This window comes from Nesterenkonia haasae, assembly GCF_010119385.1.
GTDB classification, from domain to species: domain Bacteria; phylum Actinomycetota; class Actinomycetes; order Actinomycetales; family Micrococcaceae; genus Nesterenkonia; species Nesterenkonia haasae.
Map to the genome: position 1 here is coordinate 39,847 of NZ_VFIE01000027.1, position 57,671 is coordinate 97,517.

General features: G+C 61.5%; 51 protein-coding genes, 1 tRNA gene and 1 pseudogene (1 of these 53 running past the window's edge). 17 read left to right on the forward strand and 36 right to left on the reverse strand.

The window, feature by feature from the left end; all coding sequences use genetic code 11:
• A pseudogene (locus tag FH975_RS16690) lies at positions 1–133 on the reverse strand (30S ribosomal protein S12); the annotation flags it as partial.
• Between the two features lie 390 nt (positions 134–523).
• Positions 524–1,549 carry a DUF4349 domain-containing protein gene (locus FH975_RS14130; RefSeq protein ID WP_162321882.1) on the reverse strand — a complete coding sequence of 342 codons (1,026 nt, stop codon included), beginning with the start codon at positions 1,547–1,549 and terminating at the stop codon, positions 524–526.
• A 107-nt stretch (positions 1,550–1,656) separates the two neighbouring features.
• Here FH975_RS14130 and FH975_RS14135 point away from each other — a divergent pair, with 107 nt between their 5' ends.
• Complete coding sequence (locus tag FH975_RS14135; protein WP_162321883.1) at positions 1,657–2,145, forward strand: pentapeptide repeat-containing protein; 489 nt, start codon at positions 1,657–1,659, stop codon at positions 2,143–2,145.
• Positions 2,146–2,205: 60 nt separating this feature from the next.
• Here the strand turns inward: FH975_RS14135 and rpoC are convergent, their stop codons facing one another.
• The 7 genes from rpoC to FH975_RS14170 form a co-directional block, all read right to left on the reverse strand.
• Positions 2,206–6,192, reverse strand: a complete 3,987-nt coding sequence (gene rpoC, locus FH975_RS14140; protein ID WP_153078011.1) for a DNA-directed RNA polymerase subunit beta' — start codon at positions 6,190–6,192, stop codon at positions 2,206–2,208.
• A gap of 63 nt (positions 6,193–6,255) precedes the next feature.
• Positions 6,256–9,777: a DNA-directed RNA polymerase subunit beta gene (rpoB, locus tag FH975_RS14145; protein WP_153078010.1), complete on the reverse strand. Its 3,522-nt coding sequence runs from the start codon at positions 9,775–9,777 to the stop codon at positions 6,256–6,258.
• Between the two features lie 289 nt (positions 9,778–10,066).
• The gene (locus tag FH975_RS14150) at positions 10,067–12,028 is read right to left on the reverse strand and encodes an ABC transporter ATP-binding protein (protein WP_162321884.1); all 1,962 of its coding nucleotides are present in this window, start codon (positions 12,026–12,028) and stop codon (positions 10,067–10,069) included.
• A complete protein-coding gene (locus tag FH975_RS14155; RefSeq protein WP_202923274.1) occupies positions 12,025–13,155 on the reverse strand; it encodes an ABC transporter permease in 1,131 nt (376 codons plus the stop codon). The genes FH975_RS14150 and FH975_RS14155 overlap by 4 nt, the downstream gene beginning before the upstream one ends.
• Positions 13,152–14,156 carry an ABC transporter permease gene (locus tag FH975_RS14160; protein WP_162321886.1) on the reverse strand — a complete coding sequence of 335 codons (1,005 nt, stop codon included), beginning with the start codon at positions 14,154–14,156 and terminating at the stop codon, positions 13,152–13,154. Before FH975_RS14160 ends, FH975_RS14155 begins: the two co-directional genes overlap by 4 nt.
• A 104-nt stretch (positions 14,157–14,260) precedes the next feature.
• Positions 14,261–16,375 (reverse strand): ABC transporter substrate-binding protein, encoded by a 2,115-nt coding sequence (locus FH975_RS14165; RefSeq protein WP_162321887.1) that lies wholly within the window; start codon positions 16,373–16,375, stop codon positions 14,261–14,263.
• Positions 16,376–16,568: 193 nt separating this feature from the next.
• A complete protein-coding gene (locus FH975_RS14170; protein ID WP_162321888.1) occupies positions 16,569–18,230 on the reverse strand; it encodes an HAD family hydrolase in 1,662 nt (553 codons plus the stop codon).
• Positions 18,231–18,438: 208 nt separating this feature from the next.
• Here FH975_RS14170 and FH975_RS14175 point away from each other — a divergent pair, with 208 nt between their 5' ends.
• On the forward strand, positions 18,439–19,530 hold the full coding sequence (locus tag FH975_RS14175; RefSeq protein ID WP_162321889.1) for a LacI family DNA-binding transcriptional regulator: 1,092 nt from the start codon (positions 18,439–18,441) through the stop codon (positions 19,528–19,530).
• On the opposite strand, the gene FH975_RS14180 is transcribed toward FH975_RS14175, so the two are convergent.
• Complete coding sequence (locus tag FH975_RS14180; protein ID WP_153078003.1) at positions 19,527–20,192, reverse strand: LuxR C-terminal-related transcriptional regulator; 666 nt, start codon at positions 20,190–20,192, stop codon at positions 19,527–19,529. The genes FH975_RS14175 and FH975_RS14180 overlap by 4 nt on opposite strands.
• Entirely contained in the window at positions 20,192–21,538 is a 1,347-nt protein-coding gene (locus FH975_RS14185) for an ATP-binding protein (protein WP_162321890.1), read from the reverse strand. The genes FH975_RS14180 and FH975_RS14185 overlap by 1 nt, the downstream gene beginning before the upstream one ends.
• Before the next feature lie 126 nt (positions 21,539–21,664).
• Between FH975_RS14185 and FH975_RS14190 the strand changes: the two genes are divergently transcribed.
• Both FH975_RS14190 and FH975_RS14195 read left to right on the forward strand, forming a co-directional pair.
• Positions 21,665–23,134 (forward strand): PspC domain-containing protein, encoded by a 1,470-nt coding sequence (locus FH975_RS14190; protein WP_162321891.1) that lies wholly within the window; start codon positions 21,665–21,667, stop codon positions 23,132–23,134.
• Complete coding sequence (locus FH975_RS14195; RefSeq protein WP_162321892.1) at positions 23,131–23,595, forward strand: hypothetical protein; 465 nt, start codon at positions 23,131–23,133, stop codon at positions 23,593–23,595. The genes FH975_RS14190 and FH975_RS14195 overlap by 4 nt, the downstream gene beginning before the upstream one ends.
• A gap of 114 nt (positions 23,596–23,709) precedes the next feature.
• On the opposite strand, the gene rplL is transcribed toward FH975_RS14195, so the two are convergent.
• The 7 genes from rplL to FH975_RS14230 form a co-directional block, all read right to left on the reverse strand.
• Positions 23,710–24,093: a 50S ribosomal protein L7/L12 gene (gene rplL, locus FH975_RS14200; protein WP_153077999.1), complete on the reverse strand. Its 384-nt coding sequence runs from the start codon at positions 24,091–24,093 to the stop codon at positions 23,710–23,712.
• A 61-nt stretch (positions 24,094–24,154) separates the two neighbouring features.
• Positions 24,155–24,676, reverse strand: a complete 522-nt coding sequence (rplJ, locus tag FH975_RS14205) for a 50S ribosomal protein L10 (protein WP_153077998.1) — start codon at positions 24,674–24,676, stop codon at positions 24,155–24,157.
• 492 nt (positions 24,677–25,168) lie between these two features.
• Positions 25,169–25,876, reverse strand: a complete 708-nt coding sequence (gene rplA, locus FH975_RS14210; RefSeq protein WP_153077997.1) for a 50S ribosomal protein L1 — start codon at positions 25,874–25,876, stop codon at positions 25,169–25,171.
• 100 nt (positions 25,877–25,976) lie between these two features.
• Positions 25,977–26,408 (reverse strand): 50S ribosomal protein L11, encoded by a 432-nt coding sequence (gene rplK, locus FH975_RS14215; RefSeq protein ID WP_153077996.1) that lies wholly within the window; start codon positions 26,406–26,408, stop codon positions 25,977–25,979.
• A gap of 175 nt (positions 26,409–26,583) precedes the next feature.
• Positions 26,584–27,285, reverse strand: coding sequence for a transcription termination/antitermination protein NusG (gene nusG / locus FH975_RS14220; RefSeq protein ID WP_328821904.1), 702 nt, complete (start codon positions 27,283–27,285; stop codon positions 26,584–26,586).
• A 63-nt stretch (positions 27,286–27,348) separates the two neighbouring features.
• Positions 27,349–27,621: a preprotein translocase subunit SecE gene (gene secE / locus FH975_RS16695; protein WP_328821905.1), complete on the reverse strand. Its 273-nt coding sequence runs from the start codon at positions 27,619–27,621 to the stop codon at positions 27,349–27,351.
• Between the two features lie 144 nt (positions 27,622–27,765).
• A tRNA-Trp gene (locus FH975_RS14230) sits at positions 27,766–27,838 on the reverse strand.
• A 191-nt stretch (positions 27,839–28,029) separates the two neighbouring features.
• Here FH975_RS14230 and FH975_RS14235 point away from each other — a divergent pair.
• Together FH975_RS14235 and FH975_RS14240 are read left to right on the forward strand one after the other, a co-directional pair.
• On the forward strand, positions 28,030–29,235 hold the full coding sequence (locus FH975_RS14235; protein WP_162321893.1) for a pyridoxal phosphate-dependent aminotransferase: 1,206 nt from the start codon (positions 28,030–28,032) through the stop codon (positions 29,233–29,235).
• 93 nt (positions 29,236–29,328) lie between these two features.
• Positions 29,329–30,360 carry a 6-phosphofructokinase gene (locus tag FH975_RS14240; RefSeq protein WP_153077993.1) on the forward strand — a complete coding sequence of 344 codons (1,032 nt, stop codon included), beginning with the start codon at positions 29,329–29,331 and terminating at the stop codon, positions 30,358–30,360.
• A gap of 2 nt (positions 30,361–30,362) precedes the next feature.
• On the opposite strand, the gene ygfZ is transcribed toward FH975_RS14240, so the two are convergent.
• The 3 genes from ygfZ to FH975_RS14250 are packed head-to-tail and all read right to left on the reverse strand — an operon-like array spanning position 30,363 to position 32,542.
• Positions 30,363–31,562 carry a CAF17-like 4Fe-4S cluster assembly/insertion protein YgfZ gene (gene ygfZ / locus FH975_RS14245; protein ID WP_456238262.1) on the reverse strand — a complete coding sequence of 400 codons (1,200 nt, stop codon included), beginning with the start codon at positions 31,560–31,562 and terminating at the stop codon, positions 30,363–30,365.
• Positions 31,559–31,681, reverse strand: a complete 123-nt coding sequence (locus FH975_RS16815) for a hypothetical protein (protein WP_268896752.1) — start codon at positions 31,679–31,681, stop codon at positions 31,559–31,561. The genes ygfZ and FH975_RS16815 overlap by 4 nt, the downstream gene beginning before the upstream one ends.
• Before the next feature lie 18 nt (positions 31,682–31,699).
• A complete protein-coding gene (locus FH975_RS14250) occupies positions 31,700–32,542 on the reverse strand; it encodes a hypothetical protein (RefSeq protein ID WP_162321894.1) in 843 nt (280 codons plus the stop codon).
• Between the two features lie 173 nt (positions 32,543–32,715).
• On the opposite strand from FH975_RS14250, the gene FH975_RS14255 reads away from it, so the two are divergent.
• From FH975_RS14255 to FH975_RS14295, 9 genes are all read left to right on the forward strand, one after another.
• Positions 32,716–33,414 (forward strand): response regulator transcription factor, encoded by a 699-nt coding sequence (locus FH975_RS14255; protein WP_153077990.1) that lies wholly within the window; start codon positions 32,716–32,718, stop codon positions 33,412–33,414.
• Positions 33,415–33,441: 27 nt separating this feature from the next.
• Positions 33,442–34,446: a mycothiol synthase gene (gene mshD, locus FH975_RS14260; protein ID WP_162321895.1), complete on the forward strand. Its 1,005-nt coding sequence runs from the start codon at positions 33,442–33,444 to the stop codon at positions 34,444–34,446.
• A 75-nt stretch (positions 34,447–34,521) separates the two neighbouring features.
• Positions 34,522–35,520 (forward strand): NUDIX hydrolase, encoded by a 999-nt coding sequence (locus FH975_RS14265; RefSeq protein ID WP_162321896.1) that lies wholly within the window; start codon positions 34,522–34,524, stop codon positions 35,518–35,520.
• 78 nt (positions 35,521–35,598) lie between these two features.
• Complete coding sequence (locus FH975_RS14270; protein ID WP_153077987.1) at positions 35,599–35,949, forward strand: GNAT family N-acetyltransferase; 351 nt, start codon at positions 35,599–35,601, stop codon at positions 35,947–35,949.
• A gap of 1 nt (position 35,950) precedes the next feature.
• On the forward strand, positions 35,951–36,766 hold the full coding sequence (locus FH975_RS14275) for a thymidylate synthase (RefSeq protein ID WP_153077986.1): 816 nt from the start codon (positions 35,951–35,953) through the stop codon (positions 36,764–36,766).
• A 41-nt stretch (positions 36,767–36,807) separates the two neighbouring features.
• The gene (locus FH975_RS14280; RefSeq protein WP_153077985.1) at positions 36,808–37,350 is read left to right on the forward strand and encodes a dihydrofolate reductase; all 543 of its coding nucleotides are present in this window, start codon (positions 36,808–36,810) and stop codon (positions 37,348–37,350) included.
• Positions 37,351–37,410: 60 nt separating this feature from the next.
• Positions 37,411–38,610 carry an aspartate-semialdehyde dehydrogenase gene (asd, locus tag FH975_RS14285; RefSeq protein ID WP_162321897.1) on the forward strand — a complete coding sequence of 400 codons (1,200 nt, stop codon included), beginning with the start codon at positions 37,411–37,413 and terminating at the stop codon, positions 38,608–38,610.
• A 14-nt stretch (positions 38,611–38,624) separates the two neighbouring features.
• Entirely contained in the window at positions 38,625–39,317 is a 693-nt protein-coding gene (locus FH975_RS14290; RefSeq protein WP_162321898.1) for a DJ-1/PfpI family protein, read from the forward strand.
• A gap of 81 nt (positions 39,318–39,398) precedes the next feature.
• On the forward strand, positions 39,399–40,244 hold the full coding sequence (locus FH975_RS14295) for a sulfurtransferase (protein WP_162321899.1): 846 nt from the start codon (positions 39,399–39,401) through the stop codon (positions 40,242–40,244).
• Between the two features lie 51 nt (positions 40,245–40,295).
• Here the strand turns inward: FH975_RS14295 and FH975_RS14300 are convergent, their stop codons facing one another.
• Together FH975_RS14300 and FH975_RS14305 are read right to left on the reverse strand one after the other, a co-directional pair.
• A complete protein-coding gene (locus FH975_RS14300; protein ID WP_162321900.1) occupies positions 40,296–41,327 on the reverse strand; it encodes an aldo/keto reductase in 1,032 nt (343 codons plus the stop codon).
• Between the two features lie 13 nt (positions 41,328–41,340).
• A complete protein-coding gene (locus tag FH975_RS14305; RefSeq protein ID WP_162321901.1) occupies positions 41,341–42,219 on the reverse strand; it encodes a sulfurtransferase in 879 nt (292 codons plus the stop codon).
• Positions 42,220–42,407: 188 nt separating this feature from the next.
• On the opposite strand from FH975_RS14305, the gene FH975_RS16820 reads away from it, so the two are divergent.
• Positions 42,408–42,536: a hypothetical protein gene (locus FH975_RS16820; RefSeq protein WP_268896753.1), complete on the forward strand. Its 129-nt coding sequence runs from the start codon at positions 42,408–42,410 to the stop codon at positions 42,534–42,536.
• Between the two features lie 95 nt (positions 42,537–42,631).
• Here the strand turns inward: FH975_RS16820 and FH975_RS14310 are convergent, their stop codons facing one another.
• Genes FH975_RS14310 through FH975_RS14320 form a run of 3 tightly spaced genes read right to left on the reverse strand, consistent with a single transcriptional unit; the run spans position 42,632 to position 46,575 of the window.
• Positions 42,632–44,404, reverse strand: coding sequence for a formate--tetrahydrofolate ligase (locus FH975_RS14310; RefSeq protein WP_162321902.1), 1,773 nt, complete (start codon positions 44,402–44,404; stop codon positions 42,632–42,634).
• A complete protein-coding gene (locus FH975_RS14315) occupies positions 44,401–45,312 on the reverse strand; it encodes a methylenetetrahydrofolate reductase (RefSeq protein WP_162321903.1) in 912 nt (303 codons plus the stop codon). Before FH975_RS14315 ends, FH975_RS14310 begins: the two co-directional genes overlap by 4 nt.
• 12 nt (positions 45,313–45,324) lie before the next feature.
• Positions 45,325–46,575 (reverse strand): glycine cleavage T C-terminal barrel domain-containing protein, encoded by a 1,251-nt coding sequence (locus FH975_RS14320; protein WP_153077977.1) that lies wholly within the window; start codon positions 46,573–46,575, stop codon positions 45,325–45,327.
• A 131-nt stretch (positions 46,576–46,706) separates the two neighbouring features.
• Here FH975_RS14320 and FH975_RS14325 point away from each other — a divergent pair, with 131 nt between their 5' ends.
• A complete protein-coding gene (locus FH975_RS14325; protein WP_235928756.1) occupies positions 46,707–47,519 on the forward strand; it encodes an IclR family transcriptional regulator in 813 nt (270 codons plus the stop codon).
• Between the two features lie 48 nt (positions 47,520–47,567).
• On the opposite strand, the gene FH975_RS14330 is transcribed toward FH975_RS14325, so the two are convergent.
• The 10 genes from FH975_RS14330 to FH975_RS14370 all read right to left on the reverse strand — a co-directional run.
• On the reverse strand, positions 47,568–50,120 hold the full coding sequence (locus tag FH975_RS14330) for a GcvT family protein (protein ID WP_162321905.1): 2,553 nt from the start codon (positions 50,118–50,120) through the stop codon (positions 47,568–47,570).
• A 96-nt stretch (positions 50,121–50,216) separates the two neighbouring features.
• Positions 50,217–51,374, reverse strand: coding sequence for a UDP-N-acetylmuramate dehydrogenase (locus FH975_RS14335; protein WP_162321906.1), 1,158 nt, complete (start codon positions 51,372–51,374; stop codon positions 50,217–50,219).
• Between the two features lie 126 nt (positions 51,375–51,500).
• Complete coding sequence (locus tag FH975_RS14340) at positions 51,501–52,178, reverse strand: methionine ABC transporter permease (RefSeq protein ID WP_162321907.1); 678 nt, start codon at positions 52,176–52,178, stop codon at positions 51,501–51,503.
• Positions 52,175–53,254: a methionine ABC transporter ATP-binding protein gene (locus FH975_RS14345; protein ID WP_162321908.1), complete on the reverse strand. Its 1,080-nt coding sequence runs from the start codon at positions 53,252–53,254 to the stop codon at positions 52,175–52,177. The genes FH975_RS14340 and FH975_RS14345 overlap by 4 nt, the downstream gene beginning before the upstream one ends.
• Before the next feature lie 53 nt (positions 53,255–53,307).
• The gene (locus FH975_RS14350) at positions 53,308–54,204 is read right to left on the reverse strand and encodes a MetQ/NlpA family ABC transporter substrate-binding protein (protein ID WP_162321909.1); all 897 of its coding nucleotides are present in this window, start codon (positions 54,202–54,204) and stop codon (positions 53,308–53,310) included.
• Between the two features lie 214 nt (positions 54,205–54,418).
• Complete coding sequence (locus tag FH975_RS16825) at positions 54,419–54,547, reverse strand: hypothetical protein (protein WP_268896754.1); 129 nt, start codon at positions 54,545–54,547, stop codon at positions 54,419–54,421.
• Between the two features lie 85 nt (positions 54,548–54,632).
• Positions 54,633–55,418: an amino acid ABC transporter ATP-binding protein gene (locus tag FH975_RS14355; protein ID WP_162321910.1), complete on the reverse strand. Its 786-nt coding sequence runs from the start codon at positions 55,416–55,418 to the stop codon at positions 54,633–54,635.
• Positions 55,415–56,257, reverse strand: coding sequence for an amino acid ABC transporter permease (locus tag FH975_RS14360; protein ID WP_162321911.1), 843 nt, complete (start codon positions 56,255–56,257; stop codon positions 55,415–55,417). Before FH975_RS14360 ends, FH975_RS14355 begins: the two co-directional genes overlap by 4 nt.
• A 22-nt stretch (positions 56,258–56,279) precedes the next feature.
• Entirely contained in the window at positions 56,280–57,152 is an 873-nt protein-coding gene (locus tag FH975_RS14365; RefSeq protein ID WP_162321912.1) for an ABC transporter substrate-binding protein, read from the reverse strand.
• Positions 57,153–57,257: 105 nt separating this feature from the next.
• Positions 57,258–57,671, reverse strand: the 3' portion of a protein-coding gene (locus FH975_RS14370) for a MaoC family dehydratase (protein ID WP_153077970.1). The gene runs 39 nt beyond the window's last position; only the last 414 of its 453 coding nucleotides appear in the window; its start codon lies off the right edge, out of view; it ends in the stop codon at positions 57,258–57,260.

The window sequence follows — 57,671 nt, forward strand, 5'->3', positions numbered from 1 at the left end:
GCTTTTTGGGGGTAGTTGTGTACACGCGAGTGCACACGCCGCGGCGCATCGGGGATCCCTGCAGTGCGGGAGTAGCGTTCTTCGCGGCTTTGGGGGTGCGCCCCTTGCGCACCAGCTGCTGAATAGTAGGCACTATGCAATCTCCATTGTTGTTCAGGTCGTATGGCCGTTGCCGGCCGGGCAAGTCTCTGCGCCGGTGAAGCTCCGCCACTGCTTCAGGCTCCTAGCTTTTGCGGTTTGCAGCGAGAGTCAAAAACCAGTGGTTCTTTTCTCACTACCTCCGCAAGCGGCTGAGCATGAAAATATGTGGCATTTGTTGCGCACCTTCCCCGCAACCCGGACCGAGTCCTACTGCCACACAGAAACAATCAAGATAACGATACCAGCTCGGGGCGTGTCTGGCGAAACAACTGAAATCATGTCTCCGTTCCGAGTTCAGCGAACGTCTCGTGCATCGTGACCGGCTCCATGCCCGGAGCGCGTGATAGGTCGGACTTCTGGTGTGACCTCTTACTCGGGTGACTCAACTTTCGCGGGCCTTGGGATGCTCCTCCTCTGGATGACGGTGCCCTTGGGTCGCCGTGTGGCCAGAGTGATTGGCGGGACCGCCCTCAGGGTACTCAGAGGCCCGGTCAACAGGATCCTCGGCAGGCTCGGGAGGTGATTGTGCTGCGCGGCGGCGATGTGACACTCTTCGCCTGATGAGCACAGTGGCGATGCCACCCGGCACTGCGAGGACAGCCAGCCAGGGAAGCGCCGCACCTGTCACCACTAACACTGCGTTGACGAACTCGACTAGTGCGTTCCAACCTGTCTGGAGACCGCCTACAAATCCATCAGCCTGCACTTCTGTGACAGGTTCTGTACTCAGCGTCACGTGGAGTGTTGAGAGTGCCACCTGGTCTCCCAGCGCGTTGCGTTGAGCCTGCAGTGACTCCAGTTCAGCCTGTCGCTCACTGAGGGTGGTCTCGACCTGGAGGAGTTCCTCCGCGGTGTCTGCCTCGCTCATAATCTCAAGGAGTCGTTCCACTGATGTTTCTAGCGCCTGGATCCTAGCATCGAGACCGCGTACTGTACCCGTCACATCACGTGCGGATTCGGACAGTTCAGTGACATCTCCAAAGTTGGCGAGGTTATCTATGACTTCATTGAGCTCCTCCGCCGGCACTCGGACGGTGAGATGGGCATAGGTGGGTCTACCGTCGTCGTCAGTACTTTCCTCCCGTGCTTCGACGTGACCACCGACTCCGGCGACCTGGTCAAGGACGGACTGCGATGCTTCACGGGTGTCGTCGACCTCCACAACAGCAGCTGCAGTCGTGACCACCTGGCGATCTGTGTCAGATTCCCCACCGTCGGGTGCCCGGCTGTCTTCTTGTGACGTCTCACCCTGAGCGTCCTCTGCGGCATCGTCAGCCTCAATGACTTCCGCGGCGGCGCCATCTTCGATCTGGGCACTCTCGGTGGCCCCATTCTCTGCGGAACCGCAGGATGAGAGGGTGAACAGCGCGAGTACAAGCGCTGGAGCCCACTCTAATTCCCTACGCATGCTGCGGACCTTACGGATCGGGATCACACGGGGTCAATGCCTGCTGAGAATCGTGACCACACCGTGACGGCAGCAGGGATGTCCGGCCGGCGCGCTAGGTTGGTGGGATGTTCCCTCCCAGACTGAGCCTGCGCAGACCCACGGATCTGGACCCGATCACCTGTGAAGAGTTCGTGGACGCGGCCTCTGCAGAAGGGCGCCTGCTCACTTCGGCTACGTGCGAGGAACTGCGCCTGCGAGATGCGAGCCTGGTGGAATGCGCTGTGGAGGATCTGTTCGTCAGCGATTTGGATCTGACAGGGTTCAGAGGCGCCGAGCTCTCAGATGTGCTCCTTGAGCGGTGTCAGATCGGCGAGCTGGACCTGACCGGCGCCGCGGCCAGTCGTGTCCAGTTCAGGGACTGCTCACTTGAGACTCTGGTTCTGTCTGCGGCACGGCTGACAGACGTCGACCTCAGGGGTGCTGCTTTTCGCCGTGTGACCGGACTTGAGCATCTGCGCGGGGCCACAGTCTCGTCCGAACAGCTTGAGGCTCTAGCCTCTCACCTGGCCGACCACCTCGGGATTCACGTGGATGACCCCCGTGCACACGACTGAGGGCCTGGGAGCTTTACGCTCCCAGGCCCTCAGCTCTGCGGTGCTGCCGCTATCCGGCTATTACCGGAAGTCGACGTCTGTGTTGTAGTCCTCCAGCGGAATCGCGTGGAACTCATTGTCACCATCTGCACCGGCGTAGTCGAAGCTCGAACCGTAGAGGCTCGGTCCGGTGAAGAGGTTCGCCTTGGCGTCCTCTGTGGGCTCGACCTGGGTCTGCGTATACCGGTCCAGACCGGTACCTGCCGGGATGAGCTTACCGATGATCACGTTCTCCTTCAGACCCAGCAACGGATCTGACTTGCCTTCCATGGCCGCCTGGGTCAGCACCCGGGTAGTCTCCTGGAAGGAAGCGGCCGACAGCCACGAATCAGTAGCCAGCGAGGCCTTGGTGATACCCATGAGCTCGTCACGTCCGGAGGCTGGACGCTTGTTCTGCTCGAAGGCTGCCTTATTGGCATTCTGGAACCGGAAACGGTCTGCCAACTCACCCGGGAGCAAGGTCGTCTCCCCGGATTCGATGACGGTGATTCGGCGCAGCATCTGCCTGACAATGACCTCGACGTGCTTGTCGTGGATTCCGACGCCCTGGGACTGGTAGACCTCTTGGACCTCTGCCACCAGGAACTTCTGGGCGGCCCGTGGACCAAGCACGCGGAGCACCTGTTTGGCGTCCACATGGCCGCGGACCAACTGGGTGCCGACTTCCACGTGGGCGGTACCGGAGTTGTCCTCTCCGAGGTCAATAAGCAGCCTAGCCCGGCGCAGGATCGGGTATACCTGCTCCTCAGTGCCATCATCCGGAGTGAGGACCAGGCGAGCCTGCTTCTCATCCTCTTCGAAGTGCACGCGTCCGGAAGACTCCGCGATCGGAGCCACACCCTTCGGAGTGCGGGCTTCAAAGAGCTCCTGGATACGGGGAAGACCCTGGGTGATGTCGTCAGCCGATGCCACACCACCGGAGTGGAAGGTACGCATGGTGAGCTGGGTACCGGGTTCACCGATGGACTGAGCGGCGATGATTCCGACAGCCTCGCCGACATCGACGCGGTGTCCTGCGGCCATGGAACGGCCGTAGCACGCTGCACAGGTACCGACTGGTGACTCACAGGTGAGCACGGAGCGGACCTTGATGGTCTTCACTCCCGCATCGAACAGCTTCTCGATGAGCACGTCACCCACCTCGACACCAGCCTCAGCGAGCACTTCACCATTGGCATCTGCGACTGCCTCAGCCAACGTCCGTGAGTAGGAGGAGGTCTCGACCATCTTGTGAAGTTCGAACTCGCCTCCATCTTCGATCTCCTCAGTCACGTACTGGCGACCGGACTTAACGAGTACGCCGTCTGCGCGCAGGTCGTCGTCGTGAGCGTAGTACTTCGGCTGAGCGATCGGGACGGTGAGCCCGCGGGTGGTGCCACAGTCTTCATCGCGCACGATGACGTCCTGGGACACATCCACGAGTCGGCGAGTCAGATACCCAGAGTTCGCAGTCTTCAATGCGGTGTCCGCGAGACCCTTTCGGGCGCCGTGCGTCGCAATGAAGTACTCGAGCACCGTCAAGCCTTCACGGTAGGAGGACTTGATGGGCCTAGGGATGATGTCACCCTTGGGGTTTGTCACCAGGCCACGAATACCAGCGATCTGACGAATCTGGTTCCAGTTGCCTCGTGCGCCCGAGGTCACCGTACGGTTGACGTTGTTGAGGGAGTCCATTCCCTCCATCATCGCCTTCTCGATCTCAGAGGTGGCCTTGCCCCAGATTTCCTGCAGCTCCTGGGTCCGGTTCTCCTTACCGATGAAGCCGAGACCGAACTCTTCCTCGACCTTGGCAACCTGGGCCTCGTACTTATCCATGATGGCGGCTTTGTCGAAGTTGGACGTGATGTCCGAAATCGCAACAGTGACACCGGAGCGGGTCGACCAGTAGAAGCCGGCATCTTTGAGGTTGTCCAAGGTCTGGGCGACCTCAACGGTGGTGTACCGCTCCGAGATGTCGTTGATGAGCGTACCCAGCGACTTCTTGTCTGCCACCTGGTCCTGCCAGGGGTAGTTCAGCGGCAGCAGCTCGTTGAACAGCACTTTGCCCAAGGTGGTTTCGATCAGCGCAGGCTGACCGTCTTCCCAGCCTTCTGGCGCGGGTGTCTGCTTCGAGGGCACAAAACCGTCTACACGGATTCGCGCCGGGGCGTTGAGGTGCAGCTGCTGGAGATCGAATGCCATCTGCGCCTCACCGAGTGAGGAGAAGACCCGGCCAGCGCCCACCTCGTCCTCGCGGACAGTTGTGAGGTGGTGCAGACCGATAATCATGTCCTGTGCTGGCAACGCAACGGGGCGTCCGTCAGAGGGCTTGAGGATGTTGTTCGAAGAGAGCATCAGGATGCGCGCTTCGGCTTGCGCCTCGGGGCCCAGCGGCAGGTGAACGGCCATCTGGTCACCGTCGAAGTCGGCGTTGAATGCAGCACACACCAGCGGGTGGAGCTGAAGGGCCTTGCCCTCCACGAGCTGCGGCTCAAACGCCTGGATTCCCAGACGGTGCAGAGTTGGTGCGCGGTTCAGCAGCACTGGGTGTTCGGTGATGACCTCCTCCAGGACATCCCACACCGCAGAGCGCTGACGTTCAACCATCCGCTTGGCGGACTTGATGTTCTGTGCGTGGTTGAGGTCGACCAGTCGCTTCATGACGAAAGGCTTGAACAGCTCCAGCGCCATCTGCTTGGGCAGACCGCATTCGTGGAGCCGCAGCTGCGGGCCGACCACGATGACCGAACGACCGGAGTAGTCGACGCGTTTGCCCAGCAGGTTCTGACGGAAACGTCCCTGCTTACCTTTGAGCATGTCGGACAACGACTTCAATGGGCGGTTGCCCGGTCCGGTGACCGGACGGCCACGACGACCGTTGTCGAACAGGGAGTCAACGGACTCCTGCAGCATGCGCTTTTCGTTGTTAATGATGATCTCTGGTGCACCCAGGTCCAACAGCCGCTTGAGGCGGTTGTTGCGGTTGATCACTCGGCGGTAGAGGTCGTTGAGGTCGCTGGTGGCGAACCGTCCACCGTCCAGCTGAACCATGGGCCGGATCTCCGGCGGGATCACAGGGACGGCCTCGACGACCATGCCTGTGGGGGAGTTTCCATTGACCAGGAACGCGTTGAGGACCTTGAGGCGCTTGAGGGCACGAGTCTTGCGCTGACCTTTACCTGTGGCGATGGTCTCGCGCAGCGACTCGGCTTCTGCTTCCATGTCAAACGACTTCAGTCGCTTCTGGATGGATTCAGCTCCCATGAAGCCCTCGAAGTACTGTCCGTACTTTGCCCGCATTTCGCGGAAGAGTGTCTCGTCACCCTCGAGGTGTCCGACCTTGATGTTCTTGAAACGGTCCCAGACGTTTTGAATCTGTTCGATTTCAGCATCGGAGCGCTTGCGCAGCTGCGCCATCTGCTTCTCTTTGGTCTCGCGGAATTTCTTCTTCTCCGCAGCCTTTGCGCCCTCGGACTCGAGTTCCGCGAGGCCGTCTTCGAGCTCCTTGGCGATGGCGGCGATATCCGCGTCACGCTGAGAGGTCAGATGGTTGATTTCCTGATCGACCTCAGCCTGAAGATTAGGCAGATCCTCGTGGCGGCGTTCGTCGTCGACCGAGGTAATCATGTAGGCAGCGAAGTAGATGACCTTCTCGAGGTCCTTAGGTGCCAGGTCAAGGAGGTAGCCCAGACGTGAGGGAACACCCTTGAAGTACCAGATGTGGGTCACCGGAGCAGCCAGCTCAACGTGGCCCATCCGCTCACGGCGGACTTTGGAACGGGTGACCTCGACCCCGCAGCGCTCACATGTGATGCCTTTGAACCGAACACGCTTGTACTTGCCGCAGTAGCATTCCCAGTCGCGGGAAGGTCCGAAGATCTTCTCGCAGAACAGGCCGTCCTTTTCAGGCTTCAGCGTGCGGTAATTGATGGTTTCTGGCTTCTTCACCTCGCCGTGGGACCAGCGAAGGATGTCGTCGGTGGTGGCCAGCCCGATGCGCATGGTGTCGAATGAGGATTCAGTGGACATAGTCCGGTATCTCTCTTTTCTGTCTGTAAAGATTCGTCAAGCGTTTGAGTCGAGTGAAGTCGTTCAGACTTCTTCGACTGAGCTGGGCTCTGCCCTGGAGAGGTCGATGCCGAGTTCTTCTGCGGCGGAGAAGCCGGAGTCCTCAGCATCAGCGTCGCGCATCTGGAAGGCGTGGCCGTGCTCGTTGAGCACTTCCACGTTCAGGCAGAGCGACTGCATCTCCTTGATGAGCACCTTGAAGGATTCCGGAACACCAGGCTCTGGAATGTCTTCGCCCTTGACGATGGCCTCGTACACCTTGACGCGGCCGTGGATGTCATCAGACTTGATGGTCAGCAGTTCTTGGAGGGTGTAGGCGGAGCCGTAGGCTTCCAGTGCCCACACCTCCATCTCACCGAAGCGCTGGCCGCCGAACTGTGCCTTACCACCCAGCGGCTGCTGGGTAATCATGGAGTACGGTCCGGTGGAGCGGGCGTGGATCTTGTCGTCCACGAGGTGGTGGAGCTTCAGTATGTACATGTAGCCCACCGCGACCGAGTCGGGGAAAGGTTCGCCTGAGCGGCCGTCGAACAGCTTGGCTTTGCCGTCAGGTCCGACCAACTGCTCTCCATCGCGGGAGGGGTTGGTTGACGCCAGAATGCCTGTGAGCTCTTCCGGATCGGCACCGTCGAACACGGGCGTAGCGACCTTACAGGGACCTGTCTCCTTGGGGAGGTTCGGCAGGGAGTTGAGCCACTCGGGGTCACCGGCGATCTTCCACCCATTGGCTGCTGCCCAACCCAGGTGCAGTTCCATGACCTGGCCGATGTTCATACGTCCGGGCACACCCATGGGGTTGAGCACGACGTCGACCGCGGTCCCGTCTGGCAGGAAAGGCATGTCTTCGACTGGGAGGATCCTGGAGATGACGCCCTTGTTGCCGTGGCGGCCAGCGAGCTTGTCACCGTCAGTGATCTTGCGTTTCTGGGCCACATAGACCCGGACTACCTGGTTCACACCAGGGGGCAGCTCGTGGTCGTCATCGCCGTCATCGAGAATGCGGACGCCGATGACCGTGCCGGATTCACCGTGCGGAACCTTGAGCGAGGTATCGCGCACTTCGCGGGACTTCTCCCCGAAGATGGCGCGCAGGAGGCGCTCTTCAGGTGTCAGTTCCGTCTCGCCCTTGGGTGTGACACGACCAACCAGGATGTCTCCGGAGTCGACCTCTGCCCCTACGTGGATGATGCCGCGCTCGTCGAGCTGAGCCAGCATTTCCTCGGAGACGTTGGGAATGTCCCGGGTGATCTCCTCGGCACCGAGTTTGGTGTCCCGCGCGTCGACCTCATGCTCTTCGATGTGGATGGAAGTGAGGACATCATCCTGCACCAACCGCTGGGAGAGGATGATGGCGTCCTCGAAGTTGTAACCCTCCCATGACATGAAGGCAACCAACAGGTTCTTGCCCAGAGCCAGCTCGCCGTGCTCAGTGGACGGACCATCGGCGATGATCGACTGGTATTCGACCCGGTCGCCCTCGGTGACGCGCACTCGCTGGTTGTATGCGTTGCCTTGGTTGGAGCGCTGGAACTTCATGATCGGGTAATTGGTGTAGCTGCCGTCGTCGTTCTGAACGATGACGAGATCAGCTGCGACCTTGGTGACGACACCGGCCTTCATGGCCGTGACAGAGTCTCCCGCGTCGATTGCGGCGTACTTCTCCATACCGGTTCCGACCAGTGGGGACTCTGACTCCAATAGCGGCACCGCTTGGCGCTGCATGTTCGCGCCCATAAGCGCGCGGTTGGCGTCATCGTGCTCAAGGAACGGAATAAGAGCTGTAGCTACGGAGACCATCTGGCGTGGGGAGACGTCCATGAAGTGGATGCCTTCTGGCTCCACCAGGATTGGCTCGCCCTGCTCGCCGGAGGAAACGTTGCCGCGGCAGAGGACAGTCGCCTCTGAGAAGCTACCGTCCTCCTCCAGTGGTGCGTTTGCCTGGGCAATATTGGCCACGAGCTCATCATCGGCGGTGAGGTACTCGATCTGGTCGGTGACCTTGCCGTCAACCACCTTGCGGTAGGGAGTCTCAATGAAGCCGAAATTGTTGATCCGGCCGTACGTTGCCAATGAGCCGATCAGGCCGATGTTCGGGCCTTCCGGAGTCTCAATGGGGCACATACGTCCGTAGTGGGAGGGGTGGACGTCACGGACTTCCATACCTGCGCGGTCACGGGACAGACCACCTGGACCCAGTGCGGACAGGCGCCGCTTATGGGTCAAGCCAGCCAGTGGGTTGTTCTGATCCATGAACTGCGAGAGCTGGGAGGTGCCGAAGAACTCCTTGATGGAGGCGACGACGGGCCGGATGTTGATCAGCGTCTGCGGAGTGATCGCCTCAACGTCCTGGGTGGTCATGCGCTCACGAACCACACGCTCCATACGAGACAGCCCAGTCCGCACCTGGTTCTCGATGAGCTCACCGACCGCGCGGATGCGGCGGTTGCCGAAGTGGTCAATGTCATCCACGGTGACTGGAATCTCGATCTCAGCACCATCGCGCACACCCTTTGTGGTCCGCTGACCAGCGTGCAGAGCACACAGGTAGTGGATCATCGCAGTGATGTCATCTTCGGTGAGGACACTGGCGTCAGAATCTGAGAAGTCTTTGTCCACGCCCAGCTTGCGGTTGAGCTTGTAACGGCCCACCTTGGCCAGGTCGTAGCGCTTGGGTGTGAAGTACAGGCCTTCCAACAGTCCACGCGCAGCTTCAACAGTGGGCGGCTCGCCCGGGCGCAGTTTGCGGTAGATGTCCAGCAGCGCCTCGTCCTGAGTCTCGAAGGTGTCCTTCTCGATGGTGGCGCGGATGGAGTCGTATCCACCGAATTCCTCGAGAATCCGGGATTCGGTCCAACCGATGGCTTTCAGCAGAGCGGTGACCGGCTGTTTGCGCTTGCGGTCCAGACGTACACCGACCTGGTCACGCTTGTCGATTTCCAACTCGAACCATGCGCCGCGGGACGGGATGACCTTCGCGGTGAAGATCTCCTTGTCGGTGGTCTTGTCCTGGGAGGACTCGAAGTAGGCACCGGGGGAACGCACCAGCTGCGAGACGACGACGCGCTCGGTACCGTTGATGATGAACGTACCGCGGTTGGTCATCAGCGGGAAGTCGCCCATAAAGACGGTCTGCTGCTTGATTTCACCGGTGTTGTGGTTCATGAACTCGGCTTTGACGTACAGCGGTGCCGAGTAGGTGGTGTCGTGGTCTTTGCACTCCTCCACGGTGAACTTCGGATCAGCGAACTCCGGATCGGAGAAGCTCAGGGACATGGTCCCCTGGAAGTCTTCGATGGGTGACATCTCTTCGAAGATGTCGGAGAGACCAGAAGTGTCTGAGACACCCTTGATGCCCTTCTCCTTGGCCTCAGCCACGCGGGCAGCCCAGGCTTCATTGCCCACCAGGCGGTCGAAAGACTCGATCTGCAGAGCGAGCAGCTCTGGGACATCGAGGGGCTCGTGGATCTTTGCGAATGAGAGACGGCCGGCGTACTCGGGAGTGCGGGCCGATGCAGCGGTATTTGGTGAGGTGCTCGAGGCGACCAAGAGGGATCCTTCCACAGACCTTTTACGTTTTGCGTACCGGATCGCTTCCACAGGTGTCTTGGAGGTTGCGCTGCTTCTGGAGCAGCTTCAACCCCAATTGCGCCTACCGCTATATGAAGGCACGAAGATGTGAGGGGAAACGCGAAGTTTCAGGATACACAGAAAGGCCGGGCGCACGCAAGTGCACGCCTCATACCCCCAGATTGGAGGTGACGGCGTCCACATTAGCACCTCAGTGACGACCCTGGAACCTCCCCTGCATCCGCGTGTCTGCCAGCGGCCCCCTGCTTCATTGGAGAACACCGGTGAGGTCGAGTTCCTCCGCGAAGTGGCAGGCCGCTTGTCTTCCCTCACCCAGATCGCGCAGAAGCGGCGTTTCGGCCGCACATACCTCACGAGCGAAACGGCATCGGTTCCGAAACGGACAGCCTGACGGCTTCTCCGTCGGGTCGGGCAGCTCCCCGGAGACCTCAATACGTTGCCGGCCCCGTTGCCTCGATGGGTCAGGAATCGGCACTGCGGAGAGCAGCGTCTCCGTATATGGGTGTCTGGGCCTTCCGAATAGTTCTGCGGTGGGCGCGATCTCGACCATCCTGCCGAGGTACATCACCGCCACTCGGTCGGCGAGGTGCTCCACTGTCGACATATCGTGGGAAATGAAGAGGTAGCTCAATTGGCGCTGTTCCTGCAGGTCGGACATGAGGTCGAGGATCTGCGCACGCACGGAGACATCCAGGGCGGAGACTGCCTCATCGGCCACCAGGACAGCAGGATCGGTAGCAATGGCCCGTGCGATGCCTATGCGCTGACGCTGGCCTCCGGAGAAGGCATGAGGGTAGCGGTCCAGATGAGCGGCCTCCAGTCCCACTAACTGCAGCAACGCCACCAGGTTGTCGCGGCTGTGCGCCCCCTCCTGTCGCAGTGGTTCGGCGAGAATATCCCGCACGGTCATCCGTGGATTAAGCGATCCGAACGGATCCTGAAAGACCATGCGCAACTGGCGGCGGTACGCACGCAGCGAGGATTCTGGCGCGGTGGCGACGTTGACGGCGTCGTGCTCGGCGGGCACTTGCTGCGGACCGGCCAATCGGTGGGTGATGCTGCCGGAGGTGGGCTTCTCTACACGAAGCAGGCACTTGGCGAGTGTAGATTTGCCGCAGCCTGACTCCCCCACCAGTCCGAGCGTCTCACCGCGGTAGATGTCGAAGTCGACCCCATCAACTGCGCTCAGATAGTTCCGCTTCTGACCCATCACCCCCGACTTCAGCGTGAAGGTGCGAGTCAGGCCACGCACGGAGACCAGCGGAGTCTTGGCGGCGGGGCGCTCCCCCAGCTTCGATTGGGCCGTAGGAGCCGATTCTGGCCCGGCAACGCGCAGCTTTGGCGTGGCGGCAAGCAGTGTCCGAGTATAGGCATGATCCGGGTCGGCAAAGAGATCGAAGACAGGCTTAGTCTCGACGACTTCACCGCGGCGCATCACCGACACCTCGTCAGCAACATCAGCGACCACGCCGAGATCGTGGGTGATGAACAGGACAGTCATGCCCCGTTCAGTCTGAAGATGACGCAGCAGGTCAAGGATTTGGGCCTGAGTGGTCACATCCAGTGCAGTAGTAGGTTCATCAGCGATCAACAGGCGCGGCTGGCCGGCGAGCGCGATGGCGATCATCACTCGCTGCCGCATCCCTCCAGAGAGTTCGAACGGGTAGGCATTGGCGCGCAATTCCGGACGCGGGATACGCACTTCGCGCAAGGCGTTTACGGCAGCATTCCAAGCCTGCTTCTTAGTCAGCCCCCTGCCACCGATGGAGCGGTGCAAGCGCATGGCCTCGGCGATCTGGAAACCTACCGTGTGCATGGGTGAGAGACTTCTTGCCGGCTCTTGGAAGATCATGCCGATCTCCCCGCCACGAACATGCCTCATTCGCCTGCCGCGTGGTTTGAGCTTCGCGAGATCCAACACTTGGCCATCGGACTGGGTAAAGCGGATCTGCCCAGAGGTAATTCGGCCTGGGGGATCGAGAAGTCCAAGGGCCGCACGTGCTGTCTGGGACTTCCCGGACCCGGATTCGCCCACCAAACAGTGCACCTGGTTGGCCTTGATGGTGAGGTGGGCGCCGGCCACGGCGGTGACAAGCTCATCGTCGCTGGGAAACTCTACGGTGAGGTCCTCGATCTCCAACAGGGGTGGGTATGAGTTACCGGCTAGTGCATCAGCTTCGGCAGTCTGCGGCGTCGTCGTCTCTGTCATTTCACAGCACCTCCGTAGGGGTCGGCCGCATCGCGCAGGCCATCGCCGAGGAAGTTCAGCGCAAGAGTGGAAATCACGACGGCGGCGGATGGCACGATAAGCAGCCAGGGAGCCGTGATCACCGAGCGGATGTTCTGTGATTCCTGCAGCAGCACTCCCCAGGAAACCAGTGGTGGCTGCAGCCCCAATCCCAGGAAGCTCAGAGCTGTCTCAGCGAGGATCATCGCCGGCACGGCGAGCGTGACTGAAGCGATGATATGGCTGGTGAGGCTTGGCAGAATATGGCGCCGGACCACCCGAAAACGACTGGCTCCGTCGAGCCGAGCCGCGACCACATAGTCCTCACTGCGGAGGGTGAGAACTCGCGCGCGCACTTCGCGGGACAATGAGGTCCAACCGATGAGGGACAGCAGAACTGTAATTGCGAAGTAAATGGTCAGCGGTCCCCAATCCCGAGGGAGGGCGGCTGCAAGGGCCATCCACAGCGGCAGTGTGGGAATCGACATGAAGACCTCGGTGATGCGTTGGATCACCATATCGATGGGCCCACGGAAGAAACCGGCAAGTGCCCCGAGGGTGATGCCGATGAGGAGGCTGAGGGTGACGCCGATCAGCCCGATGGACATTGAGATCTGGGCGCCGTAGACAACCCGAGAGAAGATATCGCGCCCGTTGGCGTCAGAACCCATGACAAAGAACGGCGCATCGGCGTCGGCTGGCGCGAACAGCTTCCGATCTGTCTCCAACAGACCAAGCAGGCGATAGTCGTGTCCGGATTCGACGAAGAACTCCACTTTGTGCAGCTCATCAGGGTTCTCTGTGTAGTAGCGGTTCCAGGAGACCTCATCGAATTCCTGTATGTAACCGTGCACGTAGAGGCCGAACCCGCGGCCGTCACCGGGATCGGTCATAGTGATCGACTGGGGTGGCGCGTAGGGGTAGTCGGCGTTGTAGTCTCCGGCAGGGCGTGGGGCGATCACATCTGCGAAGGCGGCAATGAGGTAGACCCCGATGACAATCCACAGTGACACTACCGCGAGTTTGTGCCGCCTGAACCGGCGCCAAATCAGAACCCCTGAAGACCGGGTGCCGGCCCGATCATTGGCAGTCTTCTGTCCGGTGGTCACTGGGCGGCTCCTGAATGTTGGCGGCGGACTCTGGGATCGGCCCATGCGAGCACAAGGTCGGATATGACAGTCCCGATGACGGTCAGGACCCCGAGGATGAGCAGAAAACTGCCGGCCAGGTACATATCTTGGTTGCGCAGCGCTCCGAGCAGCACCGGCCCGGTTGTCGGTAGTGAAAGTACTGACGAGACAATGACTTCCCCCGAGATAACCGATGGGATCGCGTATCCCACAGTGGAGATGAACGGGTTCATAGCTGCACGGACCGGATAGCGCATCAGCAACACGTTTTCGCGTTGGCCGCGGGCGCGGGCGGCGACGACGTATGGCTGGGTAAGCTCATCTGAGAGATTCGCGCGCGTGATTCTTATCAGCCCAGCGGTCCCTGCTGTGGCGATGATCAGTGCCGGCACAATGAGATTCTTGGTCAGGTCTCCGACCCGAGCCAGCGACCAGTCCGCTTCCACGAAATCTGGACTGAACAGCCCGCCCACGCTCATTCCGAAATAGCGGAACGCGATGTACATGAACACCAGGGCGAGGACGAAGTTCGGCACCGACAGACCGATGAATCCCAGAAACGTAAAGAAGTAGTCGCCTGAGGAGTACCGCTTGACTGCGGTGTAGATACCAATGGCGAAGGCAATCACCCAGGTCAGAAGCAAAGCTCCACCGGCGAGCAAGAGGGTGAAGGGCAGATGTTCGGCGATGACCTCGACAGCGGGCCTGTTATATCGAAACGAATAGCCGAAGTCCCCCTGGGTCAAGATCCCGCTGACCCATGCCCAGTACTGGGCATACCAGGGCTGATCCAGGGCGTAGCGTTCGCGCAGCACCTCGACCTGTTGAGCGTTGAGCCGGCGCCCCTCTGCCTCCATGTTTGCCATCAGCACGGAGACGAAGTCCCCCGGAGGAGCCTGGATGATGAAGAAGCACACAAGGGAGATCAGCCAGATGGTCAGCAGGGACCACCCCATGCGGCGGATCATGTATGTCAGCATCGTTAACTCAGGTCCTCCGGGGATTCAGTATGGTTTCGACCGTTCGGGGGACCCCGCTCGGATGGGCAATCGGCTCAGCGCCGATTAGGAGATGCGGGCGCCCTTCATGAGTCCTCGGGAAGGTCTTCCCCCTCGTAGTCCTCCACGTACTGCTGGGCATCGTCCTCGTCATCGGCAATGCGCTCCTCAGGGTCTTCCCACCACCACACTGCGGGGTAAGCGGGGCCCGGGTTCTGATAGGCGCTGGCTTCGTAGAGCTCGTGTGGCGCGTTGCGCAGCCCATTGGCGACCACCCCGGCACGGTTCGGGCTTGTGGAAAGACCGATGGTCCAGAAGGCCTCGGCAGAAACGTCGAGTAGCGCCTCCATCAGCTCGGCCTGTTCATTCTGGTCCGCGGTCACCAAGATCCTGTCGTACAGCTCCCATTGATCCCAGGCCAGAGAGTCTTCTGGCGGCGCCTCACCGGCTTCCTCACCGTCCAGATAGTAGGAACCCCAAGACCAGGCGTAGGCACCGGAATCTCCGTGTGGCATGTACCAGTGCGGTCGTAGGATCGCGTCCTGCAGGCCTGCTGAACCGTCGCGGACATAGACATCGAACTCTCCGGCGTCGCGTCGCTCGTTGCGCAGGTCGCGGTCCATAGTGTTGATTTCCATGGTGATCCCGACCTGCTCCCAGTAGCCCTGGGCCAGTTCCAGGGCCCGTGCGTGCTCCACAGAACGGTCGGTGGCGACATCGACGGCGAAGCTGAATGGCTGGCCATCCGGGCCGAGGCGGTTTCCGGAGTTGTTCGTCTCTGGGAGCACTCGATCGAGGTGTTCATTGGCCAGCTCGGTATCGAACTCAATGTACTGATTTGCGAGCTTCTCGTGCCGGAAGGGAGATCCTTCGCGCGGCGCTGCCTGTGAGGGTTCGCCCTGACCGAAGTAGATCAACTCAATCATTTCCTCGCGGTCGAGTGCGTGACTCAGACCTGCTTTGAAGTTCACATCTGTAAAGACCTCGCGCATGACCTCATCGGGGTGGATGTGGTTGAAGTTGAACAACAGTGTGTTCATATCGGTGCTGGTGACATCGACCAAGCTGAAGTCGTACTCTTCCATTGACTCCGCCAGAAGCGGGCGGAAATCGTGATCGAAGTGGCGGTCCTGGTAGGAGATATTGCCGGCTGCCGCTCGGAAGGCGATCACCTCCGCAGAGTCGTAGACATCGAAGACCAGCCGATCGATGTAGGGAAGCTGGTTGCCCTCCTCATCGACTTTCCAGTAATAGGGATTGCGGACCGCAGTCACTCGAGTGCCTTCATAGGCCGGGGTCTCAATGATGTAGGCATTGATCTGCGGCAGCTCAGGGTTCATCCATCGAGAGTCGAAGCCGGTGCCGAGGGTGACCCACCCCTTTGAGGTGAACATGTCTGCCCAATCTTCGTATTCGTCTTCTTCGGCGAGATCATCTGCTGAGTCGTTGTAGTCGGTGTGGAACTGCTCCAGGTAGTGGCGTGGGAATCGGTGAAACTTGCCATCCTCCTCGGCGCGGGCAAGCTGCATGAGGAACAGTCCATGGGGCTCCTCGAAATCAAGCTCCACGGTGTAATCGTCAATCGCGGTGACCTCAGGCCAGTTACCCCCGGGATCCATCAGGTACTCCACGGGCCCGGGTGTGAGCGTTTCGTTCATCAATACGTCCTCGTAGCCGAAGACGATGTCATCAGCAGTGAAAGGCTCCCCATCGGACCAGCGGATGCCTTCTTCGAGGTGAAAAGTGAAAGTGCTGGCGTCCTCGCTGATCTCCCAATCTCGGGCGACACCGGGGGTGATGTCGCTGGACCAGTCGCCGTCCCAGCGAACCATCGGTTCATAGGCAGCGTAGCGCCGGATGAGCGAGTCGTCGTCGTTGCCATTCATGGCCATCTGCATTTCACCGCCGTACTGACCGACTCCGTCTGCGCCGAGAATCGTCACTGCAGCTTCAGGCAAGCGATCTTCCAACGGAAGTATCTCTCCAGCTTCCTCGAGATCTTCGAGGTCAGGGGCCTGCCCCGACGGCGCGGTGCGGTCCTCGGAAAGAACGGGAGCGCCGGTCTCCATGCCTGTGTCGACCAGCCTCTGGGATTGGTCAGGGCCAGCGGCTTCCGGTGGTCCTGGTTCGCCGCTTCCGCAGCTGGTGAGGGCAAGGGCGCCCAGCGCCAGCCCTGCGGTGGTGCGTGCTATGTGTCGCATAGGTTGTGCCTCTCAAGTGGGGCCTGTGGGTAATTGATGGGGCGGGGCGAGTCCTCATCTGGACCGTTCCAGGCAAGACGCTATGGATGTGCGGTGATCGACGGGTGAACTCACGGAAGCGAGAGGGGGAAACTTCGCCCCGAATTGACTGGAACGGTCCACTGCCCGGTGTCTTCTCGACTCTGCTGCTGCCTCAGCTCAGCAGTGCGGGGATCAGACCGGGATCGTCAACGACGTCGGTGACCCACCCCCGAGCCAAAGCTGAGTCGATTTCCGCGTCAGTGCCCGACCCGCCGCGGGTGATGATTCTGCGTGTGATGCCTGCACCTTGGGCTCCGAATGCATCGTTGAAGGGCTTGTCTCCCACCATGACTGCATGTTCCGGCGCCACCCCTGCCATCCGCAGAGCGAAGTCGAAGATGTCTCGGTGCGGCTTCTTCCGACCGAATTCATCGGAGCAGACCCACCCAGTAACGAGGTGGTCGAACCCATAGCTGCGCACTATCCCACGCACCCCGGCGCCGCAGATCGTATTCGACACGATGATCACCGGTCGACGATGAGCGCGGCAATCTTCCAGGAACCGGCGGATGCCGGGACGTTCGGCTTTTGTGGACTTGGACCGGTAGAGAGCCAGCTGCAGCTGTGTCGCCTCTGCAAGCAGCGCCTGGCGTTGGCGCTTGCTGATGAGTTCGCCAGTGAACTCCCCCCAATACTGACGGGCAGTAATTTCCCGATAGTCGAGGCCACTACCCCAGGCGTCGTCGTCATGCTCAGCCTTGTACTGCTTGTAGTTCTCATGCGCTGTTCGAATGATCGCCAGCCCCGCACCCGGCTCGATGCCACAACCGGCCCGCTCCAGCACGGTTTCGACTGCAGCGGCTCCTTCCGCGAATTGATATTGGGGCTTCCCCGTATGTGAGATGACCCCACCGTGATCGAGCAGAATGGCCTGGTTCTTCATGACTGCAGGTTGAGCTGCTGCAGGTTGGTAGCTCCGCTGAGCAAGCGCTGGCGTGGTCCCACCGTCCGGGGCCGCCACCGCATCCTGCAGAATTCTCAGCAGAGCTGCGGGGTCTTCGACGGTGGCGTCGGCCACGTCGTGGATGAGAAAGGGGGGCTCAGCGGTGTGCTGGGAACGGGTAAGCACTACAGCGCCGATCCCGGCACGGCGACCGGCGACCACGTCACGGTCAAGCGTGTCGCCGACATACCAACAGTCGGAAGCTTCGACCCCCAGCGCCTCGACAGCACGGGTCAGCATACTTGGATGGGGTTTGCGGATTCCTGCCTCATCGGAGTAGATCTGCACACCGAACGCTCCGTTGAGACCGAGCTCGGACAGGATGCGTCGGTGGCTTCTTCCGGAGTGCGCGTTGGAGACGATCCCTAGGGCAATGCCCTGTTCCTGGGCATAGTGGATGAGCTCTCTGGCTCCGGCGCGGATAGTGTGGTCGGTCAGCGCTGTGGACATCTGATCCAGCAGTTCTGCGCCGTCTCCTGTCAGCAGTGCCCGTGCTGGGTCAGGAAGGTCACCAAAGTAGAACTCACCAAGAATCTCTTCCACCGTCAGCTCCCGCGGCTGACGACGACGCGAAGAGGCATGCTTCCAGTGCTTCAGGGCAGCTGCGCCCGCCTCCAGACATGCTTCGAGCCGTGCGGCCGTCAGCTCGACTCCGCCTGCCGAGAGCCGGTTCTGCAGAATCTTCGCGAACTGCGCTCGGCCCTCGACCCGTTTAGACGTGGTGATGATGACCCCACCGAAATCCAGCAGCAGCGCTCCAGGGATTCTGCGCAGGGCAGGGGCCGTGCCGCGCACTGGGACTGCTGGGTCGGCGTGCATACGGTGAGTCATTGTTCTCCTCGAGACTGGAACGATCTACTGGCGCGTCGTCGTCGAAAGTACGAACACGCAGTGACGGACTGTGAGACACGAGGTAAACAGTTGTGGAACCTTCCACGACAATCTGCTGGAACGTACCAGTTTCGGCCCATTTGGCCACCTTGGCCGCCTAATCTTTGGCACAGACCTCTGCTTATGCTTCTCATGACTGGATCAGCTGATGAACCCACACCTCACCCCGACCGCCCCAGGGCGGCGTCGTCGTCCGGTGCGTCAGCCCACTATTCACGATGTGGCAGAGGCAGCGGGCGTCTCCAAGTCGGCGGTCTCTCTGGCCATCAGAAATCAACGTGGAGTCTCCGAGACCACCCGAGAACATATTCTGGCTGTCGCCCAAGAGCTGGGGTACAGGTCAAACGTGTGGGCACGCTCGCTGGTACAGGGCCGTACCGGACTCGTGGGAATCCTGCTTCAGGACCTCGGCAACAGTTACCACCGGGATGTCACCGCCGGGGTGGAGGACGCGGCAACCGAGCGCGATCTCCGCCTGGTGATCGGTCACGGCCGCAGAAACGCCACCCGGCTGCAGGCTGAACTTGACTCGCTGCTGGCACTTGGGGTTGAAGGCGTCATCATCATTTCCTCCTGGGTGTCCCCCCAGTACTTGGAACGAATCAGCAAGAGGGTGCCGCTGGTAGTCATCGGCCGGCTCCCGGACCCTGTCCCGGGCGTAGACACCGTGGCCAATCGGGATGAAATCGGTGCCCGCCTAGCCGTCGAGCACCTGACCGATTTGGGACATACCAACATTGCGCACCTGACGAGTTCCTCCCGACCTGCCGCGATGCACAGACGCGCGGCGTTCACCAAGATTATGCGCGCCCGGCTCCCCGGTGTTGACCCCCAGGTTGAGGGTCCCGAGCAGCTCGAAGCGGCAATCAGATATCTGGTGTTTCAGATTCAGCAGGAGAAGGACGCCCCCACGGCGGTCTTCACCCAGAACGACCGGGTCGCCGCCGACCTTGTGGGCGCCTGTCTCGATGCCGGGGTGCGCCTGCCTGATCAGTTGAGCATCGTGGGATATGACAACTCAAGCATTTGCCGGATGCTCCGCCCGCAATTGACCAGTGTGGACCAACCGCGTCACGAGATGGGACGGCTGGCGCTGGAAATGCTCAGCGAACGCCTCGCAGGTCGCACTGAGGACAGGCATGTCACTATTGCCCCTGAACTGGTCGTTCGGGCATCGACGAAAGCTCTTCGGGAGCCAGCTGGTGGGGAGCAGCAACACCGCCCCATGATGGTGGACTAGACGATGCGACGCTGTTCAGCCCAACGGGTGAGTTCATGACGGCTGGAGAGCTGGAGTTTCCGCAGGACCTTGGACACGTGTGTCTCAACGGTCTTGATCGAGATAAACAGCTCAGAGGCGATCTCCCGGTAGGTGTATCCGCGGGCAATCAACCGCATGACCTCGACCTCGCGGGCTGAGAGCCGATCGAGTTCCTCATCGCGGACATCCTCGGCAAGGCCAGAGGTGCCAAAAGCGTCTAGCACGAACCCCGCCAGACGAGGTGAGAAGACGGCGTCGCCCTCCGCGACAGCGTCAATGGCGCTCAGCAGCTCATCAGTGCTGATGGTCTTGGTGACGTAGCCGCGGGCTCCGGCACGGATGACAGAGACCACATCCGTGGCCTGGTCGGAGACACTGATCGCCAAGAACTTCACCTGCTCCAGGAGGTCGCGGCAAAGTTTGACCACCTCGGCTCCGCCACCGCCGGTGCCACCGGGCATGTGGACGTCCAGCAGGACGACCTCCGGCAGCGTGTGCCGAATAACCTGGGCCGCCTCGTCCACTGTTGAAGCTTCAGCGACCACCTCAACAGAGTCACCGAGCTCTGCCCTGAGCCCGGCGCGGAAGATCCTGTGGTCGTCCACGATCACAATGCGGCGTTGGGTGGTGGTGTGGGTCATCACTCCTGCGGCCTCTCTGCTTCTACCTGCGTAGGTGCGCCCTGTGAACCATTCTCCGGCGACTGGGCCTCTGCCGGCATAAAGAGCTGGACCTCCGTCCCGCTGGACCTGGACCGAATCCGGGCCGTGCCACCGCCGCGCTTCATCCGGCCGATGATGGATTCTCGCACGCCCATGCGGTCCTCGGCGATTGCATCCAGCTCAAAACCGGGGCCCCGATCTCTGACGAACACGGCGTCCTCTGCCTCGGTGGACTCGATGTATACCGATGCCGGGCCAGCGTGCCGGATCGCGTTGAGGATTGCCTCACGGGTAGCGGCCACCAGCGGTTCATGCTGACGACGCCGCGACTCCCCCACTGCCACCACCTCAACGGGAACAGAGTGCAGCTCCTCCAGTTCAGCAGCCACCGAAAGAACCTGGTCTTTCAACGTTCCGGTGGCCTGGGCATTCTGCCGGTAGAGCCATGACCGCAGCTGCCGCTCTTGGCTGCGGGCCAGGCGTTCAACCTCAGCCGGGTCAGACTTCTGCTTCTGGATCATGGCCAGTGTCTGCAGGACCGAATCGTGCAGATGCGCCGCGATGTCTGCCCGCTCTGCCTCAGCCGCGGCGCGTTCGCGCTCTACTTGGGAGGTGCGGTAGAGCTTGATGAACCAGGGGGCCAGAACCAGGGCAAGCCCGGCAAGCAGAATGGCGCCGACGATTGTCCCGGCGATGAGCTCGCCGGTGCCCACCAGTCCGCCGGCGATGACAAGCATGGCCACCAGCACCAATCCTGCCCCACAACTGATCTGCCAGAGAGCTGCGGTTCGCTGGCCCGGAGCTCCCTGACCCAGCGCCGTTTGCGAATGGTCCAATTGGGACCAGGCCAGGCCCACGCCTCCGATGATGACGGCCGGCACCATGACTATTCGCCAGTCAATGCTGACGCCCAGAAGTTGGGCCAACATGAGAGCACCAAGACCCAGCAGCACGCTGCCCATCATGATTTCCGGTGATGAGGTTAACGTGTCCAGTCCGCGCTGAGCTTTGCTCGATGCGCTGCGCTCGGGGCTGTCCTGGGGCCGCGGCTCATATGCCGCCAGCGCTGGGCCGCTCAGGCCCCGCACGGCAGCTTCGCCGGTGGGTTCTTTCTCTGTGGGGGCGAACACCCACAGCCAGCAGTAGAGAAGGAGCCCGATTCCGCCAGCCAACGTCAGCACGATGAACGCCAACCGCACCAGTGGCACGGGGTAACCGAGGTGGCGCGACAGCCCTAAGCAGACGCCTGCGACGGGGGTGCCCAGTGCTCGGCGCAGCGGAGGCCGCTGGGGCACCTGGTCCTGAGCCGGCGTCGTTGTTTCCACCCCTCCATAGTGTCATGGCCACACCGGCTTCAGACAGGAGATTCGGGGGTCTCCGGGGCCATATCAGGGTGCGATCAGGGCCGTCCCGCATAGCGGTGATGGCACCAACAGGACGACACTGGAGTCATGAGCACTTCAGATCACGGCCGCCGCGAAGCCGGCCATCAAGTCTTCGATTGGGTTCGAACCCTCGGGCTCGAGCGGCCCGACAACGCCTGGGCAGCCGGAGTATGCGCCGCCGTGGCTCAAAAACTCGGCTGGGACACCGCCTTGGTTCGTGGTATCGGCGTCGTGGCTTTCATCATCTTCTTCTCCCCTATGGCTCTCTTCTACGGACTCTCGTGGATGTTCCTGCCGGACTCCCGGGGCCATATTCACGCCCAGCAGGCGCTGCGCGGTTCCTACCCCGCAGGTTTCTGGGGTGCAGGCATCCTCACTCTGGTGGGGGCGGTGAATGTCTTCACACCGAATATCGTGGGGCCGTTTGCGATTCTGCTGAACCTAGTCATCATCGGGCTGGTCGCCTGGTTGCTGTGGGCGATTTTCCGCGGCTACCAGCGCAACACCGGGAACTCATCTGCTCAAGGCAACTCCCCAAAAGCCGGGGCCTCTGCCCACCGATCAGCTGACTCGAAGCCACCGGCAGAGGCGAAGGGCACCCCCCGCGAAGACGGCAAGCCGGCCTGGTACCCCAAGGAGGGCCCACCACCAGCTGGCCGTTCGGCGTCGGCCGCGCAAAGCGGGCCTCAGGCACACTCTTACGCTGAGAGCTCTCACTCTGGAACCTCACACGCCACTGCCGGGGGCATGAGGGTCTCACCTCCGCCGACAAAGCGGCAGGAGGAGAATCCCCGCGTCGCCGAGGAGAAGCGCCGCCGACGGATGGTCAGTTTTGGTTTGGCGCTGCTGGCTGTACCGATGATCGCCGCTGCCATGTGGTTCGCCACCACTGTCGGACTCGCCACCACCAACGCGGTCCTCTTAGGACTTGCGCTAGTGGTGACGCTGCTGGCGCTGATGCACCTTGGTGCGGCAGTGCGCGGCACACGGGGCCGCGCCGGCTTGCTGGGCACCTTCACAGTGTTGATGCTGGTGGTCTTCCTGTTCGCACCGTCGAACCTGGAGAGCAGTTCAAACCACGTATTCGGCAACTACGAGACGCAGTCGGAGACGGTCAACACGGCTTTTGCCAACACCACTGTGGATCTTCGAAACCTCAGCGACAGGTTCGCCGCCGATGATGAGGTCGACTTCTCTGATGCCACCGCCGCGGCGGAGTTCTTCGATACGGGGGATTTTCACACCACAGTCGATGTCAACAATGCCTTCGCCAATACCACCGTGGTGCTGCCAGATGATGTCTATTGGGAGATCGACCCCAGGAATTTCATGGGCAACATGGATATCCGGACTCAGTCACTCTGGGACTCCTATCAGGGAATCGGCGCCACACCTCAGGACGTGGACCCAGAGGTGGCAGCAGGCACTGTAGAGCTGAAGGTGGGCAATGCCTTCGGCAATGTGGTCATCTATGACGAGACCACCTATAAGCAGGAAGAGCTAGGCATCTTCAGCGATGAGGAGGAGCAGGAATGAGTGACAAGACGAGTCCGTCCAACGATGCCGCGGAACAGAACCGCCACACTCATCAGCACACGGTTCATCAGCAGACGGTGCCGATCCCGCCTGAGCCGGAGGATGTTGACGCCCTGCTCGCCGAGTCCCTGAGGGCTCAGTCCGAACGTGATTTCACGTGGAAGGAACCAGAGCGGAAGCCCCGCTGGTGGGAACGCGTTGAGGGGCCAGAAGAGGCCCCCGGGGCGTTGTCTCCCACACGCACAACCGAGGTGACGGCATCAGCTCGAGATACCCGAAGGCTGCGATTGGGCTCTGTGGTGTTCGCACTGATCAGTCTGCTTTTGGCAGGCTGGGTGGTAGCTTCAGTAGTTTTCGGCATCACCGTGGAGCCACTTGTTGTGGGCCTGGTGATCTGCTCGCTTGCGGGTGTGTCCCTGATTATTGCCGGTCTTCGACCCAAACCCGGCACACGCATCTGAGTAGCGTGTGACAAGTTCATCTGTACCCTAACGACGAAACCCCGGTCCGCTCCTTCAACGGAGTAGACCGGGGTTTCGTGTTTCACCTTCTGAGAGCGGCATAAGCCGCCCCAATCACTTGAGAGTGACGGTGGCGCCAGCGCCTTCGAGGGCCTCTTTAGCCTTCTCAGCGGACTCTTTGTCTGCGCCTTCCAGAACAGCCTTAGGTGCGCCGTCAACCAGCTCCTTGGCCTCCTTCAGTCCGAGGGAGGTCAAGCTGCGCACCTCCTTGATGACGCCGATCTTCTTGTCGCCAGCGGCTTCAAGAATGACGTCGAACTCAGTCTGCTCTTCAGCCTCGGCAGCCTCGGCACCAGCGGGGGCTGCGCCTGCTGCGGCGACAGGAGCTGCTGCAGTCACATCGAAGGTCTCCTCGAAGACCTTGACGAACTCGGAGAGCTCAATGAGGCTCATTTCCTTGAACTGTTCAATCAGTTCGTCGTGGCTCAACTTAGCCATGGGGTTGGCTCCTTACGTGTTTGAAACGGATCTTGTTTTCGTTTGTGTGCGCTGACAAGCGTCAGGCAGCGTCTTCCTGCTTCGCGCGCAGGGCTTCCACGGTCCGAACCATCTTGGAAATCGGAGCCTGGAAGGTAGCGGCCGCCTTGGTCTGTGCACCGATGAAGGCACCAGCCAGCTTGCCGAGCAGAACCTCACGGGACTCAAGATCCGCGAGCTTCTTCACCTCGTCCTCCGTCAGGGGCTTGCCATCCATATAGCCGCCCTTGACGATGAGCTGAGGGTTGTCCTTGGCAAAGTCACGCAGAGCTTTTGCCACGTCCACGGCATCACCGTGAACGAAAGCGATCGCAGAAGGTCCGCTCATCTGGCCCTCGAAGGACTCGATGCCGACTTCCTTGGCTGCGATCTCGGTCAGCGTGTTCTTCACCACGGCGTAGTTTGCGTTCTCCCGCACGGACCGCCGCAAATGCTGCAGCTGGCCGACGGAGAGGCCGCGGTATTCCGTGAGCACGGCAGCGTTTGAGGCGTTGAAGAGCTCCTTGAGCTCCGCAACGGCAGCCGCCTTCTCAGGATTCGCCATGGCACTCCTTCCGAATTACATTGCCAGTCAGAGTCACAGGTGGGGGCATAGAAAAAGCCCCATGCACAAGTGCACAGGGCTCAACTGAACATCACAATGATGTGTCATGCTGGCTTTGTCCACCTGCGCAGGTCGCCCGTGAGGGTCTTTAAAGCTCAGCCATACTCCGGGGGTCCCGGTGACCACGAGTTTCAGCGCCAACTGATTCTCGCACGGCTGAAGCGACCGGCGGTCTTTGGTCAATGACTGACTATACATGTCCTCAAGCAGACGAACAAAACGTACAGGGGTGCCGCTGCTCTGATAGCGGGCATCTCGATGGGATCCTGGAGGCCCGCCAGTCTGGCGTCCCCCGGTTTCCCGCACTCCTTCTGAAGCTGGTGAACCTGGCCTGTTCTGACTAGCCTGGCAGTCACCGTGCCGAACACCGAGCTTGACATGCCAGGAGCCCCGCTCCCATAGGGGAACGGGGCTCCTGCGAGGGGTAGTGAGCTACTCGCCGACGACGACCTTGGTGACGTTCGGGTCTACCTGGATCCCAGGTCCGAAGGTGGTCGAGACGGTGGCCTTCTGAATGTAGCGGCCCTTGGAGGACGAAGGCTTCAATCGCAGGACCTCTTCAAGCACTGCTGCGTAGTTCTCAGCCAGCTGCTTGGGTTCAAAGTTTGTCCTGCCCACGACGAAGTGGAGGTTGGCGTGCTTATCCACGCGGAAGTCGATCTTGCCTGCCTTGATCTCAGAGACGGCTTTTGCCACGTCTGGGGTCACGGTACCGGTCTTCGGGTTCGGCATCAGGTTACGGGGACCCAGTACCTTGCCCAGTCGTCCGACCTTGCCCATCATGTCTGGGGAAGCCACGGCAGCGTCGAAGTCGACCCATCCGTCCTGCACCTTGGCGATCAACTCGTCGCCTCCCACGAAGTCAGCGCCAGCTTCTTCGGCCTTGGCCACATTGTCACCCTGGGTGAAAACAACCACACGGGCGGTCCTACCGGTTCCATGAGGAAGATTCACGGTGCCGCGAACCATCTGGTCGGCTTTGCGTGGATCCACGGAGAGCCGCATCGCAACCTCAACGGTGGCGTCTGCCTTAGAGGGGTTGGTCTCCTTAGCCAGAGCCACGGCCTGAGCCGGATTGTAAATAGTGTCTTCGCCGATTTTCTCGGCTGCTGCGTTGTATGCTTTGCTGCGCTTTGCCATCTGCGTTGTTCTCCTTAGCAGTTGTGGTACATGGGCCGCGCTCGGCCCTTCCCACATTCCCGGAGTGTCCGGGCTTTCTTATATGTCTTGTTTAGCTGAATCAGCTGTCGACGGTGATGCCCATGGAACGGGCGGTACCGGCAACGATCTTGGAAGCAGCTTCAATGTCGTTGGCATTGAGGTCTTCCATCTTCGTCTGAGCGATCTCTTCGACCTGAGCCTTGGAGAGCTTACCGACCTTGTCCGTGTGTGGGACGCCGGAGCCCTTCTTGACACCCGCTGCCTTCTTGATCAGTTCTGCCGCGGGCGGGGTCTTGGTGATGAAGGTGAAGGAGCGGTCTTCGTAGACGGTGATCTCTACAGGCACCACATTGCCGCGCTGGTTTTCGGTCGCGGCGTTATAGGCCTTGCAGAACTCCATGATGTTGACGCCGTGCTGACCGAGCGCAGGTCCGATTGGTGGTGCCGGGTTGGCAGCACCAGCCTGGATCTGAAGCTTGATCAGCCCGGAGACCTTTTTCTTCGGGGCCATAATCTGTCCTTTACTAGTTTCCGTGCGTCCTGCAGACTCAGGAGCGAGGGCTGCAGGGGTGAGCGAATCTGGCCGAGCCGCTCAGGTCGCCGCCGTTCTCCCAAAGCATGGAGAGCGACGACGAAGTCTTCAGTTGTTGGCTCTCACAGCGGTATTTGCTGCCGTGAGGCTGGGGTTAGTAGATCTTCTCGATCTGGTTGAAGTTCAGCGTCACCGGGGTCTCGCGTTCGAAGATCGAGACCAGCACCACCAGAGTACGAGCGTCGACATTGATCTCGGAGATGGTCGCCGGCAGGGTGGCGAAGGGGCCATCGGTGACCGTGACCGATTCGCCGACTTCGAAGTCCACCTTCACGTCTGATGTCGGAGTGGGAGCAGCACCGCCCTCTCCATCGAGGACTTCGACCTTCCGCTCGCCGGGCTTACCCAGACGGTGCTCTGCGAGCATGTGGAAGACCTCATCGCTGCTCAAGGGCTGCGGGTCATGGGCATTGCCGACGAATCCGGTCACACCTGGGGTGTGACGAACCACTCCCCATGACTCATCGGTGATCTCCATGCGAACCAGGACGTAGCCGGGAATGCGCACACGGTTGACGACCTTGCGCTGCGTGTTCTTGATCTCCACGACGTCTTCCATGGGGACGTCGATCTCGTAGATCTGCTCCTCCATGTCCTGAGTCTGTATACGGGTCTCGAGGTTGGACTTCACGCGCTTTTCGTAACCGGCGTAGGTGTGCACCACGTACCAGTCACCCAGGCCACGCCGAAGCTCACTCTTGAGCTCTTCAGCGCGCTCTTCGTAAGTCTTCTCCTCCTCCGCGGGAGCCTCTGCAGCCTCGGCTGCGTCGTCCTGCGTCAGTTCCTGATCAGACACGTTTCTCCTAGGTAAGTGTGTTGCGTACGCCGGCGCGAGCCGGATTCAGTTGGTTGTCGTATCTCAGTTTGCGCCGGCGCCTGCGCCGCCGCCGAACACGAGGGATGAAAGATTGTCCAACCCCCAGTCGAGCAGGGAGACGATGCCGATCACGATCAGCACGAACACGAGGACCACGACCGTGTAGTTCACCAGTTCCCGACGTGTGGGAACGATGACTTTACGCAGCTCGTCGAAGACCTGCTTCAGGAACCGCCACGCTCGTGTCAATGGGTTCTTCGGACGTGATTCACCGCCGGAGTGACCCCCGGTGTCTGTCACTGGTGTCTGGGACACGAAGACTCCATCTGCTTGCTCTGTTCGTTGTGGCTGCTCCCCCACAGGCTTCCTGAGAGGCTTTGGGTTCAAGGCAATGCCAGCCGGAGCTGGCACATCCTTCCCCGTGAAGCAGTACTGCGTGAATCACAGCACTGTCCAACGCAGGGCAGACAGGACTCGAACCTGCAACCTACGGTTTTGGAGACCGTTGCGCTACCAATTGCGCCACTGCCCTATTGGGCATCATTCCCACACGTGTGAGGGCATGCCCAGTAGAGGTGTTCAAGACACCGGCAGCCAAGTCTACGCCGAGCCTCGGCATAACACCAACTGCACCAGCAGATGATGGTATACGACGGCGACGCGTCCAGATAGGGTTGTGACGACTAGGTCATCTGTGCCCGCCCCAGAAAGGACGCTTCTGTCATGCCGCTTCCCCACCACCGAGTCTCCGCCCGTATCGGGTCGATTGCAGAGTCCGCCACGATGAAAGTTGACGCCAAAGCCAAGGCGCTCAAAGCTGCCGGTGAGGATGTCATAGGTTTTGGCGCAGGTGAGCCCGATTTCCCCACTCCGGACCACATTGTCGAGGCAGCTGTGGCCGCCGCTAAAGACCCTAAGAACCACAAGTACACCCCTGCCGCGGGACTTCCGGAGCTTCGGGAGGCGATTGCCGAAAAGACCACCCGCGACTCCGGATATGCCGCAGAGGCTTCCCAGGTGCTGGTCACCAACGGAGGCAAGCATGCCGTGTATGCGAGTCTGGCGGCGCTCCTGGATCCAGGTGATCAGGTCATTGTTCCTTCCCCCTACTGGACTACGTATCCGGAGGCCATCAAGTTAGCTGGCGGCTCCACCGTAGAAGTCTTCGCCGGGCCCGAGCAGGGATACAAGGTCACCGTTGACCAGCTTGAGTCGGCAGTCACCGAGCGGACCAAAGCACTGATGTTCGTGTCCCCGTCGAACCCTACCGGTGCGGTGTATTCACCGGAGGAGACTCGGGAGATCGGTCGGTGGGCTGCCGAGCAGGGCCTCTGGGTCATCACCGACGAGATCTACGAAAAACTCACCTATGACGATGTGCCGTTTACCTCCATCGCGTCTGTTCCGGAGCTGGCACATCAGGTGGTGATTCTCTCCGGCGTGGCCAAGACCTACGCCATGACCGGGTGGCGCGTGGGCTGGATGGTCGGCCCGGCGGACCTGATCAAGGCTGCGACCACGCTGCAGACGCACCTCACATCCAACGTGGCAAACGTCTCCCAGCGGGCAGCCCTGGCTGCGATCACCGGTCCCACTGAACCGGTCGAGCAGATGCGCGAGGCCTTTGACCGGCGGCGCAAGACGATTGTTGAAAAACTCAACCGGGTCGCTGGCTTCGAGACACCGGTGCCGCAGGGGGCGTTCTACGCCTATGTGGACGCTAGGGGCGCGCTGAACAGAGAGATCGGTGGGTCGACCCCCACCTCGACCACAGAGCTGGCCGAGGTGATTCTGGACAAGGCCAAAGTCGCCGTCGTCCCCGGTGAAGCTTTTGGGCCCTCCGGCTACCTCCGCTTGTCCTACGCCCTCGGGGACGAGGACTTGGTGGATGGCATAGAACGTATCGAGAAACTGTTGGGCAGCAAGTAACGCCTCCGCCGGTAATAGACTGAAGCGGAACCACCTGCCGAGGATGTCAGGACCATCACGTTTCGCACCACGCGAGAAGGAAGTGACTCATCCATGCGCATCGGACTCTTGACCTCCGGAGGGGACTGCCCCGGACTCAACGCGGTCATTCGCTCTGCAGTACTCCATGGCATCAAGTCCTACGGGGACGAGTTCGTGGGGTTCAAATCTGGGTGGAAAGGCATGATCGAGGCTGACTACATCGATCTGGGACGCCAGGATGTCCGTGGCATCGCGCGGGAGGGTGGAACCATCCTCGGGACGTCAAGGACCCACCCGTACAACCATCCCCAGGGCGGGCCGGAGAAGATCGCCAAGCAGCTCAAACGCCATGATGTCGATGCGGTGATCGCGATCGGCGGTGAAGGTACCTTGGCTGGAGCCAAACGGCTTGCCGACGACGGTATCCCGGTGGTGGGGGTGCCCAAGACCATTGACAATGACCTGAAGGCGACGGATTACACCTTCGGCTTCGACACCGCTATCTCCATAGCGACTGACGCCATGGACAGGCTTCGCACGACGGGTGAGTCCCACCACCGGTGCATGGTCTCTGAGGTGATGGGCCGTCATGTGGGCTGGATTGCTCTGCATTCGGGAATGGCCGCCGGCGCCCACGCCATCCTCATCCCTGAGCAGCAGGTGACCATTGACCAGCTGTGCGAGTGGGTGGAGCAGGTGCACTCCCGCGGACGTTCACCGCTGGTAGTTGTCGCTGAGGGTTTCATTCCTGAGAACGCCGAGGAGGCCCTGGCAGGTAAGGGGCAGGAGGAAGATGGCCGTCCACGCTTGGGCGGCATCGGAGAGTTCATCACGACCCAGATCGAAGAGCGAACCGGAATCGAGTCGCGCAACACTACCCTGGGGCATATTCAGCGCGGCGGAAATCCCACCGGATACGACCGTGTCCTAGGGACTAGGTTTGGCATCAAAGCCCTCGATCTTGTCCATGAGCGGGCCTGGGGACATATGGCTGCACTGCGCGGCACGGAGATCGTCAAGGTGGATCTTAGCGAGGCTTTGGACGGCCTCAAAGAGGTACCTTCCGAGCGCTACGAGGAAGCGAAGATACTCTTCGGACGCTAAGACTAGCGCCGGGGTCCGCGGAGGAAGTCACCCTGCGGGCGCCCGACGTTCTTTCCCGCATCGGGTCGGACAATCACTTCCTGGGCCGCGGCGTAGAAAGTGGGCTCCGGTGCAGAGTCGTCAGCGGGATCGTTCGGGAGTTCCCTGTCCCGAACCACCAATTGGGCATCAGGATCGACTTTGCGTTTCACCAGGGCCAGGGCAATCGGACCCGCCTCATGGTGCCGGGCAACAGAGGTCACTACCCCTACTGCGCGCTCCTGGGCCAGGGCCTCACGATCTGAGGAGTCCTTTGGCGCCAGCACATCTGAACCCACCGAGGGAAGGGTGTGTTCTGAGCCGTCCAAATGGAGGAAGACCAGCCGGCGCGGAGGGTGACCCAAATTGTGGACCCTGGCCACTGTCTCTTGCCCCTTATAGCAGCCCTTGCTGAGGTGCACGGCGGTACGAATCAGGTCCAGCTCATGCGGAATCGCTTTGGCATCGACGTCGTATGCCAGCCGTGGCCTCCAGGCAGCGATGCGCAACGCTTCGGCTGCCAGTGCGCCGGCAAGCTGCCAGCCGTGGCTCTCAACGGAGGCCACTACGTCCTCGAGAGTCTCCCGCTCAACCAGGGTGAGGTTCCACGCCCAGTCTTTGCCCGGGTGGTCAGCCTCGTCGATCGCCGCGTATGACTCCGCTCCGTCTCCCAGTCTCGGCCAAGGATCCGTCCAACGGACGGCTGGGGCCTGCGAAGCACCTCCCGGTAGCGGGTTCGTGCTGCCAAGCACTGCGTAGTCACCCGTACGGTCAGAGATCTCCACACGCAGGGCAAATTTCATGGACTCCAGCCACTGCGCCAGCGCCTCGCCTCGGCTTGCTTCGGTAATCAGCCAAGCGGTCGCCCCATCATCAACGATGGCGGGTGCGTGCTCGATCCGGCCGGCAATGTCCAGCAGCAGCAGTTCTGAGGACTCCCCAGCAGGCAGGGCGGCTAGCTGCTGAGATGACAGAGTGGTCAGCCAGCTGAGTCGATCAGGTCCTGTAACGGTGACCACGGCCCGGCTGGACATATCAACCAGCGCGGAGCCTGTCTCAAGGGCGCGCTGTTCTTTCGTGGGGTTCCCGTAATGAGCGGCTGTGCCCGCGTCTGGGCCCACCGCAGCGACCGCACCAGGGCGGGCCAGCAGTGGGGACTCGGGAGCCGATCCGTCAGGTCTCAGCGCTGACCCTTGAACAAGCGGGACAGCACAATGAAACTGATCCAGCCAATCACGATCACGGACAGGACCAGTAGGCCTATGAAGAAGACCTCCAGCGCGAGAATCTGTGCGTCACTCATAGCCCCATCCTATCTGAATTAAGCAAAGAGCAGTCGCTCGGTGAAATACACCAGTGCGCCCATGGCTGCTATAGGTGCAGCCCCGACCGCAAGACGGGAAAGGATCTTCTCCGGGGCGCCTTGAAGGAAGAGGAATCGACGGAAGCTGGCGAGCAGCACGCCACCGGCAAGACCGAGAACTCCGGCAAAGAGCAGCGTCAGCTCACCCCACACCAGTGAAATACCCACAGACGTCGCCGTGGAGGCAATCACGATCAGCGGCAGGACTAACGCGTCCCGCGCGGGGACACAGGCTGCAACAGTGCCGACGCACATGATGAAGGCAGACAGTGCCACGACCGAGAGCTCACCTCCCGGTCCGGATACTCCCAAGAACTCCCAGTCCTCATACGGAACGAACCCGCGCACCCGAAGCGCGGAGAGGCCTGCGCCGTCACTGGTCTCCACCATGCCAGCTGGATATCGCAGACCAGCTATCCAACCGGCGGCGGTGGTGGTGATCACCACTCCCGTGCACGCACCGAGGGTCGACTCCAGCCTGTGCGGCCGCCCAGACCCACGAATGACTTGCACCATGAAAACAATCATGACTCCGAAGGCCAGCGAGACTGACGACCAGAAGAACAGAGACTCCACCTGAGTCACAATTGCGGCACCAACCGCGGCGACGACGCCAGCAGCCATGATCACCGCAGAAAGTGACTTCCGAGCCGTGACTCCCATCAGCTGCGGCCAACCCAGTGCCACCACGCCGCACAGTACGCATACCACCACCAGCAGGGCGGCGACACCAACCCAGGATGCGAGGGCAATCGAGGCAGCGCCGACCAGTGCGGCGAGCGCGACAGGCAGGTATTTCACGTAGTCCATCCTGCCAGAGCCGCAAGCATGGCTATACTCGTCTACGTTCGCACTAGTGTTTTTCACCATGCGGTAAGAGGGCCCTGTGAGTTATTTCACTGTGTAATTCCGCACGTCGAAACGGTCCTAAGTGTCACACTGATGGACAAAACAAGCCGAGGGAGGATCAGCCGATGGCTCAGGTGCTGTTACTCTCGGACGCCCCGGAAGACACGTTGCCGTCCCTGGAACTGCTGAATCACCGAGTGCGCCCCTTTCCCTGTGAGGCCGCTTCCATTGTCCGAGCGCCGAATGTGGATATCACGCTCATAGACGCGCGCAGCAACCTGGCCCACGCCCGCTCCCTGTGTCAGCTGGTGAAGTCCTCCATGCTTTCCCCAGTGATCGTGGTCGTGACTGAGACGGGACTGCCCACGCTGAATGAGGCCTGGCAGGCTGACGACTTTGTGCTCGCGGCAGCTTCGCCGGGCGAAGTTGATGCCCGGATCCGGATGGCATCCGTCGAAGCTGAAGACGAGGTTCCTGTCGGCGAAATTCGGGCCGGGGCGATCGTGATTGATGAAACCACCTACATGGCGACGATCCACGGCAAGCTGCTGAACCTCACCTATAAGGAATTCGAGCTGCTCAAACACCTGGCGCTTCACCCAGGGCAGGTATTCACCCGTGATCGACTTCTCCATGACGTCTGGGGATACGACTACTTCGGCGGCACCCGCACCGTCGATGTGCACATCCGGCGTCTGCGCGCCAAACTCGGTCCGGAGCATGAATCGCTGATCGGCACCGTGCGTAATGTCGGGTACCGGCTTCTGGCGGAGGGAACCGACCGGCACGAGCCGCCTGACACCGACGACGCTGACGCAGCCTGAGGCGAGCAGGACCACTAAGCTCAGAGCATGAGCAACGACGTCACCATCGACCTCCGCCAGGACACGACCACGGCTGACCAGCTCCACGCGCTGCGCGAGTTGGCCGCCGCAGCCCAAGCAGTTGACGGAACACCCCCTTTCGGCGATCAGACCTGGGTTGAACTGAACAAATCCACCAACGCGCCCTCCAGCGTAGTGATCTGCTACGCCTGGGATCCGGCAACCGACTCCAGCGATGGCAGGTTGGTCGGAGCGGGCGTCGTCGTCATCGGCGACACCGATCAGGCCCAGGACGACGCCGCCCCACATACCTTGGAATTGGTGATACATCCCGATTTCCGCCGACGAGGGCTGGCCCAGCAACTGGCGGCAGGCCTCAGTGAGACCGATCTGGCTTCCCAACCCGGCGCAACCCTCCGAGCCTGGGCCCATGGCGGACATCCGGGCGGACCCGCGCTGGCTGCACACTTCGGGTGGTCACCGGTGCGTGAGCTGTGGCAGATGCACCTGGACAATGCTGTGGAGCTGCCTCGCCGTGCGCTGGCCGATGGTGTGACCCTGAGCAGCTTCCGGCCCGGGGTCGATGACGATGCCTGGCTGGCCGCCAACGCTGAAGCCTTCGCCGACCATCCCGAGCAGGGACGCCTCACCGTGGAGGACCTCCAGGCACGGATGGCTGAGGATTGGTTCTCAGCTGAGGGTTTTCTCCTGGCCTGGGATGACGCAGGTGGCGCCGAGGAGCGGCTCGTCGGATTTCACTGGACCAAGATCCACCGGCAACCAGACGGAAAACGAGTCGGGGAAGTGTACGTGGTCGGTGTGATCCCAGCGGCTCAGGGCCGTGCACTGGGTGCCGCGCTGACCGTAGCGGGGATCGAGCACCTGCGCGAGCAGTCAGTAGACTCCATCATACTGTATGTAGACGCCGATAATGCTCCTGCTGCGGGACTCTACAAGAAGCTGGGGTTCGGGATCAGCACTGTCGACACTCAGTACGGACCTGCCGATGAGCCTGATTCTGGTCCGGCCTGAGGTGAACAGTTCGATCTCCACAAACGTTGGAGAGCTCCGTCCTGATATCTTTCACTCGTGACCACTTCGGAGTACATGACTGAGGTACCTCGCCGGCGCAGCGCCTCCGTTGCCGATGATGGAACGGACGCCGACGTTCTCGCAGCCGGCGCACTCGTCTGGAGGCTGCACCGCGGCCAGCTCCAGGTCCTGTTGATTCACCGCCCGCGCTATGACGACTGGTCATTTCCCAAAGGCAAACTTGATCCGGGCGAGACGCTCCCGGAATGCGCAGTGCGTGAGGTCGCGGAGGAGATCCAGCTGAAGGTGCGCCTGGGGGTTCCGCTGCCGCTCACGCGATATGAGGTTTCGAAGAAGTCCAAGCAGGGCCCGGTGGTCCAGAACAAAGAAGTCTGGTACTGGGCGGCTGAAGTGTTGGAAGGCCGCCCCCGCCCCGATGGGGATGAGACCGACGACGCCCTCTGGACTGACATCAAGCAGGCCCGGCAGATGCTCACCAACCCTGGTGACATCGAGCCGCTGAATGAGTTGGAACGGCTGCACGGACAGCACTCGCTGCGCACCGTCCCTTTCGTCGTGCTGCGTCATGCCAAAGCGAAACCTCGCTCCTCCTGGGCCAAAGCTGAATCCGAGCGGCCACTGGCCGCCACGGGCAAGAGACAAGCCAGGTCTGTGGAACGGCTGCTGACTGCCTGGCGGCCGCGGCAGATCCACTCCAGCCCATGGAAACGTTGTGCTGAGAGCATCGCTCCGTACGTCAAGGAGCACCACCACAGGATCAAGTACCGTAAGTCCCTCACCGAGAAACGAGCCAAACAAAACCCGGGCAAGGCTGCCTCTCGCATCCGCCGTTCCCTGGAGTGGATGCAACCCTCCTTGGTGTGCACCCACCGGCCCGTGCTGCCTATCGTTCTCGGTGAACTCAGCAGGTGGTTGGCCAGTCCAGAGTTCGGACACGCGCTCCCCCAAGAGGACCCGTTTCTGCGACCTGGTGGCATCGTGGTGGCTCAGCAGGCGGTAGACAGAGGCGGACGTATCGTCTCCCTTGAGGTCTACGAGCCCCACGAAGATTGAGTCGCTGCAGGTCGACCGGTTCCGGCGCGCAACGCACTGTCAGTGACATGACTCACAGCGGGCGACTACCCTTGGTGTATGGGAAGACACCGCAGGAGCGAGCAGAAGAACATTCACCCGACAGCTGAGCTGGTGGTCGACCATGACCGGTGCCGGGCAGAACTGTGGGACACAGTGCATGGAAAACGCACCTTCATCGGCTTCGTCGGCTACGCGGAGGAGACCATTGGAGGTCAGCCCGTATGGCTGCTCATGCACACGATCGTCAACGATCGCTTCGGCCGCCAGGGTTATGCGCGTGCCTTGGTCACTCTACTGCTGGACAGACTTGCCGAGGAGGGCAAACGGTTCACCTCCGAATGCACCTACATTGACCAATACCTGAGCCGCTACCCGGAATACCGAAGGCACCAGGCGTTGCTGGCGTAGAATCGCCCGTGTGACGACGATCCCTACTCCCTATGAAGACCTTCTGGCAGATGTGCTGCGGCACGGTGCAAAGAAGTCAGACCGCACCGGCACCGGCACACGCAGCGTGTTCGGCCGGCAGATCCGATTCGACCTCGCTGACTCTTTCCCGCTGATCACCACCAAACGCGTGCATTTCAAGGCCGTAGCAGTGGAGCTGCTGTGGTTCCTGCGCGGGGATTCAAATGCTCGTTGGTTGCAGGAGCGCGGAGTGCGGATTTGGAATGAGTGGGCCGATGAAAACGGTGACTTGGGTCCTATCTACGGTGTGCAGTGGCGGTCCTGGCCGACTCCCAGCGGTGGGAGCATTGACCAAATCGGCACTCTTGTCGAGCAGCTGCGTCACAACCCTGACTCTCGCCGGCACGTTGTAACGGCATGGAACCCTGGGCAGCTTTCTGAGATGGCGCTGCCTCCCTGTCATATCCTGTTCCAGTTCTACGTCGCCGACGGGCGGTTATCCTGCCAGTTGTACCAGCGCAGCGCGGACATGTTCTTGGGTGTGCCATTCAACATCGCCAGCTACTCTCTGCTGACGCTGATGATCGCGCAGCAGGCAGGACTGGAGCCGGGTGAGTTCATCTGGACGGGTGGGGATTGCCACATTTACAGCAACCATGAGGATCAAGTGCGCGAGCAGTTGAGCCGCGATGCTCGCCCCTACCCGAAGCTGCGCCTGTCACGCAGGCCCGAGTCGCTCTTCGCCTATGAGTCCGACGACTTCGAAGTACTCGACTATGACCCGCATCCGAGCATCAAGGCACCGGTGGCCGTCTGAGTGGCTGACTCACCAAAGATCGGCACGGAAGGACTGCAGCGATGACTCGAGCCTTGGAGATCGGCATGATCTGGGCTGAAGCACGCGGAGGTGTCATTGGATCAGGCGGCACGATGCCCTGGCACGTGCCGGAAGACCTGGCGCACTTCCGGAGCCGTACGCAGAACTGTCCCGTTGTGATGGGCAGGAAGACGTGGGACTCGCTGCCGGAGCGGTTCCGTCCACTTCCCGGCCGGACCAATATTGTCATCACGGGCGACGCCGCCACGTCCCGCGAACTGGAAGACGCCGGCGCGGTGCCTGCAGCGTCCTTGCCGGAAGCTGTCCGACTGGCTCACACGCGGGCTGGTTCGGCTACGGAAGTGTGGATCATGGGCGGCGGGGCCATCTACGCCGAGGCAGTCAACAGCGGAATTGCCCAGCTGGCGTCGGTGACCCGGCTGGACTTTGACTCTGAGGGAGACACTTTCGCCCCCACGCTGAACCCGGATGTGTGGGAACTGGTACATTCCGAACCAGATCAGGGCTGGAACGCCTCCTCCTCCGGTGTCGACTACCGGATAGAAACCTACCGCCGCCGCTGAACCTGCGCCCTCAATGACGGCTGGGAACAACGAGGCGGTCAGTTCGCTAGGCTAGTGACTATGACTTCTGCTGATCAATCCCCCGCCCTTTCTGCTGTCTCCGATCCTTCCCCGTCGGTCGGGCTCATCGGTTGGCGTGGCATGGTGGGCTCGGTCCTGATGCAGCGCATGGTGAGCGAAGGCGACTTCGCCCATATCAACCCTGTGTTCTTCTCTACCTCTGCTGTGGGCAAGCCCGCCCCGGAATTCCAGGGTGCATCCGCTGAGACCGCTACGCTGCAGGACGCCTATGATGTCGATGCGCTGGTAAAGCTTCCGATCATTGTCACGATGCAGGGTGGTGACTACACCAAGGAGGTCTATCCCAAGCTGCGCGCCGCCGGATGGGACGGTATTTGGATCGATGCCGCCTCAGCATTGCGCATGGCAGATGAATCGATCATCGTGTTGGACCCGATCAATCGGGAGGTGATTGACGCAGGCCTAGCCGCGGGTGTGAAGGAGTTCGTCGGCGGCAACTGCACCGTTAGCTGCATGCTGATGGGCCTCGGCGGCCTGTTCAAGCAGGACCTGGTCGAGTGGGGCACCGCCATGACCTACCAGGCGGCCTCCGGAGGTGGGGCACGGCATATGCGTGAACTGCTGAACCAGTTTGGTCACCTCAACGGTGTGGTAGCTGATGGGCTTGCGGATCCAGCAAGCGCCATCCTGGACATCGACCGCAGAGTCCTGGAGGCCCAGCAGGGCGAGTTGGACGTTTCTCAGTTCGGCGTACCGCTGGCAGGGTCACTGATCCCATGGATTGACGCGGACTTGGGCAACGGTATGTCCAAGGAGGAGCGAAAGGGCTCGGACGAGACCAATAAGATCTTAGGGCGTGGCGACTCGCTCGCCCCGGGTGTGGAACGTCGTGGTGACAGCATCCCGTTTGAATCCCTCTGTGTGCGCATCGGCGCACTGCGGTCGCATTCGCAGGCGCTGACCCTGAAGCTCCGCGAAAACCTGCCTGTCTCAGAGATAGAACAGATCATCACCGAGGGCAGCGACTGGGCCAAAGTCGTGCCCAATGAGAAGGATGCGACCATGGAACAATTGACGCCGGTGGCTGCCACCGGTGAGCTGACCATTCCGGTGGGGCGCATCCGGAAGCTGGAGATGGGGCCGGAGTACATTTCCGCGTTCACCATCGGGGATCAGCTGCTGTGGGGCGCGGCTGAGCCGCTGCGCCGGATGCTACTGATTGCCATCGGGAAGCTGTAGCGGGCACTACGCGTATGTCCGCACCGCTGCAGATTGTTGCTCTGCTCTTTCCGAACGTCACCCAGCTGGACTTGACGGGCCCGGCCCAAGTTTTCTCCCAGTTCCCCGATGCTGAGGTGCATTTCGCCTGGCGGGACCGGAACCCTGTCCCCACGGATTCCGGGTTCTCGATTGTGCCCACAGCAACTTTCCTTGAGGCCCCTCAGGCGGATCTGCTGTTCGTGCCGGGGGGCGCGGGGGCCTTCGAGCTTTTCGAGGATGACGCAGCACTGAGTTTTATTGCGGAACAGGCAGCAGGTGCCCAATTCGTCACCAGCGTCTGCACCGGATCGTTCGCTCTCGCCGCGGCGGGGCTGCTGAACGGCAAACGCGCAACCAGCCACTGGGCTTCACTTCACATGTTGGAGGACTTCGGGGCGGTACCGGTCAGGGAGCGCGTGGCGCGTGACGGTCATATCATCACCGGCGCGGGGATCAGCAGCGGCATTGACTTCGCACTCGCGCTGGCAGCGGAGCTGTATGACGACAGAATGGCGCGCCAGATCCAGCTCTATATTGAGTATGATCCGGCACCGCCGTTCGACGCCGGTTCGCCGTTCCGACCGGAGGCCGATCAGCAATCGGTCAAGGAGCGAATCGCTTCGGTGACCGAGCATCGATCCCCTATGGTCGCCCGCGCAGCGCAGCGTCTACGTACCGAGAGTTAAGCTTCAGATCAGCAACTTTCCCATGTGATGATGGAATACGTCACCGCCGGGTCAGGGGCTCGAACGTTCGGAAGGACTTCCATGGGAACTCTTATCGGCCCCGAAGAACTGCACGAATCGATCAGTTCGAGAGCAGTTGGGCTGCGCCTCCTCGATGTCCGTTGGCGCCTCGACCGCCCCAATGGCTATGCCAAATACCTGCAAGGCCACGTTCCCGGAGCCGTATTCGTAGATCTCGACACTGAGCTGGCGGAACACGGGCGGCCCCTCTCCGAAGGGCGCCACCCTCTGCCTACCATCGAGACCCTGCAGAGTGCCGCACGTCGGTGGGGACTTCACGAGGGTGACACAGTGGTCGTCTACGACGACATCAAGAACACCGCCTCAGCCCGCGCGTGGTGGCTACTGCGCCACGCCGGCGTGAAAGATGTTCGCGTCCTCGACGGCTCGCTGCGTGGCTGGATCGACGCGGGCCTAGCTCTGGAAACCGGCGAGATTAGACCCGATCCGGGAAGTATCACTTTGCGGTACGGCACGCTTGAGGCGCTGAGCATCAACCAGGTCGCAGGATTCCCGCAGCACGGCACACTGGTCGATGCCCGGGCCGCAGAACGCTACCGTGGCGAGCATGAACCCATTGATCCCCGAGCCGGTCACATTCCTGGCGCACTGAACGCCCCGACGACGGCGAACCTGAATGAGAACGGCCGGTTCCTCGAACCCGAAGCCTTACGGGAGCAGTTCCTCAGCGTCGGTGTCGACCCTGACAAACCCGTTGCCACCTACTGCGGATCCGGTATAACTGCTGCGCACTCTACGCTCGCGCTGGAGCGAGCTGGATTCGAGGCTGTCCTCTACCCAGGTTCATTCAGTCAGTGGGCCAATCATCCCGACCGTGAAGTCATCACGGGAGACCAGCCAGGCTGAATCAGCGTCGCGAACTGAGACCCTAAACGGCTACTGATACGTAATTTTGGTTTACTTTCCGGAAGCGCGCGGCAACAGGCCTTCACGGCCGCCTGACACCCATTGCGGGGAAAAGCTGCGATCACCACGGACCTCCTCTGCGAGCGCATCTAGGGCCGCCACGAGCTCAACACTCAACTGACCGTCGAGGCCAGCGAGCAACTCATCGAGGTGCTCCACATAACGCGTGCCTGGGATTACCGAGAGGCTCAGGCCAGCACCTTCAGCCTTGGTAAAAAGCCAGGCCAAGGCCAGGCCCGCTGCGGGAATACCTGCGTCAGCAGCGAGCAGCCTGGCTTTGTTCGCCACCTGGTGATTGGGCTCCAGGTACTCAGGCGCGAACCAGGGGAACTTGTGCCGGGCGTCGTTCTCCCCCAATCCTTCGGGATCAAACCCATCCGTGAGGAGTCCCCGGGCCACTGGTGAGAAGGCGACAAACCCGATGCCAAGCTCGGCGCAGGTGGGGAGAACGTACTCCTCCACATCACGGGCGAAGATGCTCCATTCGGACTGTATCGCGGTGATCGGATATGTCTGATGTGCCCGACGAATTTCTGCCGCGGTGACCTCGGAGAGCCCAATGCTGCGCACCTTGCCCGCGCTGATCAGCTCACCGAGGGCTCCCACTGATTCTTCAATCGGCACGTCCGGGTCGGGCCGATGCAGGTAGTAAAGATCAACGTAGTCGGTGCCCAAACGACGCAGCGAGAGCTCGATCTGCTCACGGATATGCTCTGGGCGGCCATTGATGCTGCGCTTGCCAGCCTCACCTTTCGGCTCAATCCCGCACTTTGTGGCCAAGATGATGTCATCTCGGCGACCTTCGAGGAACCGGCCGAGAATAGTCTCACTGAGGCCTAAACCGTAGATATTGGCCGTGTCGATGAATGTTATCCCCCGGCCGGTCACCTCCTGGAGCAGGGTGAGCGCGGCTGGCTCATCAATAGGACCATAGGCACCGGCCAAGGACATTGCGCCGTAGCCGAACGCGGTGGTTGTCAACGCGTGAGGCCCAGCGCCGAGCTCAGTGGTGCGAAGTGCCATAAGGTCAGACACCTTAGTGACCGGGTTCGCTGCCGACGGCGATGGGCAGGCGAACGGCATTGCCCCATTCGGTCCATGAGCCGTCGTAGTTGCGGACGTTCTTGTAGCCCAACAGGTGCTTGAGGACGAACCACGTGTGGCTGGAACGTTCACCGATCCGGCAGTACGCGATCACGTTTTCAGCTTCGCCGACCCCCGCTTCGTTCTTGTAGATCTGCTCCAGCTCATCACGGGATTTGAAGGTGCCGTCGTCGTTTGCCGCCCGTGCCCAGGGCACCGAAGATGCCGTCGGGATATGACCGCCGCGCAGTGCCCCTTCCTTGTCTTCAAACCCGGGCGCGGATGTGACTTCCCCGGTGAATTCAGCCGGTGAACGGACATCTACCAGCGGGCCGTTGCCGATGTGTGCAAGCACGTCTTCGCGGAAGGCGCGCCATTGATCGTCATTGCGGCGGGCAGGAACCGGGTACTCGGCGCGAACAAGAGCGGGTACCTCAGTGGTGACATCCCGACCCTCGTCGATCCACTTCTGCCGCCCGCCATCGAGCAGCCGCAGGTCATCATGGCCGAAAAGCGTGAAGACCCATAGTGCGTAAGCCGCCCACCAATTGGATTTATCGCCGTAGAAAACCACAGTGGTGTCAGGACTGATGCCGTTGGACCCGGCGAATTCGGCGAACTGCTGCTCGTTGATGAAGTCTCGCGCCACCGAGTCATTGAGGTCGGTGTGCCAGTCGATTTTGACGGCTCCGGGGATGTGGCCGGTCTCGTAGAGGAGCACATCCTCATTGGACTCGAGGACCACCACATTGGGATCGTCCTTGTGCTGGGCGAGCCATTCGGTGCTCACCAGCGCATTGGGGTTGGCGTACTGTGTCAGATCCTTCGACATCGTGACCTGCCTCTCAGTTGGGGTTGCTTTCAATGTGTCACAGCAGACGCAACAACACGCATCCACATTAACGTCCATGACATTCCTAGGCCGTGTCCATGACCCTATTGAGGTTTTCTGTACGTTGTACAGTCAACGATGACGCCTTTGTGTCGATGATTCACCTATCACCAGCAGAAGGAAGCTCCATGACCACCCGGCATCACATCCCAGGGATCCCTTTCGGTATGGTGGCCTCCGGCAATACCGAGTGGACTGTGGACCGGTTGAAAAGTCAGTACAAGTCATCGCGGGACCTCATAGCGACCTCTTCGTAGTGCCACTTCCGCGATGGACAATGATCACACTCTAGCCAGCAGAATGTCCTCCCCCAGGCCTCCCGCCTTCGCGAAAAGCGCTTAATCCGCAACCATCAGAACAGTCCGACGATCCGCCCGTCACCGTCGATGTCGATGCTCTCTGCCGCTGGAGCTGACCCTAGTCCGGGCATGGTCTGAATCGATCCGCACATGGGGTACACGAACCCCGCTCCCGCGGAGAGCCGCACCTCGCCCACCGGGAGCCGCCAACCTGACGGCGCCCCCACCAGCTTCGGGTCCGCTGACAGGGACAGGTGCGTCTTCGCAACACACACCGGCAGCCGCCCGTACCCGGCCTCGGTGTAGGCAGCCAGGTCCTTGGCCGCTCGGGGGGATAGGTCCACCCCATCCGCGCCATATATCTCGGTGGCGATAGACTCGATCTTCTCGACCAGTGACTCTTCCTCCCGATACAGGAACCTAAACTCACCGGGCTCCTCAGCGGCCTCTGCAACCGCTTCGGCGAGTTCAAGAGCGCCGGCGCCTCCATCGGTGAAGTGCGTGGAGACTGCGCATCGGGCCCCCTCCTCCGCAGCGATCTGGGCGATCACCTCGTGCTCACTGGCAAAGTCGTCGGGGAAGGAGTTGATGGCCACCACCGGGGTGACCCCGTGCCGGCGGATGATCCGCAGTTGGGCTCGCAGGTTCTCCGACCCAGTCCGCACTTCCTCCGGATTCTCTTTGAGCATCGCCTGCGGCAGCGGCCTTCCTGCGACCACCCGGTGGCGTCCCGAATGCACTTTGAGCGCACGCACCGTGGCCACCACCACAGCGGCATCCGGTTCCAGCCCGGAGACCCGGCACTTGATGTTGAAAAACCGTTCGGCGCCCATGTCCGCGGCGAACCCAGCCTCTGTGATCAGGTAGTCGGCGGCACGGACGCCGATCAGGTCTGCCACCACTGAGGAATTGCCGGTGGCGATGTTGCCGAAGGGCCCGCAATGCACCAGTGCCGGTGTGTGCTCCACGGTCTGCAGCAGGTTCGGCTGGAGGGCCTCCCGCAGCAGCACCGTCATCGCCCCGGCGGCCCCGATGTCTTCTGCCGTGACAGGTTCACCGTCTCCGGTTGTACCCACCACGATTCGCCCCAACCGTGCCCGAAGCTCCTCCAGCGAGCGAGCCAGAGACAAAGTGGCCATCACCTCGGAAGCTGCGGTGATGTCGAAACCGGACTGCCGGACGGGCCCGTTCGACGCCGGCCCTCCCCCGGCGGGGCCCATCCCGGTGACGATCTGCCGCAACGAACGGTCATTGACATCCATAACCCGCCGCCAGGTCACCCGTTCCGGATGCAGGCCGGAGGGGCTGCCTCGGTGAAGATGATTGTCTACCATCGCGGCCAGCTGGTTGTGGGCGGCGGTAACAGCGTGCAGATCTCCGGTCAGATGCAGGTTCAGCCGGTCCATGGGCACTACCTGGCTCCACCCACCACCGGTGCCGCCGCCCTTAATTCCCATCGTTGGGCCCAGCGAGGACTGCCGGACAGCTATGGCAGCCCGTCGCCCGGTCGTCTGCAGCCCCTGTCCGAGCCCAACGGCGGTCGTCGTCTTCCCCTCCCCCAGTGGTGTCGGGGTGATGGCGGTGACCAAGATGTACTTCCCCGCGGGCCGGTCAGCCAACCGACCGATCGCCGCCAGGTCCACTTTCCCCACCCCACGCCCGTAGGGTTCGATGAGGTCCTCATCGAGGCCCAGCTCAGCGCCGATCACACCAATCGGACGCAGCTGCGTCTTCGCGGAGATGCTAAGACTGTCCTTGGCGGTAAGCGCCGGGGCATTCTGCTCGCTGTTCTCTTGTGGTCCGCTGAAGCCTCCGGTGGTTGTCATCCGTGATCTCCCTCTTCGAGCCAGGCCACGAGTCGCCGTCGCCACAGCTCCGTCTCTTCGAGCGCATTGAATGTGTACAGGTGAATACCTGAGACGACGACGTCCCCACTGGCGGTCACCAGCCCTGCCACCAGCGACGTGGGATCGTAGCGCCCGGGTGAGGCTAACCGCAGAGCCAGGCCGGCCCGGCCGGAAGCGAGGAAGCGCAGCGAGTCCCCGATACCGATCCGCCCTGCGACGCGCATCAGCCTCGCAGAGCCCACTGATCCGGGGACGCCAGCGTAGACCGGAGTCTGCACACCCCGGGCTCGGAGCCCTGTCGCCCATTCGTGGACTGTCTGTGGATCGAAGCAGAGCTGAGTGACGAGGCAGCACGCCCATTCCGCCTTCTGCGCCAGGGACTCATCAAGCGTTTCCTGCGAGATCTTGGGATGTCCCTCTGGGTAACCCGCCACCCCGAGACGCAGCTCTGGGGCCAGCCGGCGCACAGCGGCCAGGAGCTTCTGGCCATCAGAGAAGGGGGCGTCTCTCATGGCTGTGGTCTTGCCACGCCGAGCCTGCCCGTCCGCCGCATCTCCGCCGACGACGAACACCTCCTGGACTCCTGCGGTCTGAAGACGTTCCAGCGTGTGCGGTAAGGAGTCTTCCCCATGCTGCGTCGCCGCTAAATGTGGCACCGCCCGGAAGCCCTTGCGGATGAGAGCCTCCGCAGTCTCCACTGTGGGGTCGGCGCCTCGAGTGGGGGAGGCTGTCACCGTGACTTTGGCACCGGCAGGCAGGTGAGCGACGGCGTCGTCGACAATCCGACCCAGCGGCAGTACCTCGAACCGTGGATCCTCCAGCAGCTCACGCAGACCGTGCCGCTGTGCGGGCGACACCGAGGCGTCGACGGTCGACTTGCGGATCACCGGCGAATACCTTCAGTTATCCGGAGAGAGGTAGCCGTTGCCCGGCGTGAAGGACTGCTTCGGTATGTCCTTGGTGGGGTCGACGAACGGCTTGGGCACCACTACGGCGGGCACCACGCCTGTCGGGGTCTCGATCTCCAGCTCCGTGCCCGTCGCACTGAGGTCGACAGGCACCATAGCGTAACCGATGTTGCGTTCTAGCCGCGGGGAGAAGCACGCGGAGGTGACCTCTCCCACCCTGTGTCCGCTCCGCCAGACTGGGAAGGCCTCGATCATCGAGCCGTCGTTGAAGGTGCCCAGGGCAGGGCCGCCGATTGTTACGCCGGCGAGCCTCCGGGTGACACCGTCCTGTTTGATGCGCCTCAAGGCGTCCTTGCCTATGAAGTCTGCCTCCTGTTTCAGGTCCACCATCCAGTCATACCCCATGCCCACCTCGAATGGGTTCGTCTGGTACGTGATGTCGCAGCCATGGGCCAAAATGCCGGCCTCAATGCGGCGCATGTGGCAAGGCCCTATGACCTTCATCCCGAAAGGCTCGCCGGCCGCCCACACCGTCTCCCAAAGACGCACCGCGTCACGTGAGGCGTTCTTCACGTAAATTTCGAAGCCCAACTCGGCGGTATAGCCGGTGCGGGAGACGATGACCTCCATGCCGTCGAGCCCAAACTCTTTGAGTCGGTAGTAACCAATGTCGAGAACTTCTGGGCCGAAGATCGCAGCCATCACTTTCCCGGACAGCGGCCCCTGGATTTGCACCGGGCCGACGTCCGCCTCCTCGATGGTGACGTCCATGCCCGAGTTATACGCCAGACCGCGGGCCCAAAGCAGGATGTCACTGTCTGCCAGCGAGAGCCAGAAGTGGTTCTGCCCCAGACGGAGCAGAACGGGGTCGTTGAGGATTCCACCGTCGTCAGCGGTCATGAAAACGTATTTGCACTGCCCGACCTCGCACTTGCGCAGATCACGCGGGATGAGCATGTTCGTGAAAGTGAAGGCATCAGGGCCAGTAATTTCGATTTGTTTCTCGACTCCGACGTCCCACAGCGTCACGCCCTGAAGCAGAGCCCAATACTCGGCCACCGGATCACCGTAGTGACGCGGATGGTAGGTGTGGTTGTACACGCTGTACATCGCAACGCCGTGGCGACGCGATGCCCAAAAGAAGGGGGATTTGCGAAGCCTTGGATAAAGAAGGATCCGGGGGTCCGGAATGACGGCGTCCACGCCGTTGGAGCTGGCAAGCGTATCTGCGTTGAGGGTCATGGGAGCCTCCTGCTGTCACATCATTGGGACACTTCCAGCATGGCACCGTGTCGCGCATCACGCAATAGGTTGCATGATACGCGACGATGGTGCTTGCTATATACCTTCCGAAGCGTCATGCTCAACACATCATGAGCACCGATACCGCACCCTCGACGCAGACCAGCGCCCGCTCCTCCGACTCTCCGGTGAAGTCCGTTGACCGCGCCTTAACAGTTTTAGACATCCTGGCCCGCGAAGGTGAAGCAAGTCTCAGCCAGATGGCCAGGGAACTCATGGTGCACAAGTCCACTGTGGGCCGTCTGGTCGAAACTCTTGTCCGTCACGACCTGGTGGAACCCCCAGATGGCCCCGGGGGGTACCGTCTTGGCGTCGGTTGCCTGCGCCTGGCGGGTGCTACTGCCACGCGACTCGATCTCAGCTTGGAGGCCCAACCGGTGTGCGACGAGCTCTCGGCGGCGATCGGAGAGACCACCACGGTGGCCATCACTCGCGAGGGCGTGGCTATCAATGTCTGCCAGGCTGAGGGCAACAACACGGTCGCGATGCGCAACTGGATAGGACAGCACACCGCCCTGCACGCGACCTCGAACGGAAAAGTGCTGCTGGCCCACCTTCCAGAGGAGGAACGGAAGGCACGGCTCGACGCTGGCCTGACTGCCTATACCGAGCACACGCTGATTTGCCCCCAGGCCCTTGCCGAGGAGTTGCAGCGCATCCGTGACCAAGGCTGGGCCTTCGCGGTGGAGGAATTGGAAGAGGGCCTCAATGCCGTGGCCGCTCCGGTTTTCGACCATAGCGGCAGAGTAGTGGCTGGTATCAGCGTGGCCGGCCCGTCCTATCGGCTGCCGCCGGACCGACTCCCGGTGGTGCGCGAGTCGGTGCTCAGTGCTGCTGACGCCCTCTCCCGTCGGCTGGGACACGTAGGTCAAGTTCGGAACTGAGCGATGAACCTCTGACCGCAAGATCGGGCGGAGGCACTCACAGACGCCTCATCCTTTGACCCGGGCATGATCCGGATCAAATGGTGCTCTCCGGCCCACGGCCAACACCTCGGCTGGTAGCCCCGCCCCTAGGTAACCGACCTGCAGCCGGGCACCCGCGACGGCCCACTCCGGTGGCAGGTAGGCCAGCATCAGATAGCGGCCCAAGGATGGCGCCGGACCCGCGCTGGTGACATAACTGCGTCGACCACGACCGTCTACGAGGACCGATCCGTCCTCGCCCAAGACAGGTTCATTTCCGGTGGGGAACCGGGGTCCGGCAACCCCTCCTCCAGTCAAAGCCACAGTGCACAGCACAGCTGCCGGCTCCTGCGCCCGGGCCACCAGGTAGGCCTCTTTGCCGAGGAAGTCCGCGTCCTTCACCTTTGGCAGCGCGAGCCCCGCCTCCACAGGATCACGATCCGGGGCGAGCTCGGCTCCGAAGAGTCGGTGGGCCTTCTCCAGCCGGCCTGTCGTGCCGTAGACCCCTGCCCCAGCGGCGATGAGCCCCTCCGGTCGACCGGCTTCCCACAGGGCATCCCACAGGGCTAGACCGTGTTCGACCGGGAGGTGGATCTCCCAGCCGAGGTCACCTACATAGGAGATGCGCACCATCAGCGTTGGAATCCCGGCGAGCACCACTTCCCGGGCAGTGCCGAACCGGAAGCCCTCGGGGGACACGTCGTCGTCGGTCAGTCGCTGCACGATGTTGCGAGCCTGGGGGCCCCAGAGCCCGATCGCACAGGTAGCCGAGGTCAGGTCATGGATCATCACACGACCGTCACTGAGCTCAGCGGCCAGTTGTCGGCGCAACCAGGCGAGATCGCGGGCACCGTCGGCAGCCCCGGTGATGACCCGGAAGTGGTCCTGTCCCAGTCGCACGATGGTCAGATCCGAGCGGAAGCCGCCGCGGGCATCCAGCAGCGGGGTGTAAATGACTCGACCTACAGCACGATCCATATTCGCCACTGCCACCCGCTGCACTCCGTCCAGGGCATCGGCGCCTGTGATATCTATGACGCTGAAGGCGGTGAGATCGAACATTGCGGCCCTATCCCGCATGGCTAGGTGCTCGGCCTCAATAATCGGTGACCACCAGCGGGTATCCCACTCATGGACCCTGTGGTCGATGCGCCCGGTGTATTCGTCCACCAGGGCCGCGTTGGCCGCGAACCACTGCGGACGCTCCCAGCCGGAGGTCTCGAAGAACTCCCCGCCGAGTGCCTGGGTACGCGGGTGGAAGGGGCTGGTGCGCATTGGACGACTGCTGGTCCACTGCTCCCGCGGGTGTGCGATTCCGTAGACCTTCGGGAAGCCTTCCGCCGCCCGGGCACGCACATGGTGGCGAGTCCTGCCGTACCGGGGGATGCGAGTGATATCTGCACCGTGGACATCGACCTCAGGTGCGCCTTCGGTCATCCACTCGGCCACTGCCCGTCCGGCGCCAGGCCCTTCTTTGATCCACACCGCAGCCGCGGACCATAGCCCGCGAACCTCGGCCGTCTCGCCCAGCAGGGGGGCGCCGTCGGCGGTGAGTGAAAGCAGTCCGTTGATAGCCTTCGTAACCTCAACTCCGTCGCGGCCGTTTTCACCGAGCAGATCCGGGTACAGCTGCCGGGCGTGAGCCAACTGCGGGGCGAAGTCCTGCTCAGTGAACGGCATCTGGGTCGGCGATGCCTGCCCTGGGGCGCCCAGAGGCGGGATATCGGCGGGCTCCTGCAAGATCGGACGGTGGGCGTAGGAACCGAGCTCTAGGTCAGGTCCGCGCTGGCGGGCGTACATCCGGGCGTCCATGTCCCGGACCAGCGGCACAGAGACCCATTCCTCCCTTGCTGCAAGCTCAGGAATAGGGCCTAGGTCCATCATCTGGTGCACTGCAGGCACAAGCGGGATATTCGCCCCAGCGAGCGCAGAGATCTGGGGGCTCCACACTCCGCAGGCTACGACGACGTGCTCAGCCACCACTGTCCCGCGGTCGGTTTCTACCGCACGGATTCGTCCCGGGATATCAGCGTTGGGGCCGGTGTCCACCTCGAGGCCGGTGACCTCCGTCCGGTCGGCGACCTGCAGGGCCCCGAGCTCAACCGCTCGGTTTCGCATCAGCTCACCGGCGCGCACAGCATCGACGATCGCCCCGGTGGGGGTGTGGAAGCCTCCCAGCAGCAGATCTTCACGGATCCACGGCATGTGATTTTTGACCTGTGGCGGGCTGATCAGTTCAGCGGCAACTCCCCAGGCGTCTGCGGAGGTCATTCGCCGGCGCAGCTCCTGGAGTCGTTCTGGCGTGCGAGCAACCTCGATGCCACCGCATTCGATGAGCACTCCAAGTGCTGAGTACTGGCGCATCGAGTCCAGAGTGAGTTCGGTGATCTCTTTGGAATGGTCCACCGGGAAGACGAAGTTCGACGCGTGGTCGGTGGAGCCCCCCGGCTCGGGAAGGGGCCCCTTATCAACTAGCAGGATGTCGCGCCACCCGAGTTCGGCCAGGTGCCGGACGATCGAGCTGCCGACGATACCCGCCCCAATGACAACGACGTGTGCACGGTCAGGAAAGTTCTCCATCGCTCTCACCACCATTGCTGGGCGACCTTGATCTCCTGATCATATCTCAGCCAGGGAGCAGTGAACCATGGTCACGTCGTCCGTGACCTCAGGGAATCAAAGTTCACACCCGATCAGGACAGGCTCGGGATGGAGGGTGATACCGAAAGTTTCTCGAACCTGATCTCGGGCGGCGCGGGCCACCGTGAGCAGGTCTTCGGTTGAGGCGTTTCCGCGGTTGGTGACCGCGAGCGTGTGCTTTGTGGAAAGCGCAGCTCGCCCCCCTGCGAGGCCCGTTCCATCTGGTCCGCGGCCGAGTTCTGGTCCCTCAGAAAGGCCGAATCCCCTGCCGCACCCGGCCTGATCAATTAACCAGGCCGCGGAAAGTTTGACCAACGCCTGGCCGTCTCCGCTGTACCCGGCCGAAAACCGGGGCATGCGTTCTGGCAGCTCAGAGAGGCGCGACGCCGCGATGATGGGATTGGTGAAGAAGCTCCCGGTGGACCACGTGTCATGATCTGCAGCGTTGAGCACCATACCTTTGCTGCCTCGGAGCTCTAGGACTTTGTGCCGCACATACGGCAGCGGTGCACGGCGTGATGATTCTTCCGCGGTGTGGTCCAGGCCCAGCGCGCGGGCGAGCTCAGCGTAGCGGACCGGTTCTGACAGCGGAGGCCCTGCCTGGTGAATCAACCGGAACGTCACCGAGAGAACCACGTATCGAGGTGACCCTGAAACGGTGGTCCTTTTGAGCAGTGAGTCACGGTATCCAAACTCGAGATCCTTATCGCTCAACATCAGGATGTCTCCTGCGTCCCGGTCCCATACCCGCACTTCAACGATCGTTTGCGAGACATCGGAACCGTAAGCGCCGACGTTTTGCACCGGAACGGCACCCGTGGCTCCCGGTATGCCGGAGAGCGTCTCTAACCCACGCAGTCCCCGCTCCACTGTCCATGCAACTACCGCGTCCCAGTCATGACCGGCAGCAACACTGACTTCAACGGCGTCGTCGCCGACAGGCTCCGCAGTGAGCCCGGTGAATGCGAGCTGAAGAACCGTCCCAGGGAAGCCGAGGTCGCTGACCAGCAGATTAGACCCACCGCCTAAGACGAGAAGTGAATCCTCTCCGGCAGTACGGAGCCCTTCGTCCGGCAGCGGATGTGACTGGAGGACGTCGATGGCCTGGGCTTCACTACGGGCAACGATCCACTGCCCTGCTGGGCCGCCCACCCGCGCAGTGGTGTGGTCGGCGAAAATCTGCGCTGTGCTCACCAGCTAAGCCTAACTGGGGAAGGCAGCGCATTTGGACGTAAAGGAGGCCCGGCAGCTGCACCTTGCTGCCGGGCCTCCACCCATCCACCCCTCGGGACATGCCCAGTGATCACCGAGGGGCAGGCACTAGCGCCGCATTACCTTTCGGGCGGCCAAGTTGCCGAAAATCTGCAGCATATGAACCATGACGATCACCGCCGCGACGGCAAGCCACGTCACTTCGGGGCGGAATCGCTGATACCCCTCAACGATGGCGAAATTGCCCAAGCCACCTCCGCCGACGATGCCGGCCAGCGCGGACATATCGATCATGGCGATGATCACGAAAGTGAACCCGAGGATCAGCGGCCCAAAGGCCTCCGGCAGGATGACGGTGAAAATAATGCGGACTCGAGAAGCGCCCATTGCCCGCGCGGCTTCGACCACCCCGGGGTCGATGGTCACGAGATTCTGCTCGACGATCCTCGCAATGCCGAAGCTTGACGCCCACACCATGGCATGAATCACCGCAGTATTGCCGATTCCGGTCCCGAGCATTTGGATCGTCAGCGGCTGCAGGGCGGCTATGAGAATAATGAACGGGATGGGACGGATGGTGTTGACCAGAAAGTTCACGATCCAAAAGAGTGCTGCGTTCGCCAAGAGCCCACCTGCGCGTGTGGTGTAGAGCAGCAACCCGAGGGTGAGTCCGATCCAGGCAGAAATCGCGAAGGCGAAGACCACCATCTGGACTGTTTCCCCCAGAGCGTCAATGAGTTCCGGACCGTAGTAGTTCCAGTCAAGGTCACGGTAGGCATCGATCATCGCGGCACCTCGTTTCCGTATCGCACCTCTTGGACAGGCGTAACACCCCTCATGGTCTCGACAAAGTGCTGGACTGCGTCGCCTTCTCCCTCCAGAGCGAGCGTGAGGAGGCCGAAGCTCGAATTCTTGGTGGTGTTCATCCCGCCGTGGACGATCTCAAAGGACACACCGAACTGTGCGGCCTGTCCCAGCAGGGCACCGACCGCAGCTGAGTCCTTCAGCGATACGGTGACCAGTCGCCCACGAGTGTGCAGACGAATCCGAGCCAGGTCCTCGTCCGTTGGCCGGTCCCTCAGGGCGGAGCCGACGAAGGTAACTTCTCCGTCGTCGCGCGGGTTGGAGAAAATGTCGTAGACCAGCCCCTCCTCGACGATCTTTCCCTTGTCCATGACCGCCACGCGATCAGCGATAGAGCGGATGACCTCCATCTCATGAGTGATCGCCACAATGGTGATGCCCAGCTCCTCATTAGCCCTGCGCAAAAGACGCAGCACCTCACCCGTGGTCGAGGGATCAAGCGCCGACGTGGACTCGTCCGCCAAGAGAATCTCGGGCTTCACAGCGAGTGCCCGTGCTATTCCAACGCGCTGCTTCTGTCCGCCGGAGAGTTGTTCCGGGTAGGCCTTGGCCTTGTCTCCCAGGCCAACGAAATCGAGAAGTTCAGCGACCCTGGAGTCTCGCTCAACCCGGCTCCACCCAGCGACCCGCAGCGGGTAGGCGATATTTCCGGCCACGTTGCGTGACTGGAAGAGATTGAATTGCTGAAAGACCATCCCGATGCGGGATCTGACGTGTCTAAGCCTGGACTCGGAGAGCTTCGAGACGTCATGTCCCAGGACGTTGATGGTTCCTGACGTTGGCCTTTCCAACCCATTGACCAGACGGATCAGGGTGGACTTCCCTGCCCCGGAGAAGCCGATCACGCCATAGACCTCGCCCTTGTCGACCTTGAAGGATACGTTGTCGACGGCGGTGACAGAGGCTTCTTTTCCGGTTCCGAAAATTCTCGTCACCTGTTCGAATTCGATCAGTGGGTCGGCACCGACGCGGGCATCAGTGGTGCCTGCTGTGCTCACAGCTCTCCTTTCCTCGAAGTCACCTCATGTGTTGGAGCGGGTCGCCGCACGTATCACTCATCGCTTTCCTGAAGAGCTTCTTCGTAGTCCGTGAGGGCTTCCTGAAGCTCCTCTGAGGTCACATCTCCGACAGGGACGGACGTCCCGTTTGAACGCTCGTCCATGATGTCCAGCACTCGCTGATCGTGGTAGAGCGAGGCGATCTCTTGGAGTGCCTCATGCTCAACGTCAGCTTCTCGAACGACAAAGGCATTGATGTAGGGAAAGGCCGATGGATCGGAGGGATCATCGGCGTAGATGCCGTCCGCCAGCGGGTCCAAGTCGGCATCCTGGGCAAAGTTGTTGTTGATCACAGAGCCTTCGACTGATTGCAGCGCATTGACGGTCTGTGCCGCATCGACCGATTGCAGCTCCACAGTGGAAGAGGCTTCATCAACGTGCCGCGTTTCCGGCTGGGCTATCTCTTCGGCCAGCTCCACCAGACCAGCGGCGACCAGAACGTTGATGGCCCGACCCTGGTTCACCGGGTCGTTAGGGATAGCAATGGTGTCACCCTCTTCGAACTCGCTGACGTCACTGTAATGGTTCGAATAGAGAGTCAGCGGCACGATCTCGGTTGGCGCAATCGGTAGCAGGTTGTCCCCCGATGCCTCGTTGTGCTCAGCCAGAAATGCGATGTGCTGGAACCAGTTGGCGTCCAAGTCGCCTGCTGCCAAGGCCGGGTTGGGTTCCGGGTACGCCGTGAAGTTCACCAGCTCGATGTCGTAGCCATACTCCTCCTCCGCTATGCGGGCCAACTCGCGGTGCGCCTCGTGCTCGTTAGCGACACCGATGGTGAAGGAAGTCTGGTCTTCTGGGATGGCGTCACCGCCTTCTTCTTGACCGCATGCGGTGATGCCGAGTGCCAGTGCAGCGATCAACGCCGTAGATGTGGTGGTGCGGGTAATCATGGGGGTATCTCCTTGAGTGGGCATGCAGATCAGCAGGCCTGGGTCGCCTGCCACGCACGTGAATGAGGGTGTGGGGAAACCTTGCCCTCCCCACAAGGGCTTAGTTGGTCAGCACCAGCAAAGGGTGACCCGGGGGCTCGTTGGCGAAAACATTCGTCGCATCGTGAGAAGTAGTCCTCTTAGCGCTGCTCTTGCCCGCCCCGGGCAGTGACGCCTAGGGGCGCCAGAAGCGGGCCGCATCTGGATCCAGACCACCCGTGAACATGGGGTTGGTGTGCGGCCCAGAGTGGATCGTGATGGCCGCAGCTCGTGATGCAGGTGCCAGCTTAGCTATACTATTCATGGCCACGAGTGAACACGCGTCACAAAAGGAAATATATGTTCACTGCATCACTGACATGGGAAGTGCGTGATGTTGCTCAACCGCGCTACTCCCCCAAGGGGTTGAGGACTCTGCGCAAGAAGTCCTGCGTCCGAGGCTGAGTGGGCGCGCCGATGACCTGCTCCGCGGACCCCTCCTCCACCACTAGTCCCTTGTCGAGAAAGACCACACGGTCGGCTACTTCACGTGCGAACCCCATCTCGTGCGTGACGACGATCATGGTCATGCCAGCCCTGGCGAGGTCACGCATGATGGCAAGGACCTCTCCGACGGTTTCGGGATCCAGGGCCGATGTGGGTTCATCGAACAGCATGAGGCCGGGCTTCATAGTCAGTGCACGTGCGATCGCCACACGTTGCTGCTGGCCGCCCGAGAGCTGCGCCGGACGCCGGTCAGAGAGGTGTTTCAGGCCCACAAGTTCCAACTGATGCAAGGCTTCGGCATCCGCCTGCTCACGGGATTGTTTGAGCACCCTGCGCGGTGTGATCGTGCAGTTCTCCAAGACGCTGAGGTGCGGGAAGAGGTTGAACTGCTGAAACACCATGCCGATCTGGCGTCGCATGGCGTCGAGGTTCACATCCACGTCGGTAGCGTCGAAAGCACCAACGGTGATGCGCCCGGCGTCGGGGTCCTCAAGTCTGTTGACGCAGCGCAGCAGGGTGGATTTTCCCGACCCCGAGGCTCCGATCAAGCACACGACCTGACCGGGTTCGACTCTCATGTCGATTCCCTTGAGCACATCCACATCCCCGAAGGACTTATAGAGGTCCTCAATCACCACTCCGGCAGGGTCGGTGATCATCTGCTCTGGGCTCCCCCCTGACTCACTCATGCGACACCGGATGAATCTGTGGAGGCTGTCGCCTTCTTCTTGCGCTTGCGCGATGACTGAGCAGGGGATCGTTCCTCCATACGCCGCGCCAGGATCGACAGCGGCACCGTAATCAACAGGTAGCAGACGCCGGCCACCACCAACGGGGTCATGCCCGCCTGGTACATGGTGATGCCGTCCCTGCCCATCTTGGTGAGCTCGGCGGCTGAGCCCGCCATGCCCACCACGAAGATCAGCGAAGAGTCTTTGGTCAGCAGGATCGCCTCATTAGTTAGCGGCGGTAGGACGATTCGGAAAGCCTGCGGTATCTGAATCGTCACCATGGCCCGCCAAGCCGGCATGCCGAGAGCCCGAGCGGCCTCCATCTGGCCCTTCGGCACAGCTTGGAGTCCAGCCCGGATGGTCTCAGCGATGTACGCGGCGCCGACGATCGCCAAGGCAGTGGAGGCCGTCTGCAGCGTGGAGAGGTTCAGACCGAAAGCCAGCGACGCTCCGAAACCCAAGGCGATGAACACCAGAATCGCCGGGATGCCTCGGAAAAACTCGATGTACAGCGTCGCCAGCCACCGGTAGATAGGGAAGGACGCTATGCGCATCAGCGCCAACACTGTCCCGCCGATGAGGCCGAAGATGAAGCCGAAGAACGTATAGCGCACCGTGTTCCACAGTCCGACCGTGATGACCTCGGGGAACATCGCCATCACCGGCTCAAGGTTGAAGAAGCTCCGCTGCACCGCGGCCCAGTCAATGATGACAATGAGCACGACGACGATCCCAGTAAAGATCGCTGCCTGTATTCCCAGGGACAGTCTTGCCCGCTCCCGGTTGGAAAGCGCCATGGTGAGCTGCGCCTAGTGGCGCTCAGTCCTCTTCTTCATCGTCGTCTTCGGCTTCTTCAGGAGTTTCAGAGCGGAACCACGCATCTTCAATCTCCTCCATCGTGCCGGATGAAGTGAGCTCTGCGAGGACTTCATTGACGGCGTCGATGAGTTCTTGGTTCTCCAGCTGCGCGGCGATGCCCAGCTGCTCGCCCGTGTCGATCTCCTCAACGAACTCGAAGCGTTCATCGTCGCCTGCCTGGTAACCGATGATGGAGATATTACCGACGATCGCATCGACCTGACCGGCGTCGAGGCCCTGCAGCATCAGCCCTGAATCTTCGTACTGGGTGACGTCCAGACCTAGTTCGTCTTCGGCGTAGTCGTGGCCGGTGGTGGCACTCTGGACCCCGACGGGAACGCCGTCCAGGTCGTCAGTGGAGGAGATTCCAGAATCTGCGGTGGCGAGCAGACCCAGGTTGTCGTCCAAATATGGCTCACTGAAGAGCATGTTGCCGGCGCGCTCCTCGGTAATGGTCATCCCGGAGATGGCCAGGTCGCAGTCCTCTGCGTTGAGCGCCACTCCCGATTCGATGCCGTCCCAGGAGGATTCGATGATTTCAAGCTCGAGGCCCAGTGCGTCCGAGACGGCTGTGGCGATGTCGATGTCGAAGCCGACCACATTGCCGTCGGTGTCGTAGTACTCGAAAGGCGGGTAGGGCACGTCCGAACAGATTTGCAGCACGCCTTCTTCAAGAGTCTCGACTTCAGCATCGAGTTCTACATCAGCTTCAACTTCCGCCTCCGGCTCGGCGTCTTCCTCGGCGTCATTGTCACCGCAGGCCGTGATGGCGAGCGCCGCGATGGAGACCAGCGCCAGTGGTTTCAGCCAGGGCCGGTCAGTTTTTTCGCTCATGCTCGGCATGGTGTCTCTTTTCTCATGTGGTCGGCGCAGTTGGTGGGGGACGTGCTGGTCAAGCGATTATAGGCGGTCTGGGGGTTTCGAGGATGTGTAAGCCGTTCAGTCCAGCACCACGACGGCTTGAGACTTGGTGAGCACTTTACTGGGCTCGTCTCCGGAGGCCAGGTTCACGGTGAGGTCGATACGCGCCGTCTTCGCCTCGGCGTCGAGTTTGCCGACCTTGCCGGAAATCTCCAGCCGCGCGGTGGGGATGTCCGGTGGGCCCTGTTCGGGCTCGGGAACTGGTACCGGCTTAGTAAACCGCGTCTGGTAGTCCACCACCTTGGCCGGGTCACCAGCCCAGTGAGTCACAAGTTCGACAGAGACACCCATAGTGAGCATGCCGTGCGCGATCACTCCGTCGAGTCCGACTTCTGTGGCGAACCGATCATTCCAGTGGATGGGATTGTGGTCTCCGGAGGCCGCTGCGTAGCGAATGAGGTCTGCGCGGGAAAGCTCGATGGTGCGGTGGCC

What these genes read in the sequence shown, in the direction of transcription:
- FH975_RS14170 (WP_162321888.1), bottom strand. Translation starts at nt 18,230, where the DNA reads ATGACTCACCGTATGCACGCCGACCCAGCAGTCCCAGTGCGCGGCACG.
- rpoC (WP_153078011.1), bottom strand. Translation starts at nt 6,192, where the DNA reads ATGTCCACTGAATCCTCATTCGACACCATGCGCATCGGGCTGGCCACC.
- mshD (WP_162321895.1), top strand. Translation starts at nt 33,442, where the DNA reads ATGAGCAACGACGTCACCATCGACCTCCGCCAGGACACGACCACGGCT.
- FH975_RS14235 (WP_162321893.1), top strand. Translation starts at nt 28,030, where the DNA reads ATGCCGCTTCCCCACCACCGAGTCTCCGCCCGTATCGGGTCGATTGCA.
- FH975_RS14325 (WP_235928756.1), top strand. Translation starts at nt 46,707, where the DNA reads ATGAGCACCGATACCGCACCCTCGACGCAGACCAGCGCCCGCTCCTCC.
- FH975_RS14130 (WP_162321882.1), bottom strand. Translation starts at nt 1,549, where the DNA reads ATGCGTAGGGAATTAGAGTGGGCTCCAGCGCTTGTACTCGCGCTGTTC.
- FH975_RS14135 (WP_162321883.1), top strand. Translation starts at nt 1,657, where the DNA reads ATGTTCCCTCCCAGACTGAGCCTGCGCAGACCCACGGATCTGGACCCG.
- rplK (WP_153077996.1), bottom strand. Translation starts at nt 26,408, where the DNA reads ATGGCCCCGAAGAAAAAGGTCTCCGGGCTGATCAAGCTTCAGATCCAG.
- FH975_RS14270 (WP_153077987.1), top strand. Translation starts at nt 35,599, where the DNA reads ATGGGAAGACACCGCAGGAGCGAGCAGAAGAACATTCACCCGACAGCT.
- FH975_RS14295 (WP_162321899.1), top strand. Translation starts at nt 39,399, where the DNA reads ATGGGAACTCTTATCGGCCCCGAAGAACTGCACGAATCGATCAGTTCG.
- FH975_RS14195 (WP_162321892.1), top strand. Translation starts at nt 23,131, where the DNA reads ATGAGTGACAAGACGAGTCCGTCCAACGATGCCGCGGAACAGAACCGC.
- FH975_RS14190 (WP_162321891.1), top strand. Translation starts at nt 21,665, where the DNA reads ATGAGCACTTCAGATCACGGCCGCCGCGAAGCCGGCCATCAAGTCTTC.
- FH975_RS14320 (WP_153077977.1), bottom strand. Translation starts at nt 46,575, where the DNA reads ATGACCCTCAACGCAGATACGCTTGCCAGCTCCAACGGCGTGGACGCC.
- FH975_RS14265 (WP_162321896.1), top strand. Translation starts at nt 34,522, where the DNA reads ATGACTGAGGTACCTCGCCGGCGCAGCGCCTCCGTTGCCGATGATGGA.
- rplA (WP_153077997.1), bottom strand. Translation starts at nt 25,876, where the DNA reads ATGGCAAAGCGCAGCAAAGCATACAACGCAGCAGCCGAGAAAATCGGC.
- FH975_RS16815 (WP_268896752.1), bottom strand. Translation starts at nt 31,681, where the DNA reads ATGAGTGACGCACAGATTCTCGCGCTGGAGGTCTTCTTCATAGGCCTA.
- FH975_RS16825 (WP_268896754.1), bottom strand. Translation starts at nt 54,547, where the DNA reads ATGAATAGTATAGCTAAGCTGGCACCTGCATCACGAGCTGCGGCCATC.
- FH975_RS14360 (WP_162321911.1), bottom strand. Translation starts at nt 56,257, where the DNA reads ATGGCGCTTTCCAACCGGGAGCGGGCAAGACTGTCCCTGGGAATACAG.
- FH975_RS14350 (WP_162321909.1), bottom strand. Translation starts at nt 54,204, where the DNA reads ATGATTACCCGCACCACCACATCTACGGCGTTGATCGCTGCACTGGCA.
- rplL (WP_153077999.1), bottom strand. Translation starts at nt 24,093, where the DNA reads ATGGCTAAGTTGAGCCACGACGAACTGATTGAACAGTTCAAGGAAATG.
- FH975_RS16820 (WP_268896753.1), top strand. Translation starts at nt 42,408, where the DNA reads ATGACCACCCGGCATCACATCCCAGGGATCCCTTTCGGTATGGTGGCC.
- FH975_RS14300 (WP_162321900.1), bottom strand. Translation starts at nt 41,327, where the DNA reads ATGGCACTTCGCACCACTGAGCTCGGCGCTGGGCCTCACGCGTTGACA.
- asd (WP_162321897.1), top strand. Translation starts at nt 37,411, where the DNA reads ATGACTTCTGCTGATCAATCCCCCGCCCTTTCTGCTGTCTCCGATCCT.
- FH975_RS14340 (WP_162321907.1), bottom strand. Translation starts at nt 52,178, where the DNA reads ATGATCGATGCCTACCGTGACCTTGACTGGAACTACTACGGTCCGGAA.
- FH975_RS14330 (WP_162321905.1), bottom strand. Translation starts at nt 50,120, where the DNA reads ATGGAGAACTTTCCTGACCGTGCACACGTCGTTGTCATTGGGGCGGGT.
- FH975_RS14160 (WP_162321886.1), bottom strand. Translation starts at nt 14,156, where the DNA reads ATGCTGACATACATGATCCGCCGCATGGGGTGGTCCCTGCTGACCATC.
- FH975_RS14165 (WP_162321887.1), bottom strand. Translation starts at nt 16,375, where the DNA reads ATGCGACACATAGCACGCACCACCGCAGGGCTGGCGCTGGGCGCCCTT.
- FH975_RS14150 (WP_162321884.1), bottom strand. Translation starts at nt 12,028, where the DNA reads ATGACAGAGACGACGACGCCGCAGACTGCCGAAGCTGATGCACTAGCC.
- FH975_RS14305 (WP_162321901.1), bottom strand. Translation starts at nt 42,219, where the DNA reads ATGTCGAAGGATCTGACACAGTACGCCAACCCCAATGCGCTGGTGAGC.
- FH975_RS14280 (WP_153077985.1), top strand. Translation starts at nt 36,808, where the DNA reads ATGACTCGAGCCTTGGAGATCGGCATGATCTGGGCTGAAGCACGCGGA.
- FH975_RS14310 (WP_162321902.1), bottom strand. Translation starts at nt 44,404, where the DNA reads ATGACAACCACCGGAGGCTTCAGCGGACCACAAGAGAACAGCGAGCAG.
- FH975_RS14355 (WP_162321910.1), bottom strand. Translation starts at nt 55,418, where the DNA reads ATGAGTGAGTCAGGGGGGAGCCCAGAGCAGATGATCACCGACCCTGCC.
- rplJ (WP_153077998.1), bottom strand. Translation starts at nt 24,676, where the DNA reads ATGGCGAATCCTGAGAAGGCGGCTGCCGTTGCGGAGCTCAAGGAGCTC.
- FH975_RS14240 (WP_153077993.1), top strand. Translation starts at nt 29,329, where the DNA reads ATGCGCATCGGACTCTTGACCTCCGGAGGGGACTGCCCCGGACTCAAC.
- FH975_RS14255 (WP_153077990.1), top strand. Translation starts at nt 32,716, where the DNA reads ATGGCTCAGGTGCTGTTACTCTCGGACGCCCCGGAAGACACGTTGCCG.
- FH975_RS14290 (WP_162321898.1), top strand. Translation starts at nt 38,625, where the DNA reads ATGTCCGCACCGCTGCAGATTGTTGCTCTGCTCTTTCCGAACGTCACC.
- FH975_RS14365 (WP_162321912.1), bottom strand. Translation starts at nt 57,152, where the DNA reads ATGAGCGAAAAAACTGACCGGCCCTGGCTGAAACCACTGGCGCTGGTC.
- FH975_RS14180 (WP_153078003.1), bottom strand. Translation starts at nt 20,192, where the DNA reads ATGACCCACACCACCACCCAACGCCGCATTGTGATCGTGGACGACCAC.
- FH975_RS14175 (WP_162321889.1), top strand. Translation starts at nt 18,439, where the DNA reads ATGAACCCACACCTCACCCCGACCGCCCCAGGGCGGCGTCGTCGTCCG.